Raw genomic sequence first — 47,104 nt, 5'->3', positions numbered from 1 at the left:
CCTCCTGCCTGAATATCAGGCTTATTGAGGCGTCCATCAAATCGGGGCAAGTTCAGAGCGCTTGACACGGTACTCCGAGCGTTAGCTCCATTGCCGGAAACACTATAAGCGGTCGTCCTGTATCCTCTTCGGCAGTGGTCGCCGCATCACGAATGTATTTGACAAATGCCATGTCATGATGATCGGAGATTGCTACGGCATCAATGTTCTTGCGATGACATTCGGCGACGAATTCGCGTGCGTACGCCCTGCGCTCGTCGTCGCTCACCGCGCCATTGCCGGACCATTGGCGATCACGAGGCGTATGAACTTGAAAATCACATCGATGGTAATGTGCGCCTTTGTCCATACACTTGGCTCTCTTTTGTTATTTCGAAGTCGCAAGGCTTGCCTATATAACATCGTAGGATCAAGTCAACTATTACAGTGATGCTCCAGGAGCGCGCACTGCGCGATAGATGTATCGAAAGGAGACGTACTCCCCTCGATGTGCTTGGCTCCATCGAGCACTTTGCCAACCACGCTGGAGCACTCAACTTTAGGCTTTTTGAACCCCATGAATCTAGAGTAGCAACCACCTGTAGCTTAGCCCTGTCTCCAGTGACCGGGCCGCATGCCAAGCGTATCAGTTGGTTCGGTGCAACCACCGCAACTCCTGTCTCGCGGCTTGAATCAGCCCGCGTGCAATCGTCTTAAACGGCCTCCCCTGTGTAAACGCCGATCCTATCGCATACAGCGATCGCACCGAGAATCGAGACTCGTTCGCAAGAGCAAACACCGCCTCCCACCTCTCCGGCGCAAACTTCGCTTTAAAGGAATCCAACCCCTCGAAGTTGTAAAACCGCCGCCCATGCGCCCGCACCCACTTGAATCCAATCTGAATCAAAAGTGAGTGACTGGTAAGATCCCCACCCCTCGTCGACAACGGCGCCAGTCCCAGCGTCACATAGTCAGCCCTCTGCTCCGCCACCCACCGTACAGCGCTGTCAATCATCAGCTCCGCAGTCCCATTCGGCGCCCCATGCCCCCTCACGAACTGTTCGGTGAGCCAGCCGCGCCGAGCCGGTATCGGTGACGCAACCAGAAACCCCACCGGCACTCCGTCGCGCGTAGCGACAAACACCCGTCGATCCCGAAGATTCCCCAACGTCTCCGGCTCGACCAAGAAATGCAGCGGCGGCAACCCTCGCGTCCCCAGCCATTCCTGAAGCAACGTCTTGAGCTCGGGATTATGCTCAGCCCGGTCCGACGGCCACAACGCAACGCTCACACCCTTGTTCCGCGCACGATTCAACTGCGCGCGCAGCGAAGAGTGTGTGGTGATGATCCCAGCCCAGTCTGACGGATCCCACGACGGCTGCGCGCCGAGCAATATCGCGGTGTGCGTTTTCGTCCCGCGATACAATGCATCGAGACGTTCTTCCGCGCCAAAGTAAACGACGCCGGCACCAGCCGCACGGGAATCGCGCTCGAATTCTTCAGCGACGTCGCGCAGGTCAGCATCCGCAGCAACAGGCGCTCCACCCACCACTCGTCGCCCGCCAGCTCGTACATACCCAACTACCGCCGGATGCAACCGCGAGAACCAGAGCTCGAACCCAGGATTCAGTATCTGGTACGCAGTTGAATTCCACCCATACTCCAGCACCAATTCCCGCGCCCGGTCATACTCCGCGCCGCTCTGCGCACTCGGCGTCATCACGGCGCTCATTTCTCTGTATTGCGCGGGAGTGGTTATCGCCGGCTGTGCGCCGGAAGCCCGAGCACGCGATTGAGCCAGCGCACCAACGGCAACATCGTCGCGTACTGCTTCGCAACCGTGTCCGGCAGCTTTGCACTCGACATGTCGTCTTCCGAAAGCTCGCGACTCACCGTGAACGACTTGTACCGCAACAGGTCAGCAGCAGGATGCTCCGGATCGAACGCGCGCGGCGTCCGCTTCAACACCGCCTCATCGCTCAACGCACCGAACGCGCGCTTGAACGCAGGCTGCCGCAGTATCGATCTCAACGCATCCGGATCATCCGCGATTGCTTCACGCAGTGTCTTCAAGGCGGCCGCAGGTGGCATCCAGATCCCGCCCGCAACAATACACTCCCCCGGTGCGATCTGAAAATAGAACCCAGCTCCACCGTGCACGGCAGCAGTACCAACAGCATGCCCCGCATCGCGATGATAGAACCACGCCGCAGCGTTTGTCTTGTACGGCGACTTGTCCTTCGAGAACCGCACGTCGCGATAGATCCGGAATATCGACCGCTTGGGATTCCCCACCATCTCCGGCGCAATCTCGCCGAGCCGCGCGTCGATCTCCTCGACCAGCACCTGCAGCGGTCGCTTGACTTCAGTTTCGTATCGCGACCGGTTCGCCTCGAACCACTCGCGCTTATTGTTCCGCGCCAGGCCGCGCAGAAAGGTCAGTGCCGCAGGTCTGAATCCGGTGAACTTCTCAGGTGCGTTGCTTACTGACTTTCTCTCCGTCTTTCCAGCCGCCTTTACCGTTGTCTTCTTCTTCGTAGTCGCCATCTCTCACGTTGTTGCGGGTCGTACCGCGATCCGTCGCTCATCCGCGTCGCGCTGGCCGAGGAACTCGCCAACGCCCGAAAGCCACTCTACATGATCGCACACTATCTTGAGCGACGCCAACATCGGGACCGCGATGAATGCGCCGGCGATCCCCCAGATCTCCCACCAGAACGCGACTCCGATGAATATCGCGACGGGGTTGAGAGACAGACGATGGCCCATCACCATCGGCCCGATAAGGTTGCCCTGGATCATGTTCAGCGCGACGAAGCTCCCGGGCACGATCAGCGCGTGCGCGACGTTGTCGAACACGGTGAGCGATGCGATGGTGAGAATCGCAACGAGCGTGAGCGCGCCGATGTACGGTATGAACTCGAGACAGGTTACAAGTGCGCCCCACAGAAACGGGTTCGGCATCTTGAGCAGATACATGATGCCGGTGAACACGGCACCCTCGGCGACGTTGAGCAACGCCGACGTCACGAGATAACGCGATATCGACGCCTCGATCTGCCGAGCCACTTCGATCGCCACTTGCTGGCTCCCTGGCCCCGTCGCAACCTTTATCGTCTTCTGCAAAAAGAGGTCGCCCGCTGCCAGCAGAAAGAAGAGCAGTACGAGCACCTCGAGCAACGCCCCGATGATACTCTGCGTCGTTCCGAAAAAGCGCGATCCCATGCTCGGTCCCGCCACAACAACGGTGCGCGTCGGTGTGCCATTGCCGGATACGCTGGTAACCTTGTCCATCTGCTCGGCGGTGCGCGACACCTGCTCCATCGGCTTCATGATCTTGTGGAGCTTGTCGCCGGCCTGCTTGAGCGTCGCTGGCGCGGACGTGAGCCATCCCTGCGCGGGCGCCGCGAGCTCGTACACGCCGAGGCCCAGGCCGCCGGCGAGCGCGAGTATCAGTACGCCGGCTGTGAGCGGCGCGGGAACGTGCAGTACTCTCCGCGACCACCTGATCGCCGGGCTCAACAGAAAGCTGAGCTCGAAGGCGAAGAAGATGGGGATGAAAAACGCGCGGCCAAAGTACAGCGTGTAGACCACCGCGAGCAATGCAAGAATTGCAAGGCTCAGCGAGTGGCGCATCACGCTGACTTCGGCCGCGCGCGCTTCAGTTTCGTCTGTCACGGCGCGTTGTTCGATGCGGCTTACCGGTTCGATGCCATGCCCTGCGCCTTCTGCGCCAGAGCGAAAAGTCCCTGCGTGTTCTGTACGCCCTTGAGTGCCGCGATCGCCTTCTGAAGCTGATTGTCGTCATCGAGATACTTCCGCTTGGCCGCGGAATCGCCGAACGCCATCGTCGTGATGCGCTGCCCGATGATGCGGTCGAGCTCGGTTCCGGCGCCCTTCGCAAGCAACGTCGAATCGACCGTGACACCCTTCTTCTTCAACTGCGCGAGGAAGGTGTTCCGCATCTCCGGCGTCACCGTGAAGTTGGGCTTCACCTTGCCCTTCATCTCGGCGGCGTAATCCTGCATCGCCTGCGCGAAGATCTGGGACTTTGGCGCGAGGCTCTTGAGCAGGTCCTGCTCCGGCGTGCTCAACGTGTCAGGCTTGACGATGATGTCAGGCGTGATGCCGCCACCGCCGTACACGATGCGGCCCGCGTCACTCTTGTACTGCGGACGCGCACGACGCATGGAGTCGGTCTCGAGCGAGTCCGGCATGACTTCCACGAACTCTCCGTCCGGCAGCAGCTTGCGTTCCTTCTGAATCGACCGGCCACTCGGCGTATACCACTTGGCCGTCGTCATCTTGAGCGCGTAGCCACCATCCAGCTTGAAGAGGCTCTGGACGAGACCCTTTCCAAACGACGTGGTGCCCATGATCAGCGCGCGGTCGTGATCCTGCAGCGAGCCGGCGACGATCTCCGACGCGGATGCCGTATGGCCATCGACGAGCACTACTATCGGGATCTTGGGCTCCTTGGGCGCGTCGGTCGCGCTGTACGCCTCGACTTCACCCGTGCGTCCGCGAACGCTCAGGATGGACTGGCCCTGCGGGAGGAACAGGTTGCTGGTGGAGATCGCCTGGTCAAGGAAGCCGCCCGGGTTGCCGCGCATGTCGAAGACGATGCGATTGGCACCGGCCTTGGTGACGTCGGAGATCGCGTCGCTCACTTCCTGCGTCGCGGTCTCGTTGAACTGCTGCAACGGGATGTAGCCGACGTTTCCGAACACCAGCGTGAATGGAACTGCGGGGATGTGTACGATGGCGCGCGTGAACGTCACCGGAATCGGATCGGCCACGCCGGCGCGCCCGAACTTGACACTCACCTTGGTGCCGGGATCGCCCTTGAGCTTGTCCGATACCTGGGCGCTGGTCCAGCCGCGTGCGTTTGCGGTATCGATCTGGAGAATCCTGTCGCCTTCCATCACGCCGCCTGCTGACGCCGGCGTGTGCGGGAATACGCGCTGCACGGTGATGAAGCCGCTGGTCGGCGCGATCTCCATGCCGATTCCGCCGTACTTGCCGCCCGTCTGCTGGCTGAACTGGTCGAATTCCTTCTTGGTGAACAGGACGGAATAGGGGTCGTTCAGCTCCTTCACGAGGCCGGTTGCGGCCTTCTCGTAGAGCGCATTGGCGCCGACGCTATCGACGTAGCGCGAGGCAGTGATTCTAAGCACTTCGTCGAGCAGCTGAGCGCTGGCGACAGTTTCGTGCTTCTGATAGACAAAGGCCCCTACAACGAGGGGGAGCACGACCGTCCCGAGGACGGCCAGGTGTAGGACGCGAGGTTTACGCATAGTGGTTGTAAAACTACGGGGCTATAGTGTTCCGTGTTGCCAGCACGTAGTCCACGTGCCACTCACGGTCGAGCTGGTGAAACGATGCGTCTCTAAGGAGTCCCGCGGCGATAAGCATCTCGTGCGCCGGTTGTAATACCCGCTGCAGATGAGAAGGATATCGCTGAGTAAGAGGCAATTGCGAAGCCAATAGGCCAAGAGAGATGCGCCAGGTTATGTGGTCCTGCGATCTGGCCGTTGCCAGCAGACGGTAGAGCCGGCGAGCGACCGGGTTGGACAGACTGCCATACTGCTGGAGCGAGAGCGAGATGGTGTTGCCGGCCGCGATGTTGGCGCGAAGCTGCGGTGATACGACTACCCGGGCGTCGCCAGGCTCCGAGGCCGAAAGTGCTGAGAAAAGCGCCAGCTGGTCCCGATCCGTCAATCGGCGCCGCTGGATCGTGACCGAGCTGAGAATGGTGAAAGTCCCTTCGAACGGTCGTTCGGAAGCAATCTGGTAAGCGCCGCTCGATTCAAGTCTCGTCCGCTCCAGCCGGTTCAACGCGGATCTGAGCTGCTCGTAGGTGCGGCCGTCCACCTTTCGGCCGATCGATCGGAGGAACGAGTGAAGCGTGAAGCGAACGACACCATCGGCGGGGAAGCCAGCCTCCCCGAAGCGGTGCAGGATCTCGACGTAAACGTCCTGATCAAAGGTACCCGGTAGCCTGTCGCCGGGTGCAGGCAGCACGCGCCAGCGGCCACCCCCCGGGGGGGTGTACGTTATGGCACCCTCGTCCGCCGAGTCGCTGAGGCGGAAGAGGGGAAGGGCTTCGAGCGACCGGTCGAGGGCGACTGTCTTGCTCGTCGGCCGTCGGCCGGGCACTGCCAGATGCATACCTATAGAATAGGCGATGCCGGCACGCTTGGAAGAGGGAAGTGGAACGGGAAGTGAATAGGGGAATGGCGAACCTGTGGCGTCGAGCAACCGGAGACCAGACCATTCACAAGCCGAGTGACGGATCATTGATAGCACTTCTGACGTACGCCGGCGAGATAGCGGTCACTGTCGTCGTTCTCGCATTGGTGCTGATTGGCGTTCTGTCGGTAACGCATGGTACGCCAGTGCGCACGGTGATAGCTCCAGGCACCGCCGATCGACCGCCCGTGGTAGGCGATTCGCTCTTCGCGGAAGCGATGGAGCTGTACACCAGCACCCACTTCTCGCGCGGTAATGCGGTTACGCTCTGCCTGAACGGTGACGGGACGTATCCGCGATTATGGAACGACATATCATCTGCGAAGCACACGCTCACGGTGCAGATGTATTACTCCGAGCCTGGCAAGGTCGCGGATGAGATGAGGGATCGTCTGATAGAGCGTGCGCGTGCAGGAGTCCGCGTGCTGGTACTGCTCGACGCGTTTGGATCCGGTCCGCTGCGCAAGACCGATTTCGTCGAGAAGCTGCGTGCCGCGGGTGCACGCGTTGCGTGGCTGCGGAGTATCCGGTGGTACACACTCAATCGCGCGGCAACGCGCTCGCACGTGCGCGCGGTGGTGATCGACGGTCACATCGCGTACACGGGCGGCTTTGGTCTCGCCGATTACTGGCAGGGTGACGGCCATCACGAGAACCAGTGGCGCGAGTCGAACGTGCGCTTCGAGGGGCCGGCTGTCGCTGCCCTCCAGGCTGCATTCGCCGCGGGATGGGCCGAGGCTACGGGAATGCTGCTCACCGGCGATACGTTCTTCCCGCCCGCTATCTTCGAGCCGGTAGGCAATACGGTCGCCGGATTGATGTACACCACTCCGGCGGTCGGCAGCACGATCGCAGAGCGTTTTCTCGCACTGACCATCGCGAGCGCACAGAAGACTCTCTACATAACCAATTCGTACTTCGTGCCGGACGCGGAATTCCGCACGATGCTGATCGATGCTGTCAAGCGAGGAGTCGATGTGCGTGTGATCACCGCTGGCGACAGAAGCGATGTGAAAACCACGGTGTTCGCAGGGCGGGCATATTATGAGCAGATGTTGCGCGGCGGTGTGCACATCTACGAGTACACTCCGACGATGATACACTCCAAGACGATCGTTGCGGATGGATTGTGGTCATCCGTCGGCTCCATGAACTTCGACAACCGCTCGCTTGCGTTCAACAACGAGTCCAATCTCAACGTGCTCGGCGCCGACTTCGGCACCGAGATGGATTCGGTCTTCATGGACGATCTCAAGTACTCCAAGGAGATAAAGCTGCCCGAGTGGGAGCACCGGTCGCTGTACGAGAGGACGATCGAGTGGGGGGCGGAGAAGTTGTGGCGCGTTCTGTAGATCCTCTCGCTGACTTCCATCCCATAGTCCGCGAATGGTTCACCGAAACTCTCGGTGCACCATCGCCGCCACAGATTCAGGGATGGCCGGTAATCGCGAGCGGCGACCACACTTTGATCCTCGCACCGACCGGAACTGGAAAGACGCTCGCCGCCTTTCTGTGGGAGCTGAACGCGCTCATCGTCGAGGGGCTCGCGGCGCCGCTCGCGAACGGTGTGCATCTGCTGTACGTGTCACCTCTCAAGGCGCTCAACAACGACATCCAGCGCAATCTCGAGCGGCCACTCGCCGAGCTGCGCAGGAGATTCGAGCAGGCCGGCCTCGCCTTTCCCGAGATACGCGTGGCAGTGCGCACCGGCGATACGCCGGCCAGCCAGCGCCAGCGCATGATCCGCAAATCGCCCCACATTCTCATAACGACGCCTGAATCGCTCAACATCATGCTGACTTCGCTGCGCGGACGCGGGAGGTTCGCATCGACGCGCACGGTGATTCTCGACGAGATTCACGCTGTCGCAGGAACGAAGCGTGGAGCACATCTGGCCGTTACGATGGAACGGCTGGTTCAGCTCACTCCCAGTTCGGAAGGTCCACAGCGAATAGGTCTGTCGGCTACGCAACGCCCCCTCGACGAAGTAGCTCGCTTCCTCGGCGGCGCCGATCGCAAGGTCTCGGTCGTGGATTGCGGACTCGCCAAGGAGCTGCAGCTGTCGGTGCAATCTCCGGTCCCGGACCTCGCCAGGGTCGATGGCAGCGTGTGGCCTTCGGTTGCGCAGCTCGTGCTGAACGAAACACGCAACGCACGCACGACACTCGTCTTCGTGAACAATCGCGCGCAGGCGGAGCGCATCGCGGCACGCGTAAACACGCTGGCGGAAGAAGAGATCGCGCAACCATATCACGGCTCCATCGCCCGCGAAAGACGCCTCGGACTGGAACAGCGTCTCAAGGCAGGCGAGCTGCGCGCGCTCATTACCACCAGCTCGCTCGAGCTGGGCATCGACATCGGCAGCGTGGATCTCGTGATCCAGCTTCAATCCCCCAAGCGCGTCTCAGCGGCGCTGCAACGCGTAGGACGCGCGGGACACACACTGGGCGTTGCGAGCCGCGGCGTCTTTGTCCCGACCTTTCGCGATGATGCGATGGAGACCGCCGCAATAGTCTCGGCGATGCGCGCAGGCGAGGTCGAGCCCACGCGCGTAATTCAGAATGCGCTCGACGTACTGGCGCAGGTGATCGTCGCGGCGGTATCCGTGGATGACTGGGATGCGGACGAGCTGTACGCCCTCATCCGGCGTTCGTATCCGTACAACGCACTTCCGCGCGCGCCATACGACGAGGTCGTCGCGATGCTGTCCGGCAAGTACCCGTCCGAAGTCGCGGCGGAGCTGGAGGCGCGCATCTCGTTCGATCGTGCGACGAACAGGCTTACGGGTTCACGCGCGAGCAGGATGACGGCGGTGATATCCGGCGGCACAATCCCGGACCGCGGTCTCTACACGGTGAATCTCGCGGACCGCACCAGGCTCGGCGAGCTGGACGAGGAATTCGTGCACGAGTCGCGCGTCGGCGACGTCTTCCAGTTGGGATCCACCACGTGGCGCATCGCGGAAATAGGCCACGATCGCGTGGTGGTGACGCCAGCGCCTGGCGCGCCGGCGCGGATGCCGTTCTGGCACGGCGAATACTCGGCGCGATCCGTGGCACTCAGCGCGCGAGTGGGCCAGCTGCGCCGCGAGCTGGTCGCAGGTGTGAGCGACGATGAGCTCACCGAGCGTTACGCATGCGATGAGGCGACGATCGACACGTTGCGCAAGTACGTCGACATGCAACGTCTCTCGACTGGCGTCGTACCGGACGATCGCACCATCGTCATTGAGCACTTTCGCGATGAGACGGGCTCGGTGCGCGTCGTGATCCACGCGACGTTTGGCGGAAGGGTGAATGCGCCGTGGGCAATGGCTCTGGCTCACCGTGCTCGCGAATCACTGGGCGGTGTGGACGTTCAGGTTCAGACTACGGACGACGGCATCATGCTCCGTATGCCGGATCTCGGATCGCCGCCGCCGGTTCACGCGCTCATGGGAATGACCGCCGCGGAAGCTGAACAACTGGTGATGGAGGAGGTCGGCGCGTCATCGCTGTTCGGTGCGCGGTTCCGCATGAACGCGGGCCGTGCACTGCTGTTGCCGCGCGGAATGCCGAACAAGCGCATGCCGCTCTGGCTGCAACGGCTCAAGGCGCTGGACCTGTTGCAGACCGTGCGCGAGTTCCCGAGCTTCCCGATCCTGGTCGAGACGTATCGCGAAGTCCTGCAGGACGCATTCGACATCGAGTCGCTGAAGGATGTTCTGCGCGCGTTGGAAGACAAACGCATCGCGGTACACGTTGTGGAGACCGACAAGCCGTCACCGTTCGCGGCCAGCCTTCAGTTCGGCTTCGTCATGGACTGGCTCTACGGCGACGATACTCCGCGCGCCGAGCAGAGAGCCGCGCTCCTGTCGCTCGATCGCGCGATGCTGGACGAAGTGATGGGCAACGTCGAGCATGACGACGAGACACTGAAAGCGCTGTGGGAGATAGTGGAGCGCCGAAAGAACGCGCTCGAGACGAGCACGGATCCAGCGCGCGCATCGGACTATGGTCCCGGAGAAGGCGGCCGGCGTGGTCTTCTCGCCAGGTATGTAGCGCTCGCCGGCCCTGTCACCGTTGGCGAGATCCACGAGCGGTACGGATGGCCGGTGCGCTGGATCGAGGCGATAATGGACGAATGGCGCAAGCGCGGGCGCGTTGTCGTTGGTCGCTTCCGGCCGGAGGTGAGCGGCGTCGAGTATCTCTCTCGTCGCACCGCGGAGATTGCACGTCGCCGGGCACTCGCTGCGCTGCGCAAGCAGATCGCGGCCGTGGAGATGCCAGCGTTCGCTGCATTTCTCTCACGCTGGCAGCATGTGGATCCACGGGACCAGCTCGATGGTACAGGTGGCGTGGAGACCGCGCTGCGCCAGCTTTACGGACTCGCGCGTCCCGCAGTGGCGTGGGAGCGCGATTATCTCAAGTCGCGCGTTCGCGATTACAATTACGCGTGGCTCGCCGAGTGGATGTCGGGTGGTGAGCCCGTATGGATCGGGGAGGGGAACCGCGATGGCGACGCGGAAGTCGTTGCTTTGGCGCGGATGCGATTCGTCGAGCGTGGTCGGGGCGGCGTGTGGCTGCAACCTCCCGACGAATCGGTGATCGCCGAGCTGAGTGCAAATGCGCGCACCGTGTACGACGCGATAGTTCAGGAAGGCGCGTCCTTCATTACCGATCTGCAGGCGACGATTTCGATCTCGCCGTTATCGCTGCGCGAAGCATTGCGCGAGCTGTCGGCGCTCGGTCTCGTCACCAACGACACCGCTGAAGCGATGCGGCAGGTGCTGCGATGGAAGCCCATCATGCCAAACGCCGCGTATGATCCCGATCGCTGGCTTCCGACGAGTTTCTTCGACGGGACAGACCGCCAGGTACGACAGCGTCGCCCAAATCTGCGCCGTCTCCCGAAATGGACGCGCCCTGATCGGCCCGGTCGTTCCGGCGGAGTGTCCGCGTGGACCGGACGCTGGTCGCTGGTGAACAAGCCCGGCGTACTTGGCCGCCCTCTCGATGCGGATGAGCGTGCAGCTGCGATCGCGCGCAAATGGCTGGAGCGATACGGAGTCGTGTCGCGCGACTGGTGGCGTCGCGAGCGCCCGCCCGTGTCGTGGCGCACGATCTACGACGAGCTCAAGCGACTGGAATTTCGCGGCGAGGTTCGTCGGGGTTACTTCGTGCGCGGACTCGCCGGTGCGCAATTCGCGTTGCCGGATGCCGTCGAGCGGCTGCGCGAAGTAGCGGGCTCGGATGCGCAGGAACCTCCGTTCGTGGTCATCGCGTCGAGCGATCCCGCCAATCCGTACACCCTCGCGCTCGAGGGAATCGATCGCGATCCGCTCTCGCGGCCGCGCGGTTCCGGTGCGTTGCTCGTGATGCGCGCGGGTCGTGTTGCGCTCGCGGTGGAGGGAAGAGGGAAACGGATCGTCGCCGCGGATTGGCTGTCGGAAGACGAAGCCGCGGAAGCACGCCGAGTGCTCGCCGGGCATTTACGCGGAGAGCGAGGCGCGCGGTATCTGATGTAGTACCTCGTCATCCCGTTTGCACGCGAAGATGACGACTGTGCTGGAACTGATTACGCGTTCGGTGCCAGCGCGGAAAGCAGGTCGGACTGTCCCGTGACCGCTATCTGCGCGACCATTCGCCCGTACAACGCCCCGATCACATTTCCCGTTCCGCTGTAGCCACCGATCGCCCACACTCCCTGTCGCACCTGCTCCATCACAGGCAGGATTCCTGACGAGTACGAAACAGCGGCGGCCCATCTGTGTCGTACTTGCTGCGTCACGCCGACAGTATCGCGCAGGACGCGCTCGATGCACTGCTGCACTTCGCTCGTCGGATCGGTGTCGGTCGTCCATTCATCTTCAACGAATCTGTCCCGGCACCCGCCGATCACGATGCGGCCATCCTGCAGCTGCTGCCAGTAGTCGTAGCCCCATCGGCTGTACACAGGACGCGGAATGTCGACGTCCGGTGCAGGGTCGGTGCCGAGCATCTGCAATCGCGCGGTACGCACGCGCCCTGCAAGCTCCGGGAGCAGCAGCTCGAGATGTCCGTCCACGGCAACGATGACATGCTTGCAGCGCACGCGGCCGTCGCTCGTGCGCACCTCGCCGTTGCCGAGTGATACTGCGCGCGACTGTTCGTGCAGCGTGGCGCCGAGTTCCACTGCACGTTGTGCGAGAGTGCGACAGCGCGCGAGCGGATTGAACGAACCATCCGCGGGAAAGAGGAGACCGCGTCCGTCGGGACCAGCATATGGCGTGACTGCAAGTCCGTCGGCGCGCATTGCGGCCAGTTGCAGAGCGCAATCACCCTCTTCTGCGTCAGAGCTCGCGAGCCGCAGTGAGCCGCAACGTCGTACGGTTTGAGGAGCGTCCTCAGCGATGCGGTCCATCTCGTCGAGCGTGAGCTGATAGATGCGCCGCGCGCGTGCATCGCCGAGCGCAGCGACGGCGTCGTGGTAGAAGGCGGAGAGACCGGCGAGTAGAAAGCCGCCGTTACGTCCCGCGGCACCGCCGCCGACGGAGTTCGCATCGAGACCGACGACGCGCTGTCCAAGTCGGAGCAGCTCGTGGATGCACGACAACCCGGAGCCACCGAGCCCCACGACGCACACATCCGTTTCCGTGTCGCCTTCGAATTTCGGGAACGAGACGGACGAAAGGTCTTCGCCCCATGCGGGCGTGTTGAAACTGCGAAGCGTATCCACGTTCGGAGAGAGTAGCGGTCAGACACCCGCGGGGCAAGCAATGACAGGCTGAATGCAAATCGCCGCCAGCTGCTCATGCATGACTCTCTTCGCCGCGTCGAGTCGCGCCGTTGCGGAAATATCTGCGATGTGGTTCGATCGCAATCTCTTTGAGTCACCGAGCAGCACGAGTGCCCGTTGTGCTGTTATCTTGGCGCATGGATCGCCCGACTAACGCCACGATCGCCGAGCGCACCGGACCGCGAATTACGCCCGGCTGGGTGCTGGGTGCATCGCTGCTCGGTATTTCCGTTGCGGGACCGCTCACGCGACTGTCATCCGCCGATCCACTGGCGATTGCCATTGGGCGCATCGCGTTCTCGCTCGTCGTGATCGGCGTGTTGCTTGCGGCGACCGGCGAGTGGCGACAGTTCGCGCGGCTCGAGCGCTTCGAATGGTTCCTCGCCGTTGGCGCGGGCGCGGTGCTGGCGCTGCATTTCTGGTCCTGGAATGCCTCGCTTCATCTCACGACAATTGCAGCGTCCACTACGCTGGTGACGAGTCTTCAGCCCGGCTTCGTCGCGATCCTGTCGATCTTCATCGCGCACGAAGCGCCGAGCCGGCGGCAGATTGTCGGTCTGACCATCGCCACGCTCGGCGCTATCTCGATAACCGTGCCGGATTTCATGAATGGCGCCGCGACGGTTGCAACACCGAACCCGCTGCTGGGGAACGCGCTCTCCGTGGGTGCCGCGCTTGCGGCTGCGCTGTACATGGTCGTCGGACGCAGATTGCGCTCGCGGCTGGGCGCATGGTCGTACGTTGCACTGGTGTACAGCGCGGCCCTCGTAACACTGCTGTGCATAGCCGGCGTCACGGGAATACACGTCGCGCCTCAGCCACCGCGCGATCTCATGATCTTCGTCGCGCTCGCACTCGGGCCAATGCTGCTCGGTCATACGGGAATGAACTGGGCCCTGGAGCATCTGCCTGCCTACATCGTCAACCTCACGATGCTCGGCGAACCCGTCGGCGCAACGATACTCGCAGCGCTATTGCCCGGGATTCACGAAATTCCGAGATGGACCACGCTCGCGGGCGGTGTGATAATTCTGATCGGCTTCATTGTTACGGTGTGGAATCGGGAGGAGAAAGCCGTCGTCGCGTGATCCGATTCCGATTGCGCGCGAAGGGGCCAGGCGCGGATATATCCGCGCCCTACGCGCGCGTACCGTTCCTTCCGATCGCAGCGCGCACCGCTTCTCTCATCGCCATCACGACATCGTCGTCCGCAGCGCCGGAATCTTCCCGCACGTGCAGCTCGATACCATCCGCGACCAGCACTCGGCGCCACGTCGCCGGTTCGTCGCCCTGCATCACGACTTCATCGGCGCGAACGAGTAGTGCTGGTTCGAGTGATCCCGCCACGCGCTTCTCGAGCACGTCGCCCGTGAGTGTCAGAACTTCCTTCTTGATCGCATCCAGCGATTGACCTTCGCGCTGTCTGATCTTGACGGTCAGTAGCTGCAGCAGATGCCGGTAATGATACGTTGCTGCCGTGCCGGTACCTTGCGGGCGATCGATCAATCCCGCCGAAACGTAGAAACGAACCGATCGCGCGGACGGCGCTGCACGTGCCGACGCATTGGTCGGACGAATGCCTGCCGAGTCTACAAGACTGGCGGCGTGAGCGGCGAGCCCTCTGGCATTCCAGGGAGCGTGTCGTGCGTGGGCGCGGAGGAGGGCAACCGGCGATTCAGCCATGTGGATAGGATAACGTTAAAATCGTCTGGACGCTCGTCCTGCGGTAGATCGCCGGCTGGCGAGAGGATGTGGACGTCGAAATCCGGCTTGAGCGTTCTGAATCCCCGGATCTCTTCCACAGGCGCGATCTGCGCCTCCTCGCCCCAAAATAACAGCGCCGGCTGATGCAGGCGTCGGAGCGCTCGCCGCACGTCGATGTTGAGATGGCCCGCGATGAACGCCGCCGGCGCATGTCGAGCCCCGCGCTGATGCGAGACGTCATAGCTGGTGGCGACCAGCTCGTCGGTCACGAGCGTGTTATCCGCATAGGCCTCTTCCAGAAAATGCCTGAGGCTGCGCCGCGATACGAGGGCGTTGAACGCAGCCGTTCCCACCACCGGCGTATCGATCGCCATGCGGCCAGCGTCGCCGCCCACACCTGGTGCACCGTTGAGACGCGTCAGTCCGGTCGGCTGGATCAGCACCAGCTCCGGGAAACGGTGCGGGTCACGCGCTCCCAGTATTATCGCATAGGCTGCGCTGAGCGAGTTTGCTACCAGGATGCACGGTCCGCCAATTACCTGGGCGACAAAGTCGGATATTAGAGCGATGTACGTGCGCGAGGTGTAGCGGATCGCGGGCCGGTCGGACCGGCCGAAGCCGAGCAGGTCGATCGTGTAGACCGTGTGATCGCGGGCCAGGTAATCGACGTTGTGGCGCCACTCGAAAGACCAGGCCGCCGCATGAATTCCATGGATCAGCAGCAGCGCCGGCCCCTCGCCCCGCTTTGTGAACGATATCCGCCGGCCGCGCCAGCTCCAGCCGCCTTCCTCGCCACCTATGAAATTCGGAATCCTGTCGACGCCGCGCTTGGCGTACGCGTTGTAGGCCGCCGCGGCACCGAGTAGCGCGCCGCCCGATACCAGCAACCTGCGCAAGAAGGAAGAGCCGTCGTCGTTGCTCAATTCGTCACCATCGTCGTCGTGACGATGAGGTTCAATGCGGTGTCGAGCCATGGTCGGAGCGTCGTCGAAGTGTCTGTCCCTCTACCGCTGGCACATACCGGGCCGCGCGGATGAGGTTGAAAATGCCGAATCGTACGAATGAATGATACGAAGAAGGCCCCCGAAGGGGCCTTCTCGTCGATCGCTACCTGTGTAACGAATCCGATCGAAATCAGCGCCGCGAGCGCCCCGCGGACCGGCTGGAGGAGCGGCCGGCTTTATGAGTCGTCTTGTGACTGGCGCTCTTTTTAGCGGAAGTCTTTCCCGACTTCCTTGCCGCCGGCGCCGATTTGCGCGCCGCAGCCTTATGAGTCGAAGACTTCCGCGCTGTCGTCTTACTGGCGGCCTTGTGTGCGCCTGATGTCTTCTTTGTAGCGGCCTTCTTGGCAACGGTCTTCTTCGGGGCGGGCTTGGAAGCGGCCTTCGAATGCGACTTTGCAGCAGGCTTTGCCGCCTTTTTCGCCGCGGGTTTGGCAGCGGTCTTGTGAGCTGATTTCGCTGCCTTGTGAGCCGTTTTCGCCGCAGTTTTCGCCGCCGGCTTCGCAGCTGGCTTCACAGCTGGCTTCGGTGCCGGCTTCCCCCCGGACTTGGTCGCCGACTTGGCTGGCGTCGCCTTGCCGGCGCTCTTTGCGGCCGACTTGGGTGCAATCGGCTCGATGATGATTACCTCGTCGATATCGACGTCATCCAGATCATCCAGCTCGTCTTCGAGCTCCTCGATGTCGTCGTCGACGATCGGGGTCTTGGGCGGGATGCTGAGCGACGAGTCCAGCGATTCGAAGATCGAGCTGCCGCCGGAAGAAGTGTTCTTCTTGCCCGAGCCTTTCGGACGGCCGCGGCGCCCCGGAGCGCGCACGAGTGGACCGGTTTCATCGTCGTCGATGTCCTCGATCCCCATGTTCTGGGCAGCGCTCGTGGGAAACAGATCCGGCTCTTCGTCCTCGACACCCGCTTCGCCCTCGACGGCGTCCTCGTCATCCTCGTCGATGTCTTCTGCGCTATCCCAGAGCTGGTCGCTGTTGTCGCTGTTTATGCTCCAGCCGCCTTCGTCATCATCGTCTTCGTCGTAACGTGAACGGCGGCTCCGACTGCCTCCACCGTATCCGCCGAGGTCGTCGTCATCGTCGTCCGCGAAGCGGAACGTCTCTGGCACCTCGTCTCTGCTGGGCATTGCCCTCTCCTGTCTGGGGATTTCAGATGTCTCTGTCGCGCGTTGCACGTCGCGTGCCTTCTATACACGCGACATTGCACTTCGATCAGGATCTCAATTATTCGTCGCAACTACCATGCGTGCCGATTACGTGCAGGCGATCAGTCCGCGAATTCGACTTGTACGTCGCGCGTGATGATACCCGCTTTCACGCCACGGTCAAGGAGCAGTTTAACAGCCTCGCGTCCCCGCGGGCCATAGTCAAGTGTCCAGTCGTTCACATACATGCCGACAAACTCGTCCGCCTTGTCGCGCTCGAGCCCACGGGCGTACGTCATCGAGTGGTCCAGCGCTGCCTTCCGGTTATCGAGGCCATAGGCAATGCTCTGTTTCAGATGCCGCGAAACCCTCGCTATCAGCTCCGGCCCAAGGTCCTTGCGCACGACGTTTCCGCCCAGTGGAAGCGGAAGGCCGGTCTCCTGGAACCACCACTCGCCCATGTCTGCGACAAGATGCAGTCCGTCATCGGCATACGTTAGCTGCCCTTCGTGAATCAGCAAGCCGGCGTCGACATCGCCGCCCAGCACCGCCTGCTCGATCTTGTCGAAATGTGTCGGGACCGGGATGAAATCGGGCTGGTAAAGCCTGAGTGCGAGATATGCCGAGGTGAGCGGCCCGGGAATGGCGATGCGCTTGCCGATGGTTTCCTCGCGCGTCATCGGCGTCCGGGCTACGAGCTTGGGCCCGTAGCGGTCGCCCATGGAGGCGCCGTGCGGGAGCAACGCGTAGGCATCGGACAGATACGCATACGCATGAATCGACACGGCCGTAACCTCCAACTCCGCTCGGCGCGCCCGCTGGTTCAGCGATTCTATGTCCTGCAGCTCGTGCACGTACTTGATGCCATCAGTCTCGATCTTGCCCGACGCGAGTGCGTAGAACATGAATGCGTCATCCGAGTCGGGCGAGTGGGCGAGGTGGATCGTCGTCATTTAGTGAGTGTTATGCGTTTGGGGGCGGGCCTTACACGCCGGCGTCGATGTCTGCCTTGTGTCGCTTGTACTCCGGCAGATTCTTGGCAAGCTCCCGCGCCTTGACCCGCTCGAACGTGGCCTTGTACTGGTTGAGCGCAGCAGTGTTGCCCGACAGCTTGGCAGCCTGCGCCGCCAGCAGCAGGCCCAGCAGATGATCCGGGTGCTGCTGTAGAATCGTGTCCGCCTGGGCCTTCGCGATCTGCAGCGCGCCGGCGACCTCGCCAATGCGTCCGACGTCGAAGCGCTGGTCGGCGTCGAGCGGATGACCCTGCTCCTGCTCCACCATCTGATAGGCCTGCACCGCCATCGGGGCGAAGAAGGCGACCGAGTCGGCCTTCCCCTGATCATTTAGTCGCATAACGCGATCAAATAGCCGGTTGGCGATATCGGTCGGGGAAAGCTGCGAGATGTCCGGGGCGCGAGCGCCACCTGCTGCGCCAGCGGCGCCCGCGAACGGGGCAGCGGATGGATCCCCGCCGCCCATCGCGCCGGCCGGACCGGCGTCGACCGTGGGGTTGGGCAGCGCGTTCATCGGCGCGTCCACGGAGGATCCGCGCTTGGCGTTGAATCCTCGGCTCGCGAGCATCGCGAAGAGCGTGAGAAAGGCGATAGCGGCAACTGCCCAGGGAAGCGTGTTGGCCAGGGTCGCTCCGCCGCCGGTCGCAGCTGGAGCGGCGGCCGCGCCGGCTATGGCGCCGCAGTGGTGGCAGAACTTCGAGCCTGGAGTTAGTGGCTGACCGCACGAGGCGCACGGAGCGCTGTTGAGCGGTGCGCCGCATTCGGTGCAGAAGCGGCCCGTGCCCGGCGCTGAGCAGCGCGGGCAGGCGGACGGCGTGGATTGTGGCTGATCTGATGACATCGTGCGGGTAAATCTAGACGCGAGTACGTCCTATATGTGATCGTGGAAACCTGCCGGTGGAATCATTTTGCCGCAGGCGGGCGCGGAGCCGGTCCTCAGGCCTGGAATATCGCGTAGCCCATGCGACCCATCGTCAATTGAGGCTCGCTGTCCAGTATCCAGCGAGTGTCCTTGTTGTCCTTGGTCAACACGCACGCGACCACGCGATGCCGGAGGTAGAACAGCGAGCATTCGGTGCGGATGGCGTCGTCCGCTCCCGTCTTGTGAGCGGCGCGCACGCCATCGAGGTAGCGCTGCAGCAGAGTCTGGTCCTCGTTGTGCTCGAGTATGTAGAGCATCGCCGAGTCGGCCTGCGGATTCACAGCCTTGCCGGCGGCCATGAGCTCGAAGAGGTGCGCCATCTCGTTCGGTGTCGTGACACCAAGTCCGTACTTGACGGAGCTGTCCATCGCGACGCTTGTGTTTCGCTTGAACACCTTCGCATGCACCTTGGTGTGATGCAGGCCGAGTGATTCCATCTTGTCCCACATGGGGCGTATGGCGATGCGATCGAGGATGAGATTGGTCGCAGTATTGTCACTCAGCGTGATCATCAGCCACGCCGCGTCGTGGATCGATAGCTCGGTTCCGTTGTGGAGGAACTGCACGATTCCCGACCCCGGCACCTGATCGATCTTGAGAACGGTGACGAGGTCATCGAGCGATATGTTGCCCTTCGCTACCTGATCGTAGAGCGTGACGAGTATTCCGACCTTGATTAGCGATGCGGTAGGGAAAGTTTCGTCGCCACGTCGCGAGATGCGATCACCGTCGTCGAGGTCGATCACGCTGTAGCCCACCGTGCCATGGTGCGCGTCGGCGATGGAGTCCAGCACGTGTCGCAGCGCTGTCGTGTCTGCGTGCTGTGCGTGAGCTGTTGCGAGCGGAGCGATCGCTAACGGAGCCAGCACGAGCGCGGCGCGGAGGATACGTCGCGCCGCGCTCGTTGCGAATGAGATCGTGTGCATGGCGGTATAATGTCGCGCAGAGAGCGCCGGACCGCCACGATCCAGAGCTGTTGCACTCGCGTTACACGAGCTGTTACGCGAGTTGTCACATCTTCGCGAGGTCGCTGCTACTTGGCCTTCTGGTAGGTACCCATCACTTGAGCGGTGCCGAGCACGTGGCCCTTCATCGCGGCCTCCAGGTCGGCCTTGGTCGGGTGTGAGAGATCGAGTGTCGTGTCGAGCGCGCTCAGCTTGAAGAAGTAGCGGTGCCGTCCGATCGGAGGGCATGGGCCGCCGTATTCAGGTTTTTTCCAGTCGTTGTAGCCCTTGCCGGTTCCCGCGGGCATCGCACCCTTGCCGGCTCCTTCAGCGAGCATGGTCGTCGCGGGCGGGATGTTGTACGCCACCCAGTGCACGTAGGTCATCTTGGGCGCGGCTGGATCCGGTGCGTCGGGATCATCTACAATGAGAGCGAAGCTGCGCGTTCCCGCCGGAGCGTCGGACCATGCGAGCGGTGGTGATGTATCCTCGCCCGAGCAGGTGTACTTGGTGGGAATGTTGCCGCCCTCCACGAACGCGGACGACGTGAGTTTGAACGTCATTGCACTGCTCCCTGTTGGTTGTTGCGTTGTTGCGGCCATGGTCTGTGCGCTTCCGGACTGAGTTGGCGGTGCTCCGGCGGAGGTATCCTCCTTTTGCACGGCGCTGCGACTGCACGCACCGAGTGCTGTCGCAAGGATACAGATCGCTGCTGTGGATTTTGTCATGGCCGAGAAAATGCTGCTTGTAATGTGCCAGAAGCTCCTTGCACGATGGCGAAGTATTCCCATGGAGGGACGCTGGTCAAGTCGTGACCGATCCAGCCGACACTTACCAGGGAAGACTTCAACCCCGGTATTGTATGCGCACTTTTGGATCGCCGTTGGGCGTTGCATTGGCCATCGCCTCGCTACTGGCACCTTCACAGCTCCTTGCCCAACGAAACGTCCGGCGCTCCGCCTCTGCGGTTCGTGTGTCCGCGCAGCCGGCATCGCCCGATCGATCCACGCAGACGCGCTCTGCCAGCTCCCCAGCCAACTCCTCTGCGCGAAACTGCACTCCCGACTGTGGCGACTACTCACTGGCGATAGTGTCGGCGGTAATGCCCTCGGAGGCCGCGCACGCTGCATCGGACGTGGTCACTCTGGTGATCGAGAACCGTGGAACGATCGCGGCCCCTGTTTCGATGGTTTCGGTCGCACCGCGTGACCATCTCAGTCTGGCCAGACAGGCGACGATACCGGCGCTCGCGCCGGGCGAGCGTACCACGATTCGGCTTCCGGTGGTGACCGCAGCCGACGGAACCCAGTGCGTTTCGATCACCATCAGCCCGGCACCCGTCGCCGATCCGGCGACAGCACAATTTCTGGCCGCGGCGATTCCGGATCCGTTCATCCCTGTGCGGAGCTTCGGTGAGCTGGCTGGCGATGGTGCCCTGGCGGAGATGCCATGGTTGCAGAGCACCGGTCTCTTCGCGAGCGGCTGGTCGCCGACTGGCTGGTAACGAACCGTCGACGGCGTAACGATTCGGGGCGGCCAGTGATGGCCGCCCTTTTTGCTTTGTTGTGTACTTCTCCGCTAGCGCGAGCACGCCCGATGCACGATGATTCGAGAGGTCCACAGTCAAGGAGGTAGTCGTGGAATACGCAGGTTCCAACCGGCCGAGGCATTTTCATGCGATGGTGCCACCCGTCGCCGGTACGATATTCGCCGTCACACTCGCGTTCATGCTTCTCTTTCCGTTCGTGCGTCTGTCACTCGCCGGCTCGGGAGAGCCCGAAACACTGCTCTTCCTGACCAAGACGGATTTCGGTTTGAACATCTTCGCGCTGGTGTTGTTCCTGGTTCCGATCGTCGGCGTAGCGGCGTCGCTGGCTCTGCGTGAGAGCCGAGCGCTGGTGGCAGACGCGTTGCTCGGCCTGATAGGCGTCGTGATGATTCCGCTCGCGATACTGACCGTCGGCCACGATGCTGGAAGAAACGCAGCGCTGACGTCGCATGTATCGATAGGGATCGGGACGATTCTGGTTTCGATCATGCTGCTCGTCGTCACTATAAGCTCCGGAATCGCAGTCCTGCAGGGCAGACGGTAGGATCGGGCATCAGAGAGACTGCCCTTGTGGCCATGCATCTCGCGATATTGCTGGTGAACTGATTGACGACACGCGAGAACTGATTGGCGACCAGGAGCAGGGAAATTGGCGCGACCACCGGCGCGGCCATCAAGGTCCTGGGAGCGATTGCATTCTGTCATCTGCTGAACGACATGATGCAGTCGCTCCTGCCGGCGATCTACCCGATGCTGAAGACGAGCTACAGGCTCAACTTCGCGCAGATCGGACTCATCACGCTTGCATATCAGATGACTGCGTCGATGCTGCAGCCACTGGTTGGCCTGTACACCGATCATCGGCCGCAGCCCTACTCGCTCGTCGCCGGCATGAGCTTCACCTTGCTCGGTCTGCTGCTGTTGTCGAGAGCCGCGAGTTTTCCCGCGCTGCTGGTCGCGGCATCGCTGGTCGGCGTCGGCTCGTCGGTGTTTCATCCGGAATCGTCGCGTGTCGCGCGCATGGCGTCCGGTGGGCGGCATGGATTTGCGCAGTCGATGTTTCAGGTCGGCGGAAATGCCGGCTCTGCCATCGGGCCACTGCTCGCTGCGTTCATAGTCCTTCCGTTCGGACAGTCGAGCATTGCGTGGTTCTCCGCCGCGGCGCTCATCGGAATCATCGTACTGTGGAACGTCGGCACCTGGTACAGCGCAAATCGATCGGTTGTCTCGCCGGTACGGGGGAAAGTCACTGCTGATCACGTCACGCTGTCGCGTGGGAAAGTGCGGTTCGCGCTGGCCATCCTCATGGCGTTGCTGTTCTCCAAGTATTTCTATCTCGCGAGTCTCACCAGCTACTACGCGTTCTACCTGATCAACAAGTTCCACGTATCGGTGCAGAGCTCGCAGATCCACCTGTTCGTGTTTCTCGGCGCCGTTGCCGCCGGCACGATCATCGGCGGCCCGATCGGTGACCGGTACGGCCGGAAGCTCGTGATCTGGTGCTCCATACTTGGCGTGCTTCCGTTCACGCTGCTGCTGCCGTACGCAAATCTGTTCTGGACCGAGATCCTGAGCGTGGTGATTGGTCTCGTGCTCGCATCGGCATTTTCAGCGATCATCGTGTTCGCGCAGGAATTGGTGCCGGGAAAGGTGGGAATGATCTCCGGTCTGTTCTTTGGCCTCGCGTTCGGTGTTGGCGGGATTGGCGCAGCATTCCTGGGCCAGCTCGCCGATCACACGAGCATCGACTTTGTGTACAAGGTCTGCTCGTACCTGCCAGCCGTTGGACTGCTCACGGGTTTCCTGCCGAACATGAAACACGTCGACGTGGCAGCGTGAAAACTGAAAACGGGGTCAGAGTCATATTTTCCGCCTTCGCGAAAATATGACTCTGACCCCGTTTTTCACGCCTTCGCGAAAATATGACTCTGACCCCGTTTTTCATTTCCCTTTACCCCTTCAGTACTTCCACGACGTCACATCCGCGCCCTTCGGTGCCGATTCCGTGATGCGCTTCGACATCATGCGGACCATCTCGGCGTCGCTCATCGGCTGCCAGCCGTGGCCCTTCATCGGGCGGCCGTACTGGAATACCGCGTCTGACCTGGGTGACGAAGTCGATGGGAGAAAGTCGTTGAGGCGATAGACGGCGAGGTTCAGATAGTAGTTGTCCATGTCGCCGACGTACACGTGAAGCTTGCCCTGCAGCTTGGGACCGATGGTCGCCCAGTCCTTCGACAGGATGTAGCGCAGGTCGAAATGGTCGCGCCAGTATGTTGCGACCGAGCGATCGATCGTGCCGGTGGTCTTGTTCCACAGCGGGCGCGGATATCCGTCGGCGCCGACGGGTCCCCATGCCGCGTCCCATGCATTGAACTGCTGGCCGGAGCGCTCGTGGCTGCCCAGCACCGACTCGATCTTGCTCAGGTCGCGCTGCGTCGTTTGAGGCTGGCCTTCGGATGAGCGACTCATATAGCGTGGCGTCACAACGATTGGATTTTCGTTCTCGACGAAGGCGCTCGTGTCGGCATACGCATCCACCAGTTGCAGGCGGCTGAAGTCAACCGGGTCGGGATACAGCGTCCACGTTCCGTTGAAGAAATCCGGATGCAGTACCTGGAGCGCGATCGATTCCCATCCGCCCGTCGAGCCACCGGTGAGCACGCGCGCGTAGGGTTTTGGGATCGCGCGGAAGTGCGACTCGATGTACGGGATCAACTCGGTGAGCAGCGCATCGCCGTACGGGCCGTTGTTCTGTGAATTGACCGCGTACGAATCATCGTAGTACATCGTCGGATGCTGGAACTTGACGCCGATCATGCGCGGGAAGTTGCTCGAGTTCCACGACTTGTAGAAATCAAATCCGGGCTCGCGACCATCCGTGCGCGCCTTGAGCATTGTACGCTCTGCTGCGTAGTTTGCACCGCTGTCGGTCGTGAATCCAAATGCCGGCGCGAGCGAGAAGTGGTCCTGCTGATAGATCGCGGGATAGTGCGCGTTGGGATGACTGTCGTAATCCTTGGGAAGAAGGATCGTCGCGCCGATGAATATCGGCTGGCCCCAGAACGTGGAGAGCAGTTTACTCTGGATCTTTACGTGCTTGACCCACTTTGTGTCCACGGGCATCGTTACAGGTGGAAGCACGCGCGAGAGCGACAGCTTGAGGTTCATTGGATTGGCAGCGTCGACGTGCACGCGTTGCACATTGCTCACGAGATTTCCGGGCGACGTGTTCCAGTGCTGTCCCTCCCACTGGTCCATATGCCCCCAGATGACGTGTCCATCCGCACGATGGAACTGTGTGTACACGTTCATCACCGCCTGTACGTAGTAATCTCCGGCAGGAAGCTGTGCGAGTGTGAATGGATATCCGGCCGTCGACGCGTCGATCGTTGCGCTCGCTCCGGGAGCGAGTGCGGAAACGTCCAGTCCGAAGAATGGCTGCGTTCCACCATAGCTGCCCGCACGGAAACGCGGCTCCCGAGCGGAGTCGCGCGCGACGATGAGGATGAGGCGTCCGGTGATCGGCGTCGCGTGCACGCTCGAGGGAAAGGAGACTTCAACGCGTTGCGCGGTCAACTGCGCTGTTGGAGCCAGGACGCATGCGGACAACAGTGCGACCGTACTGAATTGTCGTGTCAGACTGAATGATGCAAGCTTGTACATGATCGTTGCGGTGGCTGGAAGGGACGCAATGAATACGTCGTTGAAGCCGCACCCGATGCCGAGGATGGCGTAGCCTTACGCGACCCTGCTCCGAGCCTCGTGTGTGGCCGGTTTTCTCAGTGAGAATATGGTGGCCGCACCGACGATCAGAAGGCCCCCGAAGATCGCAACCGGTCCCAGCGACTCGCCTAGCAGCGTGACGCCGAGTATCGACCCCACTACCGGCTCGAAATTGACGAAGATGCCGGCCCGGGCCGCCGGTACTCTCCTGAGGCCCCAGTTCCAGAGCAGTGTTGCCGCGGTCGTCGCGAGGAATCCCTGGGCCGCGAGCGCCAGCCATACGTGCGTGGAGAGATGCACGGGAGGCGGGCCATCGGCGACGAACACCCACAGGAATAGCATCGCGCTGCCCAGAAAAACCACGTAAACAGTCATCGCGACCGCGGAGTAGCCGTGCCCCGCGTGCATCACGCGTTGCGTGACCAGCACCCATGCGACGCCCGCGAACAGCGAGCCGAGCACGAGCAGGTCGCCGATCAGGCTTGGTCCACCGGCGGCGCCGTTCGCCTCATGTGCCGTGAGCACGATGAGTATCGCGCCGATCGTCGAGACGACTATCATCGACCATCCGACACGATCGAGGCGCTCTTTCGTGAATATGACCGCGGCTATCGCAAGTGTCAGGGGGAGTGTGCCCACCATCAACGATGCGTGCGAGGCAGTAGTGCGTGCGAGCCCTTCGAACTGCACCAGAAACTGGATCGGTATGTAGAGTGCGGCCGCTACGAAAAAGAACGGGACGTCGGACGCTCGCGGGAGCGCGCGAATGCGGAACGCGACCGGCAGCAAGCCAAGGCATCCGAACGCGAAGCGGTACACCAGCATGTGGCCGACGCCCATCTCCGTGAGCGCGACCTTGGCGAAGTAGAAACCCGTCCCCCACGAGCAGCCGGCTGCGGCGAGCGCCAGGTAGGCCATGCCGCGCCCGGAACTGCCGGCGGCCTCGACATTGTGTGCGGGGCGTGCAGGCGCATCCTCTTTCCGAGCGGCAACGGTCATTCGAATACTTCCCTGGCAGTAACGGATTCTTACCTGTTTGGCCGATCTAACTGGTCGTATACTATCGCCTGCCTCTCACACCTGTCAAGGCGGTTATACCGGTTATATATTCCAGTCATGACTGGCAGTCCAGCGCCGCGAAAAGGTGAGCCGCCCGGATTCAGGCTCATAGGTGGAGAACCGAGCCTCGACTTCGTGAACACTGCGGAGTGGAATGGCGACGAGTTGCTCGTGGATCTGCTGTCCGACTACGAATCGCTCGTTAGGTGGGCCGTGCAGGCGGGAGTTGTCGATGCGCGCGTTGCGCGGAAGCTACGCAGTCGCGCGCGTCGCGACAGGGACGAGGCCGATCGCGCGCTGGCCAGCGCGCGTGAGTTGCGCGGAATCCTTCACGGTGCCTTCAACGCGACCGCTCGAGCGCACGGACGAGCGCGCGTCAGCGATGCGTTCAACAGTTCCGTTACCGCGCTTGGCGGTCGGCTTTCTGACGCCCTCCAGCATCGACGCATTGGTGCCGAGCGCGGACGCGCGCGGTTCTACTGGAGCGGAATGGGTGACAGACTGGACTGCATCGAGTGGCCGATCATCTGGAATGCAACACATGTGCTGGCGTCGGATTCTGCCGACTCGGTGCGTGTGTGCGCCGGCAAGGATTGCGGCTGGGTTTACGTGGATCGCAGCCGCAACGGCCTCCGCCGCTGGTGCAGCATGGAAACGTGCGGCTCGCGCGAAAAGGCCCATCGGCACTACGTGCGCGTGAAGAGGCGCAACCAGGGCCGACTCTCCCAGGACTCGCGGTAGCTACCCGTCGGTACCCGGCATATATTCGCCATTGTCGGCATTTTGGCCCTCTCGCCCGGCGCTGCCGGCCTGACTCACAGCTTCATACCTGGTGAACTGCAAGTGGCAGATGATGACGAGTCGTCCACGCCGCGCAAGCCGCTCGATGAAGAGATCGATGTATGGGGGCTGACGCACCCCGGCAAGGTTCGCAAGACTAACGAAGATCATTTCCTGCTGGGGTCCCTCCGCAAGCATCTCGACATCAAGGCGACTTCACTTCCGGAAGCCGAGCAGCTTCGTGCGAGCAACGAGCGCGCCGGCTTCATCGCGATGGTTGCCGACGGGGTGGGCGGACAGCTCGCTGGTGAGGAGGCCAGTCGGATAGCGCTCGAAGCGGTCACGCAATACGTGATACACAGCGCGCTCTGCTACTACCAGTCCGACGCACAGGCAGAGGACTTTGTGAACGTACTGCAGAAGGCCGCAATAACCAGTCACGACGCGGTGCTGCAGCGCGCGCGCGATGATAGCGACCTGCGCGGAATGGCTACGACACTGACGTTGTGGATCGGCGTGTGGCCGTGGATCTATCTGCTCCAGGTTGGCGATTCACGTTACTACCTGTTCCGGAACAACGTGCTGACGCAGATCACGCGTGATCAGACGATGGCGCAGGAGTTCATCGACCAGGGAGTGATGACGCGCCCGGTAGCACTCGCGTCGCCCTGGGCGAACGTGCTCTCCAGTTCGCTGGGCGGCGAGCAGACTGCACCGGTGGTCACACGCCTCGCGGCAAGTTGGGAGAACATTCATCTCATCTGCAGCGATGGTCTCACCAAGCACGTTTCCGACGCGCGGATCGCCGAGCGGCTTCGCGGAATGACGTCCGCGCGCGAGGCGTGCGAAGGATTGCTGCAGGATGCGCTCGATGGCGGTGGCACGGACAACATCACCATAATCGTCGGACGCGCGGTAGCGAAGGACGGGAACGACGCGCAACTTCAGATCACCCCGTCCGACTGACGGGACCACCTCCGAACCGGGAGAAACCATGGGAATGTTCGACGGATTACTGGGTGGCGTCGTCGGCGCCGAGATGGCAACTGTCGTCAACGGCCTGATCGAGAAGCACGGCGGCGTGCAGGGGATCGTCAGCCAGCTGGAGTCGCAGGGGCTGGGCAATACCGTGAAGTCGTGGGTCGGCACCGGAACGAACGAGCCGATAACCGGAGACCAGCTCCACGCGGCGCTGGGTTCGGATGCCATGACGCAACTTGCGGCAAAGTTCGGCATCCCCCCGGAAGAGCTCTCCGCCAAGCTGGCTCAGGTGCTTCCGGGGGCCATCGACAAGCTGACACCGAACGGGAAAGTGCCGGCTACACCGTAGTCGCCGGCTCTCGACTCGCTTCGATGACCTCGCCCTTGTGCGTCACAACGTGGTCGATGATGCCGTATTCCTTTGCCTGTTCGGCGGACATGTAGTTGTCGCGATCGAAGTCGTGCTCGATCTGCTCCACCGGACGCCCGGTATGCTTCGCCATGAGCTCGTTCACCTTGCGGCGCAGGAACACGATCTCGCGCGCCTGGATCTCGACATCCGATGCGGTGCCGCCACCACCAGTCTGTGACGGCTGGTGCTGCATGATGCGCGAGTGCGGTAGCGCCGATCGTTTGCCGGCGCGTCCGCCAGCGAGCAGAAAGCAGCTGATGCTCGCCGCGAATCCCATGCAGATCGTGTTCACGGGCGCCTTCATGAATTGCATGGTGTCGTAGATCGCGAGTCCGGCTGATACCGATCCGCCGGGCGAATTGATGTAGAGATGTACGTCCCGCTCCGCATTGTCCGCTTCCAGGAAGAGCAGCTGCGCTATGATGACGTTCGCGACGTCGTCGGTGACCGGTGTCCCCAGGAAGACGATGCGATCCATGAGGAGTCGCGAAAACACATCGTATGTGTGTTCTCCGCGAGACGAGCGCTCGGTGACGTAAGGTGTGTAGAGGGTCGGCATCACTCTATGAGTTGTGTGTTGATCGATCGTGCGTGACAGATGCTACGAGGCGCAGATGGGCACGCGCCGCTAGCGCGTGCGTCGTCCTTCTCGACGTGCGGAGCTCCTGCGAGCGCCAGGGTCGCTGCGTCGTTCATGACTGAGGCTTTTCCGGTGGGCGATCGAAGGTCCAATCCGTGCTACCCTCGACATGCCGTTTGAGATTCGCGAGGTTGGATGGCCAGAACTTCTGGTAGCCGGCAATCCACTTCGCAACGTCGGTGAGCGGGACCGGCGTGAGCTCGTAGACGCGCTGTCGCCCATCGACTCCGCCGCGGCGCTGCTCCCGCACCAGCCGCGCATCGCGCAATACCCGCAGATGTCGCGATACTGCGGGGCGGCTTATCCTGAAACCGGCCGCGATCTCGCTCGCAGGCGCGGCACCGCGCCGCAGGCGGTCCAGGATCGCCCTCCGCGTTGGATCTGCGACCGCGTGGAACGGGTCTGTCCGGGGAATGACACGAGGCATGCAGAGATATGTAACAAGATGGTTACGCAATATCCAGTCCCGTCGGCTAAATGCCCCGCCGGACAGCATTGGCGAATTTTACCCTCCGCCCGCTATGTTCTTTCAGGCATCGCGCGTCGCTTGCGATGCAGATCTGAACCAATACGAGATGACGTCCCCCAACAATCCGCCTGAAGAAACCTTCGACCCGGCTTCACCAGAAGAATGGGAAAAATTTCGCGCGCTGTCGCACCGCATGGTGGACGACATGCTCACTCATCTGGAGAGCCTGCGCGAGCAACCCGCATGGCGTGAGATGCCGGCATCGGTCCGAGAGGCACTCGCGGAGCCGGTCCCTCGCACTGGTGTCGGTGCGGAAGCGGCGTATCGCCATTTCGTTCAGAACGTGCTCCCGTATCCCGACGGCAATCTGCACCCGCGATTCTTTGGTTGGGTGAAGGGAAACGGAACGCCGCTCGGCATGATGGCCGACATGCTCGCCTCCGGACTGAATCCGCACATGGCTGGTTTCAATCAGGCGCCGGCGCTGGTGGAGCAACAGTTGATAGACTGGCTGGCTGAACTGCTCGGAATGCCAGGCGGAAGTGGAGTTCTCGTTACCGGTGGCACCATGGCAAGCACACTCGCACTCGGCGTTGCGCGCTTTGCGAAAGCGCGCGAGCTGGGCATCGACGTGCGCGAGGACGGTGTACAACAATGGCCGGACGCGCCACAGCGCGGTCCATTCGTGTTCTACGGATCTTCCGAGACTCACGGCTGGGCGCGCAAGGCCACCGAATTCATGGGCCTGGGCGACAGAGCGTTCCGGCGTGTGCCCGTGGACTCGAATTACCGAATCGAAATGGCGGCGCTCGCCGAAATGGTTGCGGCGGATCGCGCCGCTGGAATGATACCGTTCTGCGTCGTCGGCACGGCTGGCACGGTGAACACGGGAGCATCAGACGATCTCACTGCGATCGCCGAATTTTGTCGGCGCGAGAATCTGTGGTTCCACGTCGACGGCGCATTCGGCGCACTCGCCTACCTGTCGGATGAACTGCGCCCACAAGTTGCAGGCCTCGAGCGTGCCGATTCACTCGGCTTCGATCTGCACAAGTGGGGCGATCTGCCGTTCGAGTGCGCCTGCGTGCTCGTGCGTGATCCGGAAGTGCACGTGGCAACGTACGCGGCACCAGCCAGCTATCTGGCCGCCGCGACGCGAGGCGTCATTGCCGGCGGTCTGCCGTTTGCCGATCGCGGCATCGATCTCACGCGCGGCTTCAAGGCGCTCAAGGCCTGGTTGTCGCTCAAGGCCGATGGCGTCGACAAGCTCGTGCGCATGGTCGAGCAGAACGTCGCGCAGATCAGATATCTCACCGGGCGTGTCGAAGCGCACCCGGATCTCGAGCTGCTCGCGCCCGCGCCACTCAACATCGCGTGCCTCCGCTACGCACCGGCTGGCATCTCCGAAGACATGCTCGATGCAATCAATACCGAGGTGCTGCTTCGCATTCAGGAATGCGGGCTCGCCGTTCCATCCAGCACGATCATCGATGGCAAATTCGCGATTCGGATTGCGAACGTGAACCACCGCGCACGCATGTCCGATATCGATGTACTGATCGACGGCGTGCTACGGTTCGGAAGGGAAGTAACGGCCGAGATGAAGCCGGGGTCGCTCTCCACATGAAAAAACCGGGGAGACAATGGACAGCATCGTCTCCCCGGTTCCCCAGCATCACCGGTAATCAGACCGGGAACAGCATCTCGCGGTACTTCGGCAGCGGCCAATCACTGTCGCACACCATGAGCTCCAGCTCGTCGCACTTCTCGCGCACGGCTTCCATCGCTTCTGCGCCCTTGCTCGTGAGCAGCTTTGCCTGCGCACCCGGATCGTCGTGCATCGATTCAGCCTTCGCAATCACGCCTACAAGATTGTCGTGTCGCTTGAGCAGCTCCTCGATCTTTGCGCCGACCTTGTTGGCGATTCCGATCTGCGGGATGACCGCGATTCCGGCGGCCTTCGCCTGCGCCGCCGCGTTGGCGAGCGATCCGGCGTAGCCAAGTACCGCCGGGATGACACATGTGTCGACCATCTCGCGAAGCGTATGGAGCTCGATCAACATGTCCTTGGTGTAGCGCTCGAGCCGGACGTGATAACGCGAATCGAGCTCCTCGTTCGTGAAGATTCCGAGCGAAGTGAGGGTCTTGCGTGATTGTTTGGTCTCGAGCTGCTGCAACGCTTCCGGAGTCCGGCGCAGATTCAGCAGTCCGCGCTTCTCCGCTTCCTTCACCCACTCGGTGGAGTAGTTGTTTCCCTCGAACCGGACGGGCGTGCTCGCCTTGAACGACTTGCGCACGACCTTGAGCGCGGCGTCGTCGATCGACTTGGAGTCACGCTTGCCGTCCTTCAGCTCCTCACGAAGTTCCTCCGTGATATCCGAGATGGCCTCTGCGACCGCTGCGTTCAAGAGAACGATCGGGAAGGCGATGCTCTGACTCGAGCCGACCGCGCGGAACTCGAACTTCTGGCCCGTGAATGCGAACGGTGAGGTGCGATTGCGATCGGTGTTGTCCTTCTCGATCTCCGGCAGCTTGGCGACGCCGAGTCCGATCATCTGCTGATCAGCGCTCTTGGTGCTCTTGCCCTCGATGATCTCGTCGATCACGCGCGTGAGCATCGATCCCATGAATACGGAGATGATGGCCGGCGGCGCCTCGTTCGCACCGAGTCTGTGCTCGTTGCCGGACGTCGCGATCGCCGCGCGCAGAAGCCCTGCGTGTTTGTTCACGCCCTGCAGCACTGCCGCGAGGAAGAGAAGGAAGCGGATGTTCTGATGCGGCGTCTTCCCTGGCTTCAGAAGATTGACCCCATCGACTGCCGGATCGTCCGAGCGCACAGCCATCGACCAGTTGCAGTGCTTGCCGCTTCCGTTCACACCAGCAAATGGCTTCTCAGCGAGCAACGCCTGCAGCCCGTGACGCAGTGAGATGCGCCGCAGCGTCGCCATCACTATCTGATTGTGGTCCACCGCGATGTCGGTTTCCTCGAACATCGGCGCCATCTCGAACTGGCACGGCGCAACTTCGTTGTGCCGCGTGACGATAGGCACGCTCAGCTTGTACAGCTCGTGTTCCACTTCTGCGATGCACGCCTGCACGCGCTCAGGAATTCCGCCGAAGTAGTGATCCTCCAGCTGCTGCCCGCGTGATGGTGCAGCGCCGATGAGCGTGCGGCCAGCCATCACGAGATCCGGACGCATCGCAAACAGGGTGCGATCGATCAGGAAATATTCCTGCTCCGCGCCGAGTGTCGTGTAGACTCGCCGTACGCCGCGGTCGCCCATCAGCTCGAGCAGCTCGGTCGCCTTCTGTGACAGCACGTCGGAGCTGCGCAGCAGCGGCGTCATCTCATCGAGCGCCTCGCCGTTATAGCCGATGAACACCGATGGAACGCAGAGCGTGCGCGCCCCGGCACTCTCGACGATGAACACCGGGCTTGCAGGATTCCATGCCGTGTAACCGCGCGCTTCCCACGTTGCGCGCAATCCGCCCGACGGAAAGCTCGATGCGTCCGGCTCGCTCTGAATGAGCTGCGCCGCTGAGAACGATTCCATCGGCTCCAACTCGTCGTCGAAGGTGAGGAATGCGTCGTGCTTTTCCGCTGTCAGTCCGGTCTGGGGCTGGAACCAGTGGGTGAAGTGAGTCACTCCTCGCGAGACAGCCCAATCCTTGATCACCTGCGCGACTGTCGGCGCGATGTCACGGTCGAGTTTCTTTCCCTGGCGGACCGCCGAGAGGAGCTTGACGTAGATCTCCTTTGGCAGCTTCTCGCGCATCTGGCGCGCGCCGAAGGTATTGACGCCGAAGTACTCGGACGTGCGGAGGGGCACCGGCGTCGATGATTCGTCGGTGATGCGGGCGGAGATGTCCTGGACAGCTAACTGGCGGGCGGTAGGCATTTTTGGAGGCGGCGGCTAGGCCTGGTGTTATGAGGAATTTGCTAAACTTGCACAAGCAGGGTAGCAATCTGCATATTTAGGTCGTCAATCGCAAGCAAACCGGGCTAAATAATGCAAAAACAGGAAATTTTGGACATCACAAAGAAACAAGGTGTCCGATTCCTCAGGCTCCAGTTCACCGATATCCTGGGCATCAACAAGAACGTCGAAATCCCCTCCTCCCAGATCGAGAAGGCCCTGGACGGCGATATCATGTTCGACGGCTCTTCAATAGAAGGGTTCGTACGCGTCGAGGAGTCCGACATGCTCCTGGTCCCGGACCTCTCCACCTTCCAGGTCTATCCGTGGGGGGACCCCGATGCCCGGGTCGCCCGCGTCATCTGCGACGTGCATACCCCCGATGGCGATCACTTCGAGGGGGATCCTCGCTGGGTTCTCAAGCGAGCCGTCGCCAGGGCGGAGGCCATGGGCTTCCGGATGAATGCCGGTATGGAGGCCGAATTCTTCATGTTCCGGCCAGGTGCCGGTGGTAACGTCTCCACCACCACCCACGACGTCGGGAGCTACTTCGACCTCGCTCCATCCGACCTGGGCGAGGACGCGCGCAGAGCGATCGTCGTTGCACTGGAAAAGATGGGCTTCGAAGTCGAGGCCGCGCATCACGAGGTGGCGCACGGTCAGCATGAGATCGACTTTCGCTACGCCGATGCTCTGCGCACCGCCGACAACATCACGACCTTCCGGTTTGTCGTCAAATACGTGGCCCAGCAGTTCGGCCTCGTCGCCTCGTTCATGCCCAAGCCGATCTTCGGTCAGAGCGGCAGCGGCATGCACACGCACCAGTCGCTGTTCCGCGGCAACGACAACGCATTCTATGATGCAGCCGGCCTGTACGAGCTCAGCGAGACCGCCCTTCATTACATCGGTGGTCTGCTCAAGCACGCGCGTGCGTGCACCGCGATAACAAACCCGCTCGTAAACTCCTACAAGCGGCTCCTCACCGGATACGAAGCGCCGGCCAATGTCGCATGGTCGATGCGCAATCGATCTCCGATGCTGCGCATTCCCGCGCGTCGCAAGATCGGCACGCGCGTCGAGCACCGCGCGCCAGATCCTTCGGCCAATCCGTATCTCGCTCTCGCTGTGATGCTCGCCGCCGGCCTTGACGGCATCGAAACGCGCGCCGATTACCGCGAGCCTGTCAACGAGAACATCTGGGAGATGTCACACCGCGAGCGCAGGCGTCTGCGCATCGACGACCTTCCTCACGATCTCAACGAAGCCTGCGACGAGCTCGAGAAGGATGACGTCATCCGTGACGCGCTCGGCCCGCACGTCACACGCCACTTCCTCGCCGCAAAACGCGAGGAGTGGCGCGAGTACATGATGCAGGTGAGCAAGTGGGAGCTGGACAATTACCTCGCGAAATACTGATCGCGGTCGCATCCGGCGTCTGGCGTCACAGGCCCGGACACCGGCGCGTCATCTCACTGCTACACCGCGCTCATAGTGATCGCGCCGGTTGGGCACCGAATGCGAACTTCGCCACCACCCTGTTGGCGTCGACACGGATTATGTCCACCGTCCCCCGAATTCCCATCAGATATACCAGCCCGATCTGGATTGGCAACGAGTCGACTGTCACCTGAGGACTCATTCCGAACAACCCTGCACCGACGAGACGATTCGCGGCCTCCGACGTAGGTATGCCGGATCGCACGTCATACGTCCGAGGCTGCGCCAGCTGTCCGCTCGGCGCGTAAAGTAGAACCACGAACGAGCGTGCCTCGAGATCGATCGGAGGTATGGTGGGCTGCCGAGGGCCGCTTGGCGCACACCACAATTCATGCGCATCGAATCCGCGCGGCGCAAGATTCATCGTCGCGTCGTGAATGTACGTCGTCTGCGCACTGTCAGATGGATTGAAAACTGGCCTGCCGTCCGCGAAGACCTGACACGATCCGTCCTCGCGAAACTCCCCCGTCACATTTACCAGGCCCTTTGTGGATGTCGAGCCCTGCGCCAGAAGCAGCGTGCTGCCAGGCGCGGCGGCGCCACCGGACGAAACGGCGATCACACAGCCGCACAACACTCGCACCAACGATCGTCTTTTCATCATGCTCAAACCTTGCATGAGTCAACGCGATGCGGGCAATCTCCTTGGCGCTCGCTGGATCGAATTACTGCAGGATCACTGTATGAGATACTAGAAGAAATCGTTCGCTATCCGGCGGCCGATATACATCCCCACGCCGACGCCAACGATCGACAGCATGCACGCTGTCATCGTGCCGACGAACGCGCCAAGCCACCATCCTACCGAGCTGCAAACGAACGAGCCTGTCATACCAAGGATCTTTGCCATGCCACCTGTTCTCCATTTTGAGCGGCGATCGTCGACGTCGTAACATCGTCCCGGGGCCGCTCGCTCGGCATCTTCCTTTATAGGGACGCGAACGGATTCCCTTCGTAACGCGCTCCGTCGCGGTGAATCCGCACGCTCCGCCGCATGGCCCACCCGGGCGTGGCGGGATAGATTCCCTCGCAATGAATCCGTCGCGGCAGGATCCGGCGTACACCACACGACCAGCCATCGCTACGCCCAGCGACGATTTGTCCCTCGTCCGGCGGATAGCGGGAGGCGATGAATCAGCTCTGGCAGCCCTGTACGATGGCTGGGCGCAGACAGTCTACTCGATGGTTGCTCATCTCCTCAAGGACGCTGATGGTGCGGAGGACGTCGTGGAGGAAACATTCTGGCAGGTGTGGCAGCGTGCTTCGTCATACGACGCTTCGCGTGGTACTGTGCGAACGTGGATTCTGACCATCGCACGCAGTCGCGCGCTCGATCGGCTCCGTAGTCGCAAGCGCAACCGCGAGGACATCACCGCCGATCTGAGCATTCTTCGCGACCCCGCTCCAGATCCCTCACAGGACGTCGAAAGCAACGAGCGCAGGATTCTGATACACGCAGCGCTGCAGGAGCTTCCCGAAGACCAGCGCCGCGCACTCGACCTGGCTTACTTCCGCGGCTTCAGCCAATCCGAAATCGCCGAATTCCTCGGCGAGCCGCTCGGCACCATCAAGACCAGAATGCGGCTCGGCATGCAGAAATTGCGGGACAAGTTGATGGGCCTGCGGGAGAGCAGAGCATGAGCGACGTAAACGAGCCGAATAACGCGTCCCCGCCCCCGCAGGATGCAAACGCCGGCAACGAGGTCGCGCATCCCGTGTCTCCGACTCCGCCCAACGAGTCGGAGCCCGCGTTCGACGTCGCCGGTGCCGCGCTCGGCGCGCTCGGGCCGCGCGAAGAAGCAGATCTCTACACCGCCGCCTCGGTAGATCCGGCTGTCTCCGCAGAGCTGGCCGCCATGGAAGCAGTAGTCGCCGAGCTCGCGCGGCTCTCGCCCATGCAACAAATGAATCGCGGCCGCTCGGCAGGGATTCGTTCGCGGCTCGTCGCACGCGCGGCCGCAACCAATATCGGGCGCAAGACGCAGTCGTCCGAGGCCTCGGTAGAGAGCGCTCAGCAGGCGGCCAGCACGGTCAGGCCGACTAGACCTGCGTCGTCATCGCCCTCGCGCCACCAGGCGCCGCCGGCATCGCATGGAAATGCCCAGGCTCGACACACTCCGTTACACGTGATTCCGTTCGAGCCGCGCAGCCGCCTGCCGATGGGACGGATATTTGGCGGCCTGGCCATCGCAGCTGCGCTGGCCATCGCGGCGTTCGGTATTTACAGCTGGCGGAACCGATCACAGGCGGGCGGTGCCCAGACCGCGAGCGCGGTGCACGATTCCAGTCTCGAGGCGCAGGTCGCTCAGCTGCGAATCTCGATCGCACAAAAGGACAGTCTCATCTCCGCACTGACCGGAATGCACACTCGCGTCATCGAGTTGATGAGCTACGCCGATGCCTCGCCCATGGCCCGCATGTTCTGGGACCAGAAGAAGCAGATGTTCATACTGTACGCATCCAACGTGAAACCACCAGCCCGCGGGAAGGTCTACCAGGTGTGGCTGATTGCACGCGGAACTACGACCCCTGTTTCGCTCGGCACCTTCATGCCGGACTCCACCGGCTCGGCAGTGGTGGCTTCCAAACACCCGATGGCGCCCGGTACTCTGCGCCGAGTCGCAGTGACCGAAGAGCCGGACGGAGGCATGCCTGCGCCCACCGGCCCGGTCATGTTTGCCGGTGTCGGGAGGTAGCGGTCGAACGATCGTTCGAGGCAACATAATCTGATGTTCCGGGTATCAATCTAGTTCGGTAAGTGATTGATATTGAAGGAGTTAGTGCGATGGAACGAGATCAGATTGGGTTGCTGCCGGCGCTGGATTTCGAGGGCCCGGGAGCTGACGTTGTTCGTCTGGAGCGGGCACTCGGACTGCGCGCGGAGCATGTAGGACACGGCCGTTATCGCATCGTCGGTGGGCAGTCGGAGCACTGGGTCGACCTCTATTCAGCGGCGCACCCACGTTGCGACTGCGGTGATTATCTGTGGCGCGACACGGTCTGCAAGCACATTCTCGCCGCCCTCATGCGCGAGGGTAATGAAGACGTGATCCGCGCGGTCGGAGGCCTCTTCGCCGCCCTGAAGTCGGCCGCCTAGTCGGCGTCGGTAGTGCAGGCTGGCGTGCCAAACGGATGCATAATGTGCGACTCCGTGCGCCACGAAGCCGATAATTAGATGAGATTCACCAATTATCGGAGCCCTTAATCGTTGGCACGCCATGATTGACGTATTTGTTGCACGCCAGCCAATTTTCGACCGGCACGACCGGCTCTCCGGATACGAACTCCTGTACCGGAATACGGCGCTGTCCACGATCGCGGACGGTGCCGCCGCAGACGCGATGTGCACCGATACCGTGATTCACTCCTTCCTCGATATCGGTCTCGACGACCTCACCGACGGCCACCGCGCGTTCGTGAATTGCACGCGCGAGTTCCTGCTGGATGGTCAGGTCGAGCTTCTCCCGTCGCAGAAAGTCGTGATCGAAGTACTCGAAACAGTCGGAAACGACCCCGCAGTCGTCTCGGCCTGCCGGCGCCTCACGCAGAGCGGATACCAGCTCGCGCTCGACGACTACGTGGACGATCCGTCTTTCGACGCATTGCTTCACACCGTCGGCATCGTCAAGCTCGACGTACTGCATAGAAAGCCGGGCGAGCTCGCGGCATTGATGCGGCGTTTGCGGCCGTTCAACGTGCAGATTCTCGCAGAGCGCGTCGAGACCATGGACATGCACCAGGAGTGCATGCAGCTGGGCTTCGATCTCTTTCAGGGATACTTCTATCGCCGTCCCGAGCTCGTGACGCGCAAGGAGATCGAGGTAGGACAGACAGCGATGGTGCGTTTGCTCAACATGTTGCGCGACCACGAGACTCCGGATGCAGCTATCGAAAGCGGCTTCCGGTCCGATCCGACGCTCACCTACAAGTTGTTGCGGATCGTGAATTCAGCCTCCGTTGGCGGCCGCGGAATCGACTCGATCGGCTATGCGATCCGCATGGTCGGGCGCCAGATGCTGTATCGCTGGCTCGCGTTGCTCATGGTCTCGTCGATGGTGACAGGCAACGACGTCACCGATCAGCTGGTGTACGCGGCGCTGTTGCGCGCGCGGTTGTGCGAGCTGATTGCGGAATCCAGTCCGCAGGTGCGCCATCCGCAGGCCCTGTTCATGACCGGGTTGTTCTCCATGCTAGACGTGCTTCTGCGCATGCCAATGCGCGACGTGCTGGCGCGCGTCAGCGTGTCGGACGAGATCCGCCAGGCTGTAATGGAGGGAAGTGGTCCGTACGCCGAGCCGTTGTTGCTGGCCGATGCGTACCAGCGTGGCGAGTGGGACCAGGTTGATGTGCTCGCGTCATCGCTGGGAGTGCTTCCGATGCAGATGGCCTGGCTCTATACCAAATCTCTGACCTGGGTCAACGAGCAGCTCACCGGAGTGACGAACGCCGTAGCGGCGTAGCATGATCACGGATCGGCGTCGCTGTCCTCGCGCCGGTCCGCATGTCTGCGATCACCCTGTCTGCGATCGTGCTGCTTCCCGCTTGCGCGCGCGCGGAACCACTTCCAGGTGACCAGCAAGGCCAGCCCAAGCAGGATGACGTAGACTGGCCGGATGAGATCCGACAGCGCAGGCTGTATGTCCTCGATCCTGTACAGGACCGCCGCGACGATCAACGCGAGCAGCCAGATGGCTACGAGCGGCGCAGCGTGTCGTCCGTGCCAGATCCTCACTCGTGCTCCGTGCAGCTACGGGTCCGCCTGCTGATCACTGCCGGACGCTTCCAGTCTTTCCAGCATGCTTTCGATTCGCTCGAGTCGCGTGACGAGATCAGTGAGATGCTTTTCATACTCCGTAGGGCTTTCGAGCTCGAAAGTGATTGCACCGCCAGTCTCGATTCGCGCGCAGCGCACATCTGACATGTGCGCGATGCCCTGTTTGCGCATGTCGGCCTCGAGTTCCGCCCGCGTGATCAACTGATGCTTCATGTTTGCGTCCACGAACTTGCCGTGGTGAACCAGCACCGACGTGGCTCCTTCGATTACGCGATCCAACTTTCTGTGATTGTACAACGCCCTGACAACCACGTAGTCACCCACGATCAGCACAACTGCACCAATCAGACCACCAAGGAGTGAGTTGTCGTTGCCGATTATCGCGTTCTGCACGGTATTCGACAGCAACAGCAGAACTACGAGATCGAACGATGTGACCTGCCCGAGAGTACGCTTGCCGGCTACCCTCAGCAGGATGATGAGAAAGCCGTATACCAGAACGGTGCGCAGAACCTTCTCTGCGATCGATACACCCGGGATAAATAGATCGGTGAACAGCTGATTCAGGATCATCCCGGAATTTACCATTCGCATGATACCTCCGTCCGACGGCTGGAACGACTGGCTCACCCCGGGCCGGGCCGCCCGAAGGAGCCGAAGATCATCATCCGGTCAGAGATTGCCTGACCACTTTGTCGGCGGTTTCCCCACCGATTCTCCCCGGGCGCACCATGCCCGATCGGGCGAGGATGTCTTTTGCAAAGGTTCTTCTGTAAGTTTCAGGATGCGACGCGCTCTCTGGATTCGCATCGTTACTGCCATGTGGGGCATCTGGCTCGGTGTTGCACTGACCGAGCCCATGATGCTGCACCCGTGCGCCATGCACGGTGGCAGCGCAGCGCAGATGGTTGGCATGCCCGAAATGCCGGGGATGGCTGGCGATATCACGGCGCAGAGCGGCACTGCCCAGCGCACTGGTCATCATGAAACGCCGTCGCAGGGGTCTGGCACAACCTGCACCTGTCTCAGCGATTGTTGTTGTGCGCCGCCGGTGTTGGTGCCGGCTTCCGCGCACGCGGACGTGGCTGGCAGTAGGACCGTGGAATACGCGACGATCGCACCGTCGTGTGATGTGAGCACGCCCGTTGCGACGGTGCCGTACGCGCACCCGTTCGCCAACGGCCCCCCTGTAGCGCTCTCTATCTGACGCGCTGACAAGCAGCTCGACAGCGTAGTTCTCGTACGGTGCACGCGCAATGGAACGCGGCCGCGTCACTCGTACGAACATCATCACATCACATCACTCGACCACGACCAGTGCGCCAATTTGACGCCCGGCGTCGTGTTCCATGACCGATTCACGGAAGGTGCGCGCAAGTGGCACCGGCCGTTTTCAGAGCCATATAAATGATTTCGAAATTGTCGGGTAGGACATTCAAGCTGCACCTGGTGCTGCTGATTGCTGTTGCGTGCGTGTTGACGCATCCGGGACGACTCCGTGCCCAGGTCACTCCGGCTGCGCAACAGACAGCGCATGACACCACCACCCGCGACAGCACCGCGAAGCTCCGCGCCGTTCAGGTCACGGCGAAGCGTGGTAGCGAAACGCACGTTGCTCCACTCCAGCTTCTCACGTTGCCAGTGACGGCGAGCATCACGGCCCAGAAGGCCAAGGAGACGGTCAATATTGTCGATCCCGAAGATGCGGTTAAGTACCTGCCGAGCCTGTACATTCGCAAACGGAACTACGGTGATACGCAGGCGACCATCGGGACACGAGTCTGGGGAGTGAGCTCCAGTGCGCGCAGTCTCGTATACGCCGATGGCGTTCCCCTTTCCGCGTTGATCGCCAACAACAACACGATCGGTGGACCACGATGGGGTCTAATATCTCCCGAGGAGATTTCGCGCATCGACATCATGTACGGGCCCTACTCGGCAGCGTACCCGGGCAATTCGATGGGTGCAGTGATGGAGATCACGACGCGCCAGCCGAGCTCGCTCGAAGGGTCGGTACAGCAGACCCAGGCGCTGCAGCACTACAATCTCTATGGGACCGACCGAGCTTTCGGGACCTCGCTCACCAATGCCACCGTCGGCGACCGGTTCGGCAGATTCTCGTTCTGGGCAAGCGGTAGCTATGAGAACAGTCAGAGTCAGCCGCTGCTCTATGTTACGAGCTCGAGCGTGCCGGCTGGTGCGACTGGCGGTTATGCGAGCGCGAACAAGCTCGGTGCGCCGACCCACGTAACCGGTGCTTCGGGTCTGCTTCACACCGGCATGACCAACGCGAAAATCAAGCTCGCCTACGATATCACGCCGGTGCTTCGTGCGGCGTACACGATCGGCTTCTGGCACAATGACGGAAAGTCGAGCGTCGATACGTATCTGGCAGACTCGGGTCAACCGACGTTTGGCGGGCAGTCGGGATTCGCGAGCGGCTTCTACGATCTCGACCAGACGCATACGTCGCAGAGTTTCTCGCTTCGGACCGACACGAAGAGCGATTGGGACTTCGAAGCGGTTGGGACGCTGTATCAGTACGACAAGGATCGACAGCGGACACCGGCGGCCGTGTCTGGCGGTGCGTCGTTCGGAACCGCTGGCAAGGTCGCCGCGATGGATGGCACGGGCTGGTCCACGCTGGATCTCAAGGGTGCGTGGCATCGCGGTGGGCCAGGTGCAACACATACCGTGACCTTCGGTGCGCACGCGGATCGTTACGCACTGGCGAACCCGACGTTCAACACCCCCGACTGGCGCAATGGTCCGCTCACTACCGTCTCCACCGAGGGCGACGGCAAGACGGGCACTTACGCTTTATGGGCGCAGGAGGCGTGGCTCGTGAGCCCGACGGTGAATCTCACCCTGGGTGGTCGCTACGAGGATTGGCGCGGTTACGACGGCTTCAACGTGAACGGATCCACGCGCATCGTTCAGCCCACGGTCACATCGTCCAAGTTCTCGCCCAAGGCGGTGCTTGCGTGGGATGCGGCTCCGGATTTGAAGATCACAGCGTCTGTCGCGAAGGCGTATCGCTTTGCAACACCCGCCGAGCTGTATCAGCTCGTCTCGACTGGCGCGACGTTCACCTCTCCGGATCCGGATCTGAAGCCGGATGACGATCTTGCCGCCGAGCTGCGTGCAAGGCGTTCCTTCGATCGCGGAGATGTGCAGCTGTCGCTGTTCCAGGACGACGTGCACGACGCGATCATCTCGCAGTTCCTTCCCCTCGTGCCGAGCTCGGCGACTTTGTATTCGTTTCTCTCCAACGTGGATCATGTAAGGGCGCGTGGTGTCGAGCTGACGGGTAACAGCACGGGGATTCTCTTTCACGGACTGGATCTTTCCGGAAGCGTGACATATCTCGACGCACGTACGCTGGCACTCTCGGGACGTGCGAGCGCGTCGGCGCCGGCGGGTACCGCGGTGGGCAAGTTTCTGCCGAACATACCAAAGTGGCGCGCAACGTTCCTGACCACCTATCACCCTGACGCGCGAGTCGCCTTCTCGCTTGCGGGGCGCTACAGCGGCAAGATGTTTACAACGCTGGACAACACCGACGTCAACCCCAACACGTATCAGGGATTCAGCGAATGGTTCGTGATGGATGCGCGCGCAAACTACCGGATCGATCGTCACTGGGGAGCGTCTGTCGGAGTCGATAATCTTCTCGGCCGAAAGTACTTTCTGTTTCATCCATTCCCGCAGCGTACCGTTGTGGCAGGCGCGAAGTACTCGCTGTAGTATGCCAGGCGTCGCCGGTGTCAAACGAACGGGTCCACGACATGCTGCGTACGCGCGCTTCATGGCCCGTGTGCAGACTGCCGCATTCGTCGTTTTCGGTAGTCTGGTCATGCTGTTTGCCACGCGATCGGTCGCGCACGCGCATGCCTCACTCGTAAGCTCCGAGCCGGCCGCGAATGCTCATCTGTCCGTCAGCCCGTCGCGCGTGCGTCTGTTGTTCAGTGAGGAAATCGAGCCGACGCTGGCGCAACTGTCGCTCGTCGCAGACGACGGCAGCATTACACGGCTCGCCGTTGCCGGAGACCCGCACGACGTGCACGCGATAGTTGCACCGGTAGAATCGCTCGCACCGGGATCCTATCGGCTTGTATGGCGAGTCGTTTCGGCTGACGGTCATCCAGTCGAGGGGAACATCATCTTCTGGACAGGCAACTCCGCTGAACAGGCTCCGCCGGCTTCTCCCGTCGCTCTGAACGCACCGTCCACATGGGGCCCGACGGTGATCGGAGCTCCAGTAGTGCCTGCCGCGCTACGCGGGCTCGGGCTCGGCTGTCTCATGGCGGTCATGGGTTTGCTGTTCTGCCTCTCGTGGCCGCGTACCGCGGCCGAGCTCGTGCAGCGCAGACCAGCACGACTTGCGATTCGACTATCGATCGCTGCGGCGATACTGCTCGCGCTGCACTTCGGCGCCTGGATCATCAATGCGACGCCGGATCACCGGCTTGGCAGCGATTCGACGTCGGCGCTCCTGGCAAGCAGCATAGGAAAAATCGAGATCTGGCGTACCGGCCTCACCATTCTCGTTCTCTGGGCGGTCGCGATCGCGAGGCGTCAGCGGCTTGCGCTGTTGTTCGCGGTCGCTGCGCTCATCGTGAGCGGTGCGAGCGGTCATTCGGCTGCAATCGATCCGATCTGGACGGAGCCTGCAAGGGCACTGCATCTTCTGGCGGGTGGTGCGTGGCTCGGCGCATTGCTCTACCTCATTGCGTATGATCGTGACGCGACGGACACATTCATGCGTGATGCGTTGCGTGTCTCGACGATTGCGCTTGTTGCCGCAATCGTGGTAATCCTTTCTGGCGTATTGCAAGCGTTGCTGTTCATGTCATCGCCATGGGATCTGTTCCGGTCTGCGTATGGCGCAGTGTTGCTCGCCAAGATCGTGGGACTTCTTGTTCTCCTTGCCTTCGGCGCTAATCATCGGTATCGGGTGTTGCCCCGTCTGGCAAGCGGAGCCGCCATTTCCGGCCGCTTTACCACTGCGATACGCAGCGAAGTTGCGGTGATGTGTATCGTCGTGTTGCTTGGAGGATTGCTCGCGTATGTATCGCCTCCACATCACGCGGTAGTGCACTCTTCTTCACACATTCACTCATCCGATCAATGAACGTCCGGCGTCGCTTGATTCATGTACTCATACTGGTCAGCGCGATTGCATCGCTAGCGCCGTCGATCGCGTTGGCGCACGCTGTCGTGTATCCCAAGAAATCTGCGAGCGGCGCGTACGAGCGTTACGTGCTGCGTGTTCCGAATGAGAAGGCGGTCGCCACGACACGGGTGGAGATCCATTTCCCCGATGGAGTGCGCATCACCGCGTTCGAGGACGTTCCCGGATGGCAGCTCCAGATTCTTACCGATTCCGCGAAACGAATCGTGGGGGCGGTGTGGACAGGCACGCTCGCGCCGCAACGATTTGTGGAGTTCCCCTTCATGGCGGCGAACCCCAAGACGGCAACGCAACTGATCTGGCCGGTTTACCAGACCTACACGGGCATCGAGCGCGTCGATTGGACTGGTGAGAAAGGGTCCAGGACCCCGGCGTCCGTCACGACTATCGCGCCCGTTGATTCGATCGCCTCGTCGGCACCAGCAACCTCCGAAACCTCCGTGCAGTGGGTGCAATGGATTGCACTGATACTGGCCCTTGTGAGCCTGGGTCTGGTCCTGCGGCCGAAGGATCGCGTCTAGCGATGGCGGGCGGAATAAGGGGAGATAGATTGGGCATGTGGTGATCGAGTGGAAACTGCGCTGCCGATTACCAGCAGCGGTCAAGTCTGGTTGCAAGGCGCCGAGACCTCAGAAGGAGATCCGGCCGTAGCGTAAGCATCCGTTTGACTGTCTTAGTCCGAGCCAAGCACTTTTTATTTCCCAGGACAATCTGATGCCTGAGGACCAGTTGCAGCTTGTGGAATCATTCCGTAGCCGTCCATGGCGGACCGTCGCGATAATTGCGGCGACTACGGTCAGTTTCGCATCCGCTGCTGCTCTGCGCCGGCATATCCTCCGTCAGGATTCCGTGCACTCCTGGGCAACGCGGTCGTCCATGATCGCTCGCCTCGCCGGCGCCAACGCATCCAACTGGCTCCGGCCGCGCCAAGCCGATGCGAAACTGCTGGCGATCTCGGCTGGTCAGAGCAGCGAGCTGTTTGGTATTCCGCGGCCGACGCATCCCGTACCGTCGCCAGATTCCATCAGGAGCAGGCTGACGCAGAGCATGACAACGCTCAACCAGCTCCATGGATTCAACGGAGTCTGGCTCCTGGACCGCCGGGGAAATGTTGTCGGAACAATTTCCTCTCAACCCCCGCCTGCCGCGGTTCGAAAGGCGGCGATGGCATCGCTCGCTACCGATTCCGGGCGGATAGTCGGACCATTCCCACTGGCCCCGCAGAAACTCGCGGTCGCATTCGCGCACCGCGTCATTGCCGCTCCACCACGGACCGGCCAGAGCCCGATCACCGGTCGGATCATCGGGTCGGTAGTGCTCACCAGCGATGCTGCGCCGCTGCTGACTGACATCTCGGCGTGGTCAGACCGCACTGCAACCGAAGCAGCTTCTCTCGTCGCCGGAATCGACGATTCGATCTACGAAGTCACGCTGACTCCGGATCGGATGCGTGGGAGACTCGAGGGGGCATGGCCGGCGGCACTGGCGCCTCGTTCGGCGCGCGCGTCTTTCCTGATACAGCCGGACACCACCGCCCTGGTCTCTGGATCGCGTGTCGAATTCGCGACGCGCATCGACGGTATGCCGTGGGGGCTGCGCCGGCGAGAACTGACAGACGTCGTATTCGCGTCAGTAGACTCGAGGCTCGCTACGGAACTGTCAACTGCTGCGGCGATCATCTTCATGATCGCGATCATCACGATCGCGCGCCGCCAGACAACGCGTGAGCGCAAGCATCGGGAAACAGCGGAATCCGAAGTTCGGTATCGACTACTGGCTGACAACGCGACGGACATCATAGTGCGCCATGCTCCGGATGGACGCATCGTGTACGTGTCGCCCGCTGTGTATCAAACTCTGGGTTATCGGCCGCGCCAGCTCGAAGGTCGTCATCTCACCGAGTTGAGCAGCGACGATGATCCAACCACGATGGATCAGATCCTCGACCAGTTGCGGGTGACGAACGGTGCGTATCGTGTGGAGCATCGCTTGCGTCACGCCGATGGTCGTTCCATCTGGCTGGAAACCACCGGGCGTGCAATACGCGATCCGGTGTGGGGCAACGTGATCGAGCTCGTGACTGCAAGTCGCGACATCGACGCGCGCAAGGAAGCGGAGACCGCATTGCGCGCATCGAACGAGTTCATTCGAGCTCTGTTCGACAGTTCGCCAGTGGCGATAATTGCGACGGATCTGAACCTCCAGGTGCTGCAGTGGAACGGTGCCGCCGAGCGATTGTTCGGGTGGGCGGCAGAGGAAGTCATCGGCAAGCCATACCCACTCGCGTCGGAAACGATGCTGCCGGAAATTGCGCGCAGTCGCACACGCGCATTGCGCGAAGGGCGGTTCATCGATGTCCACGCACAGCGCATGCGCCGCGATGGT

General features: G+C 61.8%; 44 protein-coding genes and 1 pseudogene (1 of these 45 running past the window's edge). 20 read left to right on the top strand and 25 right to left on the bottom strand.

Annotation, left to right across the window (positions count from 1 at the left end; genetic code table 11):
- Positions 1–52: 52 nt before the first annotated feature.
- The 6 genes from V4529_08440 to V4529_08415 all read right to left on the bottom strand — a co-directional run bounded on the left by V4529_08440 (position 53) and on the right by V4529_08415 (position 6,150).
- The gene (locus V4529_08440) at positions 53–349 is read right to left on the bottom strand and encodes a hypothetical protein (protein ID MES2358361.1); all 297 of its coding nucleotides are present in this window, start codon (positions 347–349) and stop codon (positions 53–55) included.
- 276 nt (positions 350–625) lie between these two features.
- Positions 626–1,711, bottom strand: coding sequence for a DUF2156 domain-containing protein (locus V4529_08435; GenBank protein ID MES2358360.1), 1,086 nt, complete (start codon positions 1,709–1,711; stop codon positions 626–628).
- Positions 1,712–1,734: 23 nt separating this feature from the next.
- Positions 1,735–2,526, bottom strand: coding sequence for a DUF2461 domain-containing protein (locus V4529_08430; GenBank protein ID MES2358359.1), 792 nt, complete (start codon positions 2,524–2,526; stop codon positions 1,735–1,737).
- A 3-nt stretch (positions 2,527–2,529) separates the two neighbouring features.
- Complete coding sequence (locus tag V4529_08425) at positions 2,530–3,657, bottom strand: AI-2E family transporter (GenBank protein ID MES2358358.1); 1,128 nt, start codon at positions 3,655–3,657, stop codon at positions 2,530–2,532.
- A gap of 20 nt (positions 3,658–3,677) precedes the next feature.
- Positions 3,678–5,276 carry a S41 family peptidase gene (locus V4529_08420; protein MES2358357.1) on the bottom strand — a complete coding sequence of 533 codons (1,599 nt, stop codon included), beginning with the start codon at positions 5,274–5,276 and terminating at the stop codon, positions 3,678–3,680.
- 13 nt (positions 5,277–5,289) lie between these two features.
- Positions 5,290–6,150: a replication initiator protein A gene (locus tag V4529_08415; protein MES2358356.1), complete on the bottom strand. Its 861-nt coding sequence runs from the start codon at positions 6,148–6,150 to the stop codon at positions 5,290–5,292.
- 65 nt (positions 6,151–6,215) lie between these two features.
- Between V4529_08415 and V4529_08410 the strand changes: the two genes are divergently transcribed.
- Both V4529_08410 and V4529_08405 read left to right on the top strand, forming a co-directional pair.
- Complete coding sequence (locus V4529_08410; GenBank protein MES2358355.1) at positions 6,216–7,583, top strand: phospholipase D-like domain-containing protein; 1,368 nt, start codon at positions 6,216–6,218, stop codon at positions 7,581–7,583.
- Positions 7,568–11,737 carry a DEAD/DEAH box helicase gene (locus tag V4529_08405; GenBank protein ID MES2358354.1) on the top strand — a complete coding sequence of 1,390 codons (4,170 nt, stop codon included), beginning with the start codon at positions 7,568–7,570 and terminating at the stop codon, positions 11,735–11,737. The genes V4529_08410 and V4529_08405 overlap by 16 nt, the downstream gene beginning before the upstream one ends.
- 50 nt (positions 11,738–11,787) lie before the next feature.
- On the opposite strand, the gene V4529_08400 is transcribed toward V4529_08405, so the two are convergent.
- A complete protein-coding gene (locus tag V4529_08400; GenBank protein ID MES2358353.1) occupies positions 11,788–12,927 on the bottom strand; it encodes an FAD-binding oxidoreductase in 1,140 nt (379 codons plus the stop codon).
- A 197-nt stretch (positions 12,928–13,124) separates the two neighbouring features.
- On the opposite strand from V4529_08400, the gene V4529_08395 reads away from it, so the two are divergent.
- Positions 13,125–14,075 carry a DMT family transporter gene (locus V4529_08395; protein ID MES2358352.1) on the top strand — a complete coding sequence of 317 codons (951 nt, stop codon included), beginning with the start codon at positions 13,125–13,127 and terminating at the stop codon, positions 14,073–14,075.
- A gap of 49 nt (positions 14,076–14,124) precedes the next feature.
- Here V4529_08395 and V4529_08390 read toward each other — a convergent pair whose 3' ends face one another.
- From V4529_08390 to V4529_08370, 5 genes are all read right to left on the bottom strand, one after another.
- On the bottom strand, positions 14,125–14,670 hold the full coding sequence (locus V4529_08390) for a MerR family transcriptional regulator (protein MES2358351.1): 546 nt from the start codon (positions 14,668–14,670) through the stop codon (positions 14,125–14,127).
- Positions 14,577–15,614, bottom strand: a complete 1,038-nt coding sequence (locus tag V4529_08385) for an alpha/beta fold hydrolase (protein MES2358350.1) — start codon at positions 15,612–15,614, stop codon at positions 14,577–14,579. The genes V4529_08390 and V4529_08385 overlap by 94 nt, the downstream gene beginning before the upstream one ends.
- Before the next feature lie 211 nt (positions 15,615–15,825).
- Positions 15,826–16,824, bottom strand: a complete 999-nt coding sequence (locus V4529_08380) for a hypothetical protein (protein ID MES2358349.1) — start codon at positions 16,822–16,824, stop codon at positions 15,826–15,828.
- Positions 16,825–16,964: 140 nt separating this feature from the next.
- Positions 16,965–17,795 (bottom strand): MqnA/MqnD/SBP family protein, encoded by an 831-nt coding sequence (locus tag V4529_08375; protein ID MES2358348.1) that lies wholly within the window; start codon positions 17,793–17,795, stop codon positions 16,965–16,967.
- Positions 17,796–17,826: 31 nt separating this feature from the next.
- Complete coding sequence (locus tag V4529_08370) at positions 17,827–18,381, bottom strand: hypothetical protein (protein ID MES2358347.1); 555 nt, start codon at positions 18,379–18,381, stop codon at positions 17,827–17,829.
- 13 nt (positions 18,382–18,394) lie between these two features.
- On the opposite strand from V4529_08370, the gene V4529_08365 reads away from it, so the two are divergent.
- Positions 18,395–18,574, top strand: coding sequence for a hypothetical protein (locus tag V4529_08365; GenBank protein ID MES2358346.1), 180 nt, complete (start codon positions 18,395–18,397; stop codon positions 18,572–18,574).
- Between the two features lie 17 nt (positions 18,575–18,591).
- On the opposite strand, the pseudogene V4529_08360 reads toward V4529_08365, so the two are convergent.
- The 3 genes and pseudogenes from V4529_08360 to V4529_08350 all read right to left on the bottom strand — a co-directional run bounded on the left by V4529_08360 (position 18,592) and on the right by V4529_08350 (position 20,284).
- Positions 18,592–18,696, bottom strand: a pseudogene (locus V4529_08360) (hypothetical protein).
- A 95-nt stretch (positions 18,697–18,791) separates the two neighbouring features.
- Positions 18,792–19,703 carry a serine hydrolase gene (locus V4529_08355; GenBank protein ID MES2358345.1) on the bottom strand — a complete coding sequence of 304 codons (912 nt, stop codon included), beginning with the start codon at positions 19,701–19,703 and terminating at the stop codon, positions 18,792–18,794.
- A 107-nt stretch (positions 19,704–19,810) separates the two neighbouring features.
- Entirely contained in the window at positions 19,811–20,284 is a 474-nt protein-coding gene (locus tag V4529_08350) for a YbhB/YbcL family Raf kinase inhibitor-like protein (GenBank protein ID MES2358344.1), read from the bottom strand.
- Positions 20,285–20,583: 299 nt separating this feature from the next.
- Between V4529_08350 and V4529_08345 the strand changes: the two genes are divergently transcribed.
- The 3 genes from V4529_08345 (at position 20,584) to V4529_08335 (ending at position 23,109) form a co-directional block, all read left to right on the top strand.
- Positions 20,584–21,225 (top strand): CARDB domain-containing protein, encoded by a 642-nt coding sequence (locus V4529_08345; protein MES2358343.1) that lies wholly within the window; start codon positions 20,584–20,586, stop codon positions 21,223–21,225.
- Positions 21,226–21,358: 133 nt separating this feature from the next.
- Positions 21,359–21,814, top strand: coding sequence for a hypothetical protein (locus V4529_08340; GenBank protein MES2358342.1), 456 nt, complete (start codon positions 21,359–21,361; stop codon positions 21,812–21,814).
- 83 nt (positions 21,815–21,897) lie between these two features.
- The gene (locus tag V4529_08335; protein MES2358341.1) at positions 21,898–23,109 is read left to right on the top strand and encodes an MFS transporter; all 1,212 of its coding nucleotides are present in this window, start codon (positions 21,898–21,900) and stop codon (positions 23,107–23,109) included.
- 120 nt (positions 23,110–23,229) lie between these two features.
- On the opposite strand, the gene V4529_08330 is transcribed toward V4529_08335, so the two are convergent.
- Together V4529_08330 and V4529_08325 are read right to left on the bottom strand one after the other, a co-directional pair.
- Positions 23,230–24,936 (bottom strand): alpha/beta hydrolase-fold protein, encoded by a 1,707-nt coding sequence (locus tag V4529_08330; GenBank protein MES2358340.1) that lies wholly within the window; start codon positions 24,934–24,936, stop codon positions 23,230–23,232.
- 75 nt (positions 24,937–25,011) lie between these two features.
- Entirely contained in the window at positions 25,012–25,995 is a 984-nt protein-coding gene (locus V4529_08325; protein MES2358339.1) for an EamA family transporter, read from the bottom strand.
- A 117-nt stretch (positions 25,996–26,112) separates the two neighbouring features.
- Between V4529_08325 and V4529_08320 the strand changes: the two genes are divergently transcribed.
- From V4529_08320 to V4529_08310, 3 genes are all read left to right on the top strand, one after another.
- On the top strand, positions 26,113–26,796 hold the full coding sequence (locus V4529_08320; protein MES2358338.1) for a CGNR zinc finger domain-containing protein: 684 nt from the start codon (positions 26,113–26,115) through the stop codon (positions 26,794–26,796).
- A gap of 102 nt (positions 26,797–26,898) precedes the next feature.
- Positions 26,899–27,801, top strand: a complete 903-nt coding sequence (locus V4529_08315; protein ID MES2358337.1) for a protein phosphatase 2C domain-containing protein — start codon at positions 26,899–26,901, stop codon at positions 27,799–27,801.
- A 28-nt stretch (positions 27,802–27,829) separates the two neighbouring features.
- Complete coding sequence (locus V4529_08310; protein MES2358336.1) at positions 27,830–28,165, top strand: YidB family protein; 336 nt, start codon at positions 27,830–27,832, stop codon at positions 28,163–28,165.
- On the opposite strand, the gene V4529_08305 is transcribed toward V4529_08310, so the two are convergent.
- Positions 28,155–28,787: an ATP-dependent Clp protease proteolytic subunit gene (locus tag V4529_08305; protein MES2358335.1), complete on the bottom strand. Its 633-nt coding sequence runs from the start codon at positions 28,785–28,787 to the stop codon at positions 28,155–28,157. The two genes, V4529_08310 and V4529_08305, sit on opposite strands and share 11 nt — an antisense overlap.
- A gap of 133 nt (positions 28,788–28,920) precedes the next feature.
- Positions 28,921–29,295, bottom strand: a complete 375-nt coding sequence (locus V4529_08300) for a metalloregulator ArsR/SmtB family transcription factor (GenBank protein ID MES2358334.1) — start codon at positions 29,293–29,295, stop codon at positions 28,921–28,923.
- A gap of 148 nt (positions 29,296–29,443) precedes the next feature.
- On the opposite strand from V4529_08300, the gene V4529_08295 reads away from it, so the two are divergent.
- Positions 29,444–30,964, top strand: coding sequence for a pyridoxal-dependent decarboxylase (locus V4529_08295; protein MES2358333.1), 1,521 nt, complete (start codon positions 29,444–29,446; stop codon positions 30,962–30,964).
- A 58-nt stretch (positions 30,965–31,022) separates the two neighbouring features.
- On the opposite strand, the gene V4529_08290 is transcribed toward V4529_08295, so the two are convergent.
- Positions 31,023–33,236: a glutamine synthetase III gene (locus tag V4529_08290; protein MES2358332.1), complete on the bottom strand. Its 2,214-nt coding sequence runs from the start codon at positions 33,234–33,236 to the stop codon at positions 31,023–31,025.
- A 111-nt stretch (positions 33,237–33,347) separates the two neighbouring features.
- On the opposite strand from V4529_08290, the gene V4529_08285 reads away from it, so the two are divergent.
- Entirely contained in the window at positions 33,348–34,670 is a 1,323-nt protein-coding gene (locus V4529_08285) for a glutamine synthetase family protein (protein MES2358331.1), read from the top strand.
- A 70-nt stretch (positions 34,671–34,740) separates the two neighbouring features.
- Here the strand turns inward: V4529_08285 and V4529_08280 are convergent, their stop codons facing one another.
- Together V4529_08280 and V4529_08275 are read right to left on the bottom strand one after the other, a co-directional pair.
- The gene (locus V4529_08280) at positions 34,741–35,355 is read right to left on the bottom strand and encodes a hypothetical protein (GenBank protein MES2358330.1); all 615 of its coding nucleotides are present in this window, start codon (positions 35,353–35,355) and stop codon (positions 34,741–34,743) included.
- 87 nt (positions 35,356–35,442) lie between these two features.
- A complete protein-coding gene (locus tag V4529_08275; protein MES2358329.1) occupies positions 35,443–35,601 on the bottom strand; it encodes a hypothetical protein in 159 nt (52 codons plus the stop codon).
- Positions 35,602–35,783: 182 nt separating this feature from the next.
- Between V4529_08275 and V4529_08270 the strand changes: the two genes are divergently transcribed.
- The 4 genes from V4529_08270 to V4529_08255 all read left to right on the top strand — a co-directional run bounded on the left by V4529_08270 (position 35,784) and on the right by V4529_08255 (position 39,211).
- The gene (locus V4529_08270; protein ID MES2358328.1) at positions 35,784–36,392 is read left to right on the top strand and encodes a sigma-70 family RNA polymerase sigma factor; all 609 of its coding nucleotides are present in this window, start codon (positions 35,784–35,786) and stop codon (positions 36,390–36,392) included.
- Positions 36,389–37,447 (top strand): anti-sigma factor, encoded by a 1,059-nt coding sequence (locus V4529_08265; GenBank protein ID MES2358327.1) that lies wholly within the window; start codon positions 36,389–36,391, stop codon positions 37,445–37,447. The genes V4529_08270 and V4529_08265 overlap by 4 nt, the downstream gene beginning before the upstream one ends.
- Positions 37,448–37,536: 89 nt before the next feature.
- The gene (locus V4529_08260; protein MES2358326.1) at positions 37,537–37,848 is read left to right on the top strand and encodes an SWIM zinc finger family protein; all 312 of its coding nucleotides are present in this window, start codon (positions 37,537–37,539) and stop codon (positions 37,846–37,848) included.
- 121 nt (positions 37,849–37,969) lie between these two features.
- Entirely contained in the window at positions 37,970–39,211 is a 1,242-nt protein-coding gene (locus V4529_08255; protein ID MES2358325.1) for an HDOD domain-containing protein, read from the top strand.
- A 5-nt stretch (positions 39,212–39,216) separates the two neighbouring features.
- On the opposite strand, the gene V4529_08250 is transcribed toward V4529_08255, so the two are convergent.
- The 3 genes from V4529_08250 to V4529_08240 all read right to left on the bottom strand — a co-directional run bounded on the left by V4529_08250 (position 39,217) and on the right by V4529_08240 (position 40,507).
- On the bottom strand, positions 39,217–39,483 hold the full coding sequence (locus tag V4529_08250) for a hypothetical protein (protein ID MES2358324.1): 267 nt from the start codon (positions 39,481–39,483) through the stop codon (positions 39,217–39,219).
- A gap of 15 nt (positions 39,484–39,498) precedes the next feature.
- The gene (locus V4529_08245) at positions 39,499–40,119 is read right to left on the bottom strand and encodes a YetF domain-containing protein (protein ID MES2358323.1); all 621 of its coding nucleotides are present in this window, start codon (positions 40,117–40,119) and stop codon (positions 39,499–39,501) included.
- 70 nt (positions 40,120–40,189) lie between these two features.
- Entirely contained in the window at positions 40,190–40,507 is a 318-nt protein-coding gene (locus tag V4529_08240) for a hypothetical protein (GenBank protein MES2358322.1), read from the bottom strand.
- A gap of 425 nt (positions 40,508–40,932) precedes the next feature.
- Here V4529_08240 and V4529_08235 point away from each other — a divergent pair, with 425 nt between their 5' ends.
- The 4 genes from V4529_08235 to V4529_08220 all read left to right on the top strand — a co-directional run.
- Positions 40,933–43,272, top strand: a complete 2,340-nt coding sequence (locus V4529_08235; GenBank protein MES2358321.1) for a TonB-dependent receptor — start codon at positions 40,933–40,935, stop codon at positions 43,270–43,272.
- Position 43,273: 1 nt separating this feature from the next.
- Complete coding sequence (locus V4529_08230) at positions 43,274–44,659, top strand: copper resistance protein CopC (GenBank protein MES2358320.1); 1,386 nt, start codon at positions 43,274–43,276, stop codon at positions 44,657–44,659.
- On the top strand, positions 44,656–45,240 hold the full coding sequence (locus V4529_08225; protein ID MES2358319.1) for a DUF1775 domain-containing protein: 585 nt from the start codon (positions 44,656–44,658) through the stop codon (positions 45,238–45,240). The genes V4529_08230 and V4529_08225 overlap by 4 nt, the downstream gene beginning before the upstream one ends.
- A gap of 355 nt (positions 45,241–45,595) precedes the next feature.
- Positions 45,596–47,104, top strand: partial view of a PAS domain S-box protein gene (locus tag V4529_08220; GenBank protein ID MES2358318.1) — the 5' portion only. Its footprint extends 1,272 nt past the window's final position; the window shows 1,509 of its 2,781 coding nt (coding positions 1–1,509); its start codon is at positions 45,596–45,598; its stop codon lies beyond the right edge, outside the window.

Source organism: Gemmatimonadota bacterium (genome assembly GCA_040388625.1).
In the GTDB taxonomy this organism is placed as follows: domain Bacteria; phylum Gemmatimonadota; class Gemmatimonadetes; order Gemmatimonadales; family Gemmatimonadaceae; genus Fen-1247.
This window is presented reverse-complemented; position numbering and strand designations above follow the sequence as displayed.

Coding starts and splice junctions, on each gene's coding strand:
- V4529_08380 (MES2358349.1), bottom strand. CDS start 16,824: ATGCCCAGCAGAGACGAGGTGCCAGAGACGTTCCGCTTCGCGGACGAC.
- V4529_08435 (MES2358360.1), bottom strand. CDS start 1,711: ATGAGCGCCGTGATGACGCCGAGTGCGCAGAGCGGCGCGGAGTATGAC.
- V4529_08430 (MES2358359.1), bottom strand. CDS start 2,526: ATGGCGACTACGAAGAAGAAGACAACGGTAAAGGCGGCTGGAAAGACG.
- V4529_08390 (MES2358351.1), bottom strand. CDS start 14,670: ATGGCTGAATCGCCGGTTGCCCTCCTCCGCGCCCACGCACGACACGCT.
- V4529_08420 (MES2358357.1), bottom strand. CDS start 5,276: ATGCGTAAACCTCGCGTCCTACACCTGGCCGTCCTCGGGACGGTCGTG.
- V4529_08280 (MES2358330.1), bottom strand. CDS start 35,355: ATGATGAAAAGACGATCGTTGGTGCGAGTGTTGTGCGGCTGTGTGATC.
- V4529_08225 (MES2358319.1), top strand. CDS start 44,656: ATGAACGTCCGGCGTCGCTTGATTCATGTACTCATACTGGTCAGCGCG.
- V4529_08245 (MES2358323.1), bottom strand. CDS start 40,119: ATGCGAATGGTAAATTCCGGGATGATCCTGAATCAGCTGTTCACCGAT.
- V4529_08395 (MES2358352.1), top strand. CDS start 13,125: ATGGATCGCCCGACTAACGCCACGATCGCCGAGCGCACCGGACCGCGA.
- V4529_08290 (MES2358332.1), bottom strand. CDS start 33,236: ATGCCTACCGCCCGCCAGTTAGCTGTCCAGGACATCTCCGCCCGCATC.
- V4529_08300 (MES2358334.1), bottom strand. CDS start 29,295: ATGCCTCGTGTCATTCCCCGGACAGACCCGTTCCACGCGGTCGCAGAT.
- V4529_08255 (MES2358325.1), top strand. CDS start 37,970: ATGATTGACGTATTTGTTGCACGCCAGCCAATTTTCGACCGGCACGAC.
- V4529_08375 (MES2358348.1), bottom strand. CDS start 17,795: ATGACGACGATCCACCTCGCCCACTCGCCCGACTCGGATGACGCATTC.
- V4529_08310 (MES2358336.1), top strand. CDS start 27,830: ATGGGAATGTTCGACGGATTACTGGGTGGCGTCGTCGGCGCCGAGATG.
- V4529_08260 (MES2358326.1), top strand. CDS start 37,537: ATGGAACGAGATCAGATTGGGTTGCTGCCGGCGCTGGATTTCGAGGGC.
- V4529_08320 (MES2358338.1), top strand. CDS start 26,113: ATGACTGGCAGTCCAGCGCCGCGAAAAGGTGAGCCGCCCGGATTCAGG.
- V4529_08265 (MES2358327.1), top strand. CDS start 36,389: ATGAGCGACGTAAACGAGCCGAATAACGCGTCCCCGCCCCCGCAGGAT.
- V4529_08230 (MES2358320.1), top strand. CDS start 43,274: ATGCCAGGCGTCGCCGGTGTCAAACGAACGGGTCCACGACATGCTGCG.
- V4529_08410 (MES2358355.1), top strand. CDS start 6,216: ATGGCGAACCTGTGGCGTCGAGCAACCGGAGACCAGACCATTCACAAG.
- V4529_08270 (MES2358328.1), top strand. CDS start 35,784: ATGAATCCGTCGCGGCAGGATCCGGCGTACACCACACGACCAGCCATC.
- V4529_08275 (MES2358329.1), bottom strand. CDS start 35,601: ATGGCAAAGATCCTTGGTATGACAGGCTCGTTCGTTTGCAGCTCGGTA.
- V4529_08440 (MES2358361.1), bottom strand. CDS start 349: ATGGACAAAGGCGCACATTACCATCGATGTGATTTTCAAGTTCATACG.
- V4529_08295 (MES2358333.1), top strand. CDS start 29,444: ATGACGTCCCCCAACAATCCGCCTGAAGAAACCTTCGACCCGGCTTCA.
- V4529_08305 (MES2358335.1), bottom strand. CDS start 28,787: ATGCCGACCCTCTACACACCTTACGTCACCGAGCGCTCGTCTCGCGGA.
- V4529_08415 (MES2358356.1), bottom strand. CDS start 6,150: ATGCATCTGGCAGTGCCCGGCCGACGGCCGACGAGCAAGACAGTCGCC.
- V4529_08350 (MES2358344.1), bottom strand. CDS start 20,284: ATGACGTTCAAACTCACGTCGTCCGCGTTCGTGGAGGGCGGCAACATT.
- V4529_08235 (MES2358321.1), top strand. CDS start 40,933: ATGATTTCGAAATTGTCGGGTAGGACATTCAAGCTGCACCTGGTGCTG.
- V4529_08355 (MES2358345.1), bottom strand. CDS start 19,703: ATGCACACGATCTCATTCGCAACGAGCGCGGCGCGACGTATCCTCCGC.
- V4529_08325 (MES2358339.1), bottom strand. CDS start 25,995: ATGACCGTTGCCGCTCGGAAAGAGGATGCGCCTGCACGCCCCGCACAC.
- V4529_08285 (MES2358331.1), top strand. CDS start 33,348: ATGCAAAAACAGGAAATTTTGGACATCACAAAGAAACAAGGTGTCCGA.
- V4529_08330 (MES2358340.1), bottom strand. CDS start 24,936: ATGTACAAGCTTGCATCATTCAGTCTGACACGACAATTCAGTACGGTC.
- V4529_08240 (MES2358322.1), bottom strand. CDS start 40,507: ATGACCAGTGCGCTGGGCAGTGCCGCTCTGCGCCGTGATATCGCCAGC.
- V4529_08345 (MES2358343.1), top strand. CDS start 20,584: ATGCGCACTTTTGGATCGCCGTTGGGCGTTGCATTGGCCATCGCCTCG.